At 41.1% G+C, this 57,671-nt stretch carries 52 protein-coding genes and 1 pseudogene (2 of these 53 only partly in view); 20 read left to right on the forward strand and 33 right to left on the reverse strand.

The features are described 5' to 3' along the window. On the reverse strand, positions 1–330 hold the 5' end (the start) of the coding sequence (locus tag AC3ZVC_RS23350) for a BsuPI-related putative proteinase inhibitor (RefSeq protein ID WP_490065458.1). The gene continues 429 nt to the left of window position 1, outside the view; the window shows 330 of its 759 coding nt (coding positions 1–330); its start codon is at positions 328–330; the stop codon falls past the left edge of the window. Between the two features lie 18 nt (positions 331–348). After that, on the reverse strand, positions 349–1,179 hold the full coding sequence (locus tag AC3ZVC_RS23355; RefSeq protein WP_490065459.1) for a YitT family protein: 831 nt from the start codon (positions 1,177–1,179) through the stop codon (positions 349–351). 127 nt (positions 1,180–1,306) lie between these two features. On the opposite strand from AC3ZVC_RS23355, the gene AC3ZVC_RS23360 reads away from it, so the two are divergent. Together AC3ZVC_RS23360 and AC3ZVC_RS23365 are read left to right on the forward strand one after the other, a co-directional pair. Then, positions 1,307–2,161 carry a DegV family protein gene (locus tag AC3ZVC_RS23360; RefSeq protein ID WP_490065460.1) on the forward strand — a complete coding sequence of 285 codons (855 nt, stop codon included), beginning with the start codon at positions 1,307–1,309 and terminating at the stop codon, positions 2,159–2,161. Positions 2,162–2,279: 118 nt separating this feature from the next. Beyond that, positions 2,280–2,411, forward strand: a complete 132-nt coding sequence (locus tag AC3ZVC_RS23365) for a DUF3941 domain-containing protein (protein ID WP_071976845.1) — start codon at positions 2,280–2,282, stop codon at positions 2,409–2,411. Between the two features lie 16 nt (positions 2,412–2,427). Here AC3ZVC_RS23365 and AC3ZVC_RS23370 read toward each other — a convergent pair whose 3' ends face one another. Beyond that, the gene (locus AC3ZVC_RS23370) at positions 2,428–3,303 is read right to left on the reverse strand and encodes a CvfB family protein (protein WP_490065461.1); all 876 of its coding nucleotides are present in this window, start codon (positions 3,301–3,303) and stop codon (positions 2,428–2,430) included. Positions 3,304–3,783: 480 nt separating this feature from the next. Here AC3ZVC_RS23370 and AC3ZVC_RS23375 point away from each other — a divergent pair, with 480 nt between their 5' ends. Beyond that, positions 3,784–4,275 (forward strand): YajQ family cyclic di-GMP-binding protein, encoded by a 492-nt coding sequence (locus tag AC3ZVC_RS23375; protein ID WP_490065462.1) that lies wholly within the window; start codon positions 3,784–3,786, stop codon positions 4,273–4,275. 185 nt (positions 4,276–4,460) lie between these two features. Here the strand turns inward: AC3ZVC_RS23375 and AC3ZVC_RS23380 are convergent, their stop codons facing one another. After that, a complete protein-coding gene (locus AC3ZVC_RS23380) occupies positions 4,461–4,583 on the reverse strand; it encodes a hypothetical protein (protein ID WP_490065463.1) in 123 nt (40 codons plus the stop codon). Positions 4,584–4,962: 379 nt separating this feature from the next. Between AC3ZVC_RS23380 and AC3ZVC_RS23385 the strand changes: the two genes are divergently transcribed. Beyond that, entirely contained in the window at positions 4,963–6,606 is a 1,644-nt protein-coding gene (locus tag AC3ZVC_RS23385; protein ID WP_490065464.1) for a CoA-disulfide reductase, read from the forward strand. A gap of 609 nt (positions 6,607–7,215) precedes the next feature. Here AC3ZVC_RS23385 and AC3ZVC_RS23390 read toward each other — a convergent pair. Next, positions 7,216–7,731 (reverse strand): GNAT family N-acetyltransferase, encoded by a 516-nt coding sequence (locus AC3ZVC_RS23390; RefSeq protein WP_490065465.1) that lies wholly within the window; start codon positions 7,729–7,731, stop codon positions 7,216–7,218. 120 nt (positions 7,732–7,851) lie between these two features. Between AC3ZVC_RS23390 and AC3ZVC_RS23395 the strand changes: the two genes are divergently transcribed. After that, positions 7,852–8,721, forward strand: a complete 870-nt coding sequence (locus tag AC3ZVC_RS23395; RefSeq protein ID WP_214726191.1) for an SDR family oxidoreductase — start codon at positions 7,852–7,854, stop codon at positions 8,719–8,721. A 37-nt stretch (positions 8,722–8,758) separates the two neighbouring features. Here AC3ZVC_RS23395 and AC3ZVC_RS23400 read toward each other — a convergent pair whose 3' ends face one another. The 5 genes from AC3ZVC_RS23400 to AC3ZVC_RS23420 all read right to left on the reverse strand — a co-directional run bounded on the left by AC3ZVC_RS23400 (position 8,759) and on the right by AC3ZVC_RS23420 (position 15,268). Next, positions 8,759–9,805, reverse strand: a complete 1,047-nt coding sequence (locus AC3ZVC_RS23400; RefSeq protein WP_490065466.1) for a LacI family DNA-binding transcriptional regulator — start codon at positions 9,803–9,805, stop codon at positions 8,759–8,761. A gap of 173 nt (positions 9,806–9,978) precedes the next feature. Beyond that, positions 9,979–11,517 (reverse strand): alpha-amylase family glycosyl hydrolase, encoded by a 1,539-nt coding sequence (locus AC3ZVC_RS23405; RefSeq protein ID WP_490065467.1) that lies wholly within the window; start codon positions 11,515–11,517, stop codon positions 9,979–9,981. A 106-nt stretch (positions 11,518–11,623) separates the two neighbouring features. After that, the gene (locus AC3ZVC_RS23410) at positions 11,624–12,466 is read right to left on the reverse strand and encodes a sugar ABC transporter permease (RefSeq protein ID WP_144545762.1); all 843 of its coding nucleotides are present in this window, start codon (positions 12,464–12,466) and stop codon (positions 11,624–11,626) included. 2 nt (positions 12,467–12,468) lie between these two features. Beyond that, positions 12,469–13,752 carry a carbohydrate ABC transporter permease gene (locus AC3ZVC_RS23415; protein WP_490065468.1) on the reverse strand — a complete coding sequence of 428 codons (1,284 nt, stop codon included), beginning with the start codon at positions 13,750–13,752 and terminating at the stop codon, positions 12,469–12,471. A gap of 217 nt (positions 13,753–13,969) precedes the next feature. Then, the gene (locus tag AC3ZVC_RS23420) at positions 13,970–15,268 is read right to left on the reverse strand and encodes an extracellular solute-binding protein (protein ID WP_490065469.1); all 1,299 of its coding nucleotides are present in this window, start codon (positions 15,266–15,268) and stop codon (positions 13,970–13,972) included. Between the two features lie 334 nt (positions 15,269–15,602). Here AC3ZVC_RS23420 and AC3ZVC_RS23425 point away from each other — a divergent pair, with 334 nt between their 5' ends. Together AC3ZVC_RS23425 and AC3ZVC_RS23430 are read left to right on the forward strand one after the other, a co-directional pair. After that, positions 15,603–17,360, forward strand: a complete 1,758-nt coding sequence (locus AC3ZVC_RS23425) for an alpha-glycosidase (RefSeq protein ID WP_490065470.1) — start codon at positions 15,603–15,605, stop codon at positions 17,358–17,360. Positions 17,361–17,535: 175 nt separating this feature from the next. Further along, positions 17,536–18,885, forward strand: a complete 1,350-nt coding sequence (locus tag AC3ZVC_RS23430) for an MATE family efflux transporter (protein WP_490065471.1) — start codon at positions 17,536–17,538, stop codon at positions 18,883–18,885. Between the two features lie 298 nt (positions 18,886–19,183). Here AC3ZVC_RS23430 and asnB read toward each other — a convergent pair whose 3' ends face one another. After that, the gene (gene asnB / locus AC3ZVC_RS23435) at positions 19,184–21,031 is read right to left on the reverse strand and encodes an asparagine synthase (glutamine-hydrolyzing) (protein WP_490065472.1); all 1,848 of its coding nucleotides are present in this window, start codon (positions 21,029–21,031) and stop codon (positions 19,184–19,186) included. Between the two features lie 157 nt (positions 21,032–21,188). Here asnB and AC3ZVC_RS23440 point away from each other — a divergent pair, with 157 nt between their 5' ends. Beyond that, positions 21,189–21,752, forward strand: a complete 564-nt coding sequence (locus AC3ZVC_RS23440; RefSeq protein ID WP_214726181.1) for a DUF2777 domain-containing protein — start codon at positions 21,189–21,191, stop codon at positions 21,750–21,752. Positions 21,753–21,997: 245 nt separating this feature from the next. Here AC3ZVC_RS23440 and AC3ZVC_RS23445 read toward each other — a convergent pair whose 3' ends face one another. From AC3ZVC_RS23445 to AC3ZVC_RS23465, 5 genes are all read right to left on the reverse strand, one after another. Continuing rightward, a complete protein-coding gene (locus AC3ZVC_RS23445; protein WP_490065473.1) occupies positions 21,998–24,919 on the reverse strand; it encodes a bifunctional diguanylate cyclase/phosphodiesterase in 2,922 nt (973 codons plus the stop codon). A 206-nt stretch (positions 24,920–25,125) separates the two neighbouring features. Then, on the reverse strand, positions 25,126–25,482 hold the full coding sequence (locus AC3ZVC_RS23450) for a YisL family protein (protein ID WP_490065474.1): 357 nt from the start codon (positions 25,480–25,482) through the stop codon (positions 25,126–25,128). Positions 25,483–25,806: 324 nt separating this feature from the next. Beyond that, on the reverse strand, positions 25,807–26,715 hold the full coding sequence (locus AC3ZVC_RS23455; protein ID WP_490065475.1) for a fumarylacetoacetate hydrolase family protein: 909 nt from the start codon (positions 26,713–26,715) through the stop codon (positions 25,807–25,809). 246 nt (positions 26,716–26,961) lie between these two features. Then, on the reverse strand, positions 26,962–28,149 hold the full coding sequence (locus AC3ZVC_RS23460) for a DUF418 domain-containing protein (protein WP_490065476.1): 1,188 nt from the start codon (positions 28,147–28,149) through the stop codon (positions 26,962–26,964). Positions 28,150–28,259: 110 nt separating this feature from the next. Then, positions 28,260–29,852 (reverse strand): long-chain-fatty-acid--CoA ligase, encoded by a 1,593-nt coding sequence (locus AC3ZVC_RS23465; protein WP_490065477.1) that lies wholly within the window; start codon positions 29,850–29,852, stop codon positions 28,260–28,262. A 235-nt stretch (positions 29,853–30,087) separates the two neighbouring features. Between AC3ZVC_RS23465 and AC3ZVC_RS23470 the strand changes: the two genes are divergently transcribed. From AC3ZVC_RS23470 to AC3ZVC_RS23495, 6 genes are read left to right on the forward strand one after another with little or no spacing between them, the layout of a single operon-like run. Next, the gene (locus tag AC3ZVC_RS23470) at positions 30,088–30,309 is read left to right on the forward strand and encodes a spore germination protein (protein ID WP_490065478.1); all 222 of its coding nucleotides are present in this window, start codon (positions 30,088–30,090) and stop codon (positions 30,307–30,309) included. A 14-nt stretch (positions 30,310–30,323) separates the two neighbouring features. Further along, complete coding sequence (locus AC3ZVC_RS23475) at positions 30,324–30,560, forward strand: spore germination protein GerPB (protein ID WP_490065479.1); 237 nt, start codon at positions 30,324–30,326, stop codon at positions 30,558–30,560. Between the two features lie 31 nt (positions 30,561–30,591). Beyond that, positions 30,592–31,209, forward strand: a complete 618-nt coding sequence (gerPC, locus tag AC3ZVC_RS23480; RefSeq protein WP_490065480.1) for a spore germination protein GerPC — start codon at positions 30,592–30,594, stop codon at positions 31,207–31,209. Beyond that, the gene (locus AC3ZVC_RS23485) at positions 31,206–31,382 is read left to right on the forward strand and encodes a spore gernimation protein GerPD (RefSeq protein WP_490065481.1); all 177 of its coding nucleotides are present in this window, start codon (positions 31,206–31,208) and stop codon (positions 31,380–31,382) included. The genes gerPC and AC3ZVC_RS23485 overlap by 4 nt, the downstream gene beginning before the upstream one ends. 5 nt (positions 31,383–31,387) lie before the next feature. Next, positions 31,388–31,780: a spore germination protein GerPE gene (locus tag AC3ZVC_RS23490; RefSeq protein ID WP_490065482.1), complete on the forward strand. Its 393-nt coding sequence runs from the start codon at positions 31,388–31,390 to the stop codon at positions 31,778–31,780. 37 nt (positions 31,781–31,817) lie between these two features. Then, positions 31,818–32,036, forward strand: a complete 219-nt coding sequence (locus AC3ZVC_RS23495; protein ID WP_490065483.1) for a spore germination protein — start codon at positions 31,818–31,820, stop codon at positions 32,034–32,036. Between the two features lie 44 nt (positions 32,037–32,080). Here AC3ZVC_RS23495 and hlpB read toward each other — a convergent pair whose 3' ends face one another. From hlpB to addB, 3 genes are all read right to left on the reverse strand, one after another. Further along, positions 32,081–32,392, reverse strand: coding sequence for an HNH nuclease-like protein HlpB (hlpB, locus tag AC3ZVC_RS23500; protein ID WP_490065484.1), 312 nt, complete (start codon positions 32,390–32,392; stop codon positions 32,081–32,083). A 420-nt stretch (positions 32,393–32,812) separates the two neighbouring features. Then, positions 32,813–36,580 (reverse strand): helicase-exonuclease AddAB subunit AddA, encoded by a 3,768-nt coding sequence (addA, locus tag AC3ZVC_RS23505; protein ID WP_490065485.1) that lies wholly within the window; start codon positions 36,578–36,580, stop codon positions 32,813–32,815. Next, a complete protein-coding gene (gene addB / locus AC3ZVC_RS23510; protein ID WP_490065486.1) occupies positions 36,558–40,064 on the reverse strand; it encodes a helicase-exonuclease AddAB subunit AddB in 3,507 nt (1,168 codons plus the stop codon). Before addB ends, addA begins: the two co-directional genes overlap by 23 nt. Positions 40,065–40,355: 291 nt before the next feature. On the opposite strand from addB, the gene AC3ZVC_RS23515 reads away from it, so the two are divergent. Continuing rightward, positions 40,356–41,510, forward strand: coding sequence for an MFS transporter (locus tag AC3ZVC_RS23515; protein WP_490065487.1), 1,155 nt, complete (start codon positions 40,356–40,358; stop codon positions 41,508–41,510). A gap of 33 nt (positions 41,511–41,543) precedes the next feature. On the opposite strand, the gene AC3ZVC_RS23520 is transcribed toward AC3ZVC_RS23515, so the two are convergent. The 5 genes and pseudogenes from AC3ZVC_RS23520 to AC3ZVC_RS23540 all read right to left on the reverse strand — a co-directional run bounded on the left by AC3ZVC_RS23520 (position 41,544) and on the right by AC3ZVC_RS23540 (position 45,278). After that, on the reverse strand, positions 41,544–42,083 hold the full coding sequence (locus tag AC3ZVC_RS23520; RefSeq protein WP_490065488.1) for a GNAT family N-acetyltransferase: 540 nt from the start codon (positions 42,081–42,083) through the stop codon (positions 41,544–41,546). 310 nt (positions 42,084–42,393) lie between these two features. Continuing rightward, a complete protein-coding gene (locus AC3ZVC_RS23525) occupies positions 42,394–42,774 on the reverse strand; it encodes a VOC family protein (protein ID WP_490065489.1) in 381 nt (126 codons plus the stop codon). 360 nt (positions 42,775–43,134) lie between these two features. Beyond that, positions 43,135–44,312: pseudogene (locus tag AC3ZVC_RS23530) on the reverse strand (thiolase family protein). A gap of 61 nt (positions 44,313–44,373) precedes the next feature. Continuing rightward, on the reverse strand, positions 44,374–45,114 hold the full coding sequence (gene fabG, locus AC3ZVC_RS23535; protein WP_490065490.1) for a 3-oxoacyl-ACP reductase FabG: 741 nt from the start codon (positions 45,112–45,114) through the stop codon (positions 44,374–44,376). Further along, positions 45,111–45,278: an alpha/beta fold hydrolase gene (locus AC3ZVC_RS23540; RefSeq protein ID WP_490065491.1), complete on the reverse strand. Its 168-nt coding sequence runs from the start codon at positions 45,276–45,278 to the stop codon at positions 45,111–45,113. The genes fabG and AC3ZVC_RS23540 overlap by 4 nt, the downstream gene beginning before the upstream one ends. 208 nt (positions 45,279–45,486) lie before the next feature. Between AC3ZVC_RS23540 and AC3ZVC_RS23545 the strand changes: the two genes are divergently transcribed. Next, the gene (locus AC3ZVC_RS23545; protein ID WP_490065492.1) at positions 45,487–45,816 is read left to right on the forward strand and encodes a hypothetical protein; all 330 of its coding nucleotides are present in this window, start codon (positions 45,487–45,489) and stop codon (positions 45,814–45,816) included. A gap of 184 nt (positions 45,817–46,000) precedes the next feature. Here the strand turns inward: AC3ZVC_RS23545 and lepB are convergent, their stop codons facing one another. The 4 genes from lepB to AC3ZVC_RS23565 all read right to left on the reverse strand — a co-directional run bounded on the left by lepB (position 46,001) and on the right by AC3ZVC_RS23565 (position 50,603). Further along, positions 46,001–46,555, reverse strand: coding sequence for a signal peptidase I (gene lepB / locus AC3ZVC_RS23550; RefSeq protein ID WP_490065493.1), 555 nt, complete (start codon positions 46,553–46,555; stop codon positions 46,001–46,003). Positions 46,556–46,586: 31 nt separating this feature from the next. Then, on the reverse strand, positions 46,587–47,207 hold the full coding sequence (locus AC3ZVC_RS23555) for a TVP38/TMEM64 family protein (protein WP_490065494.1): 621 nt from the start codon (positions 47,205–47,207) through the stop codon (positions 46,587–46,589). A gap of 159 nt (positions 47,208–47,366) precedes the next feature. Then, on the reverse strand, positions 47,367–48,302 hold the full coding sequence (locus tag AC3ZVC_RS23560; RefSeq protein ID WP_490065496.1) for an LCP family protein: 936 nt from the start codon (positions 48,300–48,302) through the stop codon (positions 47,367–47,369). 402 nt (positions 48,303–48,704) lie between these two features. Then, a complete protein-coding gene (locus tag AC3ZVC_RS23565; RefSeq protein WP_490065497.1) occupies positions 48,705–50,603 on the reverse strand; it encodes a S9 family peptidase in 1,899 nt (632 codons plus the stop codon). Between the two features lie 358 nt (positions 50,604–50,961). Between AC3ZVC_RS23565 and AC3ZVC_RS23570 the strand changes: the two genes are divergently transcribed. Beyond that, a complete protein-coding gene (locus AC3ZVC_RS23570; protein WP_144543397.1) occupies positions 50,962–51,351 on the forward strand; it encodes a YhjD family protein in 390 nt (129 codons plus the stop codon). Between the two features lie 102 nt (positions 51,352–51,453). Here AC3ZVC_RS23570 and AC3ZVC_RS23575 read toward each other — a convergent pair whose 3' ends face one another. After that, positions 51,454–52,023, reverse strand: coding sequence for a competence protein ComK (locus AC3ZVC_RS23575; RefSeq protein ID WP_490065498.1), 570 nt, complete (start codon positions 52,021–52,023; stop codon positions 51,454–51,456). A 200-nt stretch (positions 52,024–52,223) separates the two neighbouring features. Here AC3ZVC_RS23575 and AC3ZVC_RS23580 point away from each other — a divergent pair, with 200 nt between their 5' ends. Both AC3ZVC_RS23580 and AC3ZVC_RS23585 read left to right on the forward strand, forming a co-directional pair. Further along, entirely contained in the window at positions 52,224–52,460 is a 237-nt protein-coding gene (locus AC3ZVC_RS23580) for an IDEAL domain-containing protein (RefSeq protein ID WP_110065404.1), read from the forward strand. Positions 52,461–52,523: 63 nt separating this feature from the next. Further along, positions 52,524–53,165: a Type 1 glutamine amidotransferase-like domain-containing protein gene (locus tag AC3ZVC_RS23585; protein WP_490065499.1), complete on the forward strand. Its 642-nt coding sequence runs from the start codon at positions 52,524–52,526 to the stop codon at positions 53,163–53,165. A gap of 316 nt (positions 53,166–53,481) precedes the next feature. Here the strand turns inward: AC3ZVC_RS23585 and AC3ZVC_RS23590 are convergent, their stop codons facing one another. The 3 genes from AC3ZVC_RS23590 to AC3ZVC_RS23600 all read right to left on the reverse strand — a co-directional run bounded on the left by AC3ZVC_RS23590 (position 53,482) and on the right by AC3ZVC_RS23600 (position 56,195). Continuing rightward, positions 53,482–54,771 (reverse strand): M48 family metallopeptidase, encoded by a 1,290-nt coding sequence (locus AC3ZVC_RS23590; protein WP_490065500.1) that lies wholly within the window; start codon positions 54,769–54,771, stop codon positions 53,482–53,484. 397 nt (positions 54,772–55,168) lie between these two features. After that, positions 55,169–55,474 carry an AzlD domain-containing protein gene (locus tag AC3ZVC_RS23595; protein WP_490065501.1) on the reverse strand — a complete coding sequence of 102 codons (306 nt, stop codon included), beginning with the start codon at positions 55,472–55,474 and terminating at the stop codon, positions 55,169–55,171. After that, positions 55,467–56,195 carry an AzlC family ABC transporter permease gene (locus tag AC3ZVC_RS23600; RefSeq protein ID WP_490065502.1) on the reverse strand — a complete coding sequence of 243 codons (729 nt, stop codon included), beginning with the start codon at positions 56,193–56,195 and terminating at the stop codon, positions 55,467–55,469. Before AC3ZVC_RS23600 ends, AC3ZVC_RS23595 begins: the two co-directional genes overlap by 8 nt. Positions 56,196–56,329: 134 nt before the next feature. Between AC3ZVC_RS23600 and AC3ZVC_RS23605 the strand changes: the two genes are divergently transcribed. After that, the gene (locus tag AC3ZVC_RS23605) at positions 56,330–56,881 is read left to right on the forward strand and encodes a helix-turn-helix domain-containing protein (RefSeq protein ID WP_490065503.1); all 552 of its coding nucleotides are present in this window, start codon (positions 56,330–56,332) and stop codon (positions 56,879–56,881) included. A 318-nt stretch (positions 56,882–57,199) separates the two neighbouring features. Here AC3ZVC_RS23605 and AC3ZVC_RS23610 read toward each other — a convergent pair whose 3' ends face one another. After that, positions 57,200–57,671, reverse strand: the 3' portion of a protein-coding gene (locus AC3ZVC_RS23610; RefSeq protein WP_490065504.1) for an ABC transporter ATP-binding protein. 323 nt of this gene lie beyond the right edge of the window; 472 of the gene's 795 nt are visible here — the last part of the coding sequence; its start codon lies beyond the right edge, outside the window — the gene reads right to left on this strand; its stop codon occupies positions 57,200–57,202.

Genomic DNA, 57,671 nt, shown 5'->3' on the forward strand with positions numbered 1-57,671 from the left:
ATAATTCCATTGTTCCTTCCAAATCATGCTCTCATCAGGATTTAAAGTAAGAGTCTGCAAAACCTGCAGAAAAGCCTTGTCTTTAGAATAAATGTATACTTCATTGCCATTTTCATCGTTAATGCTTATTTCATATTTTTGTGAAGTTGGAAATTCAAAGTCCAAAGGGTAACTCGCGGTATTTCTCAGAACCACTTCCATTTCCAATGTTTCCGGTGCTGCATATGGAATAACCTCAAATTCATACGGCTTTTGATTGCCAGCCGCTTCAGTGCTTTGTAAATGTACAGTAAGAACAAAAATAGCCATAGATGCCAATAGACGCAGCATCTGCATCCCTCCAGTCATTTAATCCCTGCGGAAGAAACCATAAACACCAGCTGTTTGCACTATATTGGTAAAAGCACTTGGATCTACATCTTTTATAATTCTCTCAAGGTCATATAATTCATAACGTGTAATAACAATCATCATCATTTCTTTGCTTTCGTTGGTGAAAGCACCCTTTGCGGGGATTGTTGTTATCCCGCGGACAAGCTTATCATGAATCGCCTTTTTCATCTCATCGGATTTTTTAGTAATAATTAGTGCTGTTAACTTTTCATGTCTTGTATGGATAGCATCAATTACCCTTGTTGAGGCATAAAGGGTCACAAGGGTATACAACGCTTTTTCCCAGCCATACAAAAATCCTGCTGTTATTATAATGATGGCGTTAAGCGTGAAAAAATATGTACCAACCGGTTTATCTTTCATGCGGGACAATACCATAGCAATAATGTCCATCCCGCCTGTAGACGCCCCCCACTTTAGTGTCATCCCTACTCCTACAGCTGCTATAGCCCCTCCAAAAACGGCATTAAGCAAAATATCTTTAGAAACATGGATAACAGGGATAACTTCCAAAAAAAATGACATTAAAAATACGCTAAGAAAACTGTAGACAGTAAACGACCTTCCGACTTTTTTCCAAGCTAATATCGTAACAGGTATATTCAAAATGAAGAGCAAAATACCTGTTGAGGCAAAACTGCCCAAAATGCTTGAAAGCAGCTGCGCTACACCTGTAAATCCGCTTGCATACACATTTGCAGGTATCAGGAAGAAATTCATGGCGATTGCATTTAAAACCGCTCCAATTAATACAACAAATACCTTCTTAGTCTCTAACCAAACCATTATAAACCCCCTATATTCACCTTATTAATTCTTTACCCAAAAATGGGCAATCCCAACACAATTCATTGTTTTTTCTTGCTGATTTCTATAAACTTAACTCATACAGTTTGAAAGCAGGTGAAAGAGAATGTCAGTAAAAATTTTGGCTGACAGCGCGTGTGATTTGCCGATAAGTTTTTATAAAGAAAACGGCGTCACACTTTTTCCATTAAAAGTTCATTTATTCGATACAGAGTATGAAGATTTAGTAACGATCGAACCAAAAAAAGTCTATAACGCTATACGCGAAGGCCAGGTTCCTAAGACCTCCCAAGTATCTCCGCTTCATTTTGAAAAAACGTTCACCGAAATGGCGGAAAAGAATGAAGATGGCATTTATATCGCTTTTTCCTCCGAGCTTTCGGGTACATACCAAACAGCTGTTATGATCCTTGAACAAGTGAAAGAGAAATATCCCGGTTTCAATTTAACCGTCATAGATTCCAAGGCTGCATCACTAGGTTACGGACTGATCGTAAAGGCTGCTGTGAAAAAAATGCAATCAGGCGCTACAAAGGAAGAAATTCAAAAGGATATCGAATTCCGCTGCCAGCACTTGGAGAGTTTATTCACAGTCAACGACCTGGAGTATTTGGCAAAAGGCGGCCGTGTTTCGAAAGCTTCCGCATTTTTGGGCGGACTACTGAACATTAAGCCTCTTTTAAATGTCGAAGATGGCAAACTGGTTCCGATCGAAAAGCTGCGCGGAAAGAAAAAGCTTTTTCGCCGGATCATTGAGCTGATGAAAGAAAGAGGAGCCTCGTTTGAAAATCAAACTGTCGGCATTAGCCATGCCGACGATGAAGAAACTGCTCTTGAAATGAAAACACTAATTATAGACGAGCTAAACGCAAAAGAAGTCTATATCTCATCAATTGGCGCTGCCATTGGATCCCATACCGGACCAGGTTCAATAGCTATTTTCTTTCAAAATCAATTGTAGGCACACCCTCATTTGATTCGTACATACTCCAATCCATTCTGACAGACAATAAGATTGTACTTCAGTTTCCATCATGCTGAAGAATAAACCTTACAGATTGGAAAGGAGTATTTTTAGTATGCCGCATACTTCTGATAATGATAAAAAAGCAAAAGACAATAACGCGCTTCGCCACGAAAAAAATATGATGCGCGAGAAGAATCGAAAAGCCGGAAAAAACCAGTATTCCAAAAAGACAGACCATCTATAATACAAAACGGGCAAGCTTAGGCTTGTCCGTTTTTCTTAAGATATGTCCAGCCTTCCTCCTGATATACCTTACCTTCCTTCATAAGACGCCCTAAAGCCCTTTTAAACGAAGCCTTGCTCAACTGAAAACGTTCTTGAATATCTTCCGGGTCACTCTTATCGCCCAACGGCATAGCACCATTTCGGCTTTCCAAATAGGATAGAATCTTTTCTGAATCCTCATCAAGCACTTCATGCTTTCTTGGAATGAGAGAAACATTCACTGTTCCGTCTTCCTTTACATCCACGATCCGACCTTCGACTTTTTCACCTAGGCGCGGCTCCCTTTTCCGCTGGGATTCATGGATAAATCCCTTAAAGCCTTCTGCTGTATAAATCCAGCTTCCGACTTTAGCCGTTCTGTATATATGCCCATGTATATTTTTATTAAAATCACTTCTTGCTGCTTTAACAGCGATTTCACTTATAACCGGATCGGTAGCCATTTTTACGTAAATACGGTTATTCTTATTCACTCGTAGAGTAATGTACAAAGTGTCCCCCACTTTGGGCCAGACAGCTTCATGTACTGGAAGATCTTCTTCTCCCAGGAGCATATCCTTTTGAACACCAATATTGATAAAAACTCCAATGCCCGGCTTTACATCGTTCACTTCCGCCCAACCATATGTTCCAACCTGAACTTCTGGAATATTCGTTGTCGCAGCGATTCTCCCCTGTGAATCAACATAAAGGAACGCCTCAACCTCCTGTCCCTCTTCCAGCTTCTCTTCTGTTTCATTTTGATGAAGCAGGACGTCCTCTTCTTCTCCATCAGTTAAAAAATAGCCAAATGCCGCCTCTCTTGATACAGTCAGCTTGGCTGTACGGCCCAAGTATTCCTCTAATGCCATTTCTGTTTCCTCCTTTTATTGAAAATAATTCACTTTTTCACTGTAAACATCAAATATTCATTATATTAAATCTTTCCCTTTAAAGATCTTATAACTCCTAAAGTTGTTTGAACTGCTATATTTTACTATAATAAGGACGTAAAGTGAAACTTCTTTTTGAAGGTGCTTTTCCTTCAAAAAGTTAGTTGAACTTATCGGGTTTTTACTGTCCGTTATACCTCTTGAATCATCAGTTTTACGGACAGTTAAAACGCGGTAAAGTGAAACTTCTTTTTGAAGGTGCTTTTCCTTCAAAAAGTTAGTTGAACTTATCACGCTCAGGTCGCCACATCCTGTGGCTTTGCCTGACTAGGACGTCCTGTCCGTCGTCGGGTTTTTACTGTCCTTTATACTTCTTGAATCATCAGTTTTATGGACAGTTAAAACGCGGCAAAGTGAAACTTCTTTTCGAATGAAATTTGTATGTCCAAGGAGGCTGCCATGTCTAAAGAAAGCTCATTTGATATTGTATCCAAAGTTGATTTTTCAGAAGTGACAAATGCCATTAATATCGCTATGAAGGAAATTTCCACACGCTATGACTTTAAAGGAAGCAAAAGTGACATAAAGCTGGATAACGAAGAGCTTGTCCTTGTTTCGGATGATGAATTCAAGCTTGAACAGCTCAAGGATGTTTTATTGGGCAAATTGATTAAAAGAGGAATTCCAGTGAAAAACCTCGATTACGGCAAGGTTGAAGGAGCCTCAGGCGGAAATGTCCGTCAGAGAGCCAAGCTTGTTCAAGGAATTGATAAAGAGAATGCGAAAAAAATCAATACCCTTATTAAGAACAGCGGTGTAAAAGTGAAGAGCCAGGTTCAGGATGACCAGGTCCGCGTTACTGGTAAAAACCGTGACGATCTCCAGAAGATTATTGCAGCTGTAAGAGATGCTGATTTGACTGTTGATGTCCAATTCGTAAATTATCGCTAAATTCTCATAAGCAAACGGATTAATTCCGTTTGCTTTTTCTTCGTTAATAAGCAAGCAGCCAGCTTCATACATATAATATAGGAATTTATGATGAAAAGGCGGCCTAAAAATGCTTATTAACAAATATGCAAGATATCTGTTTCTCTTTGCCTGTTTTACTCATGCTGCTACCTTCCTTTACTTTTTTATAAGCTTGATTTCAAATGCCTTGGATGGATCCCATACTGAATCCCTGTTTGATATCTCCCCTCTTTTACTGTTTCTACTAACATTTGGTTTGCACCTGCTCCCGCAGCTTCGATCTTCATTATTATCCCGACCTCTTTTATATACTTTCCTGACTGCTTTAGTTACCATAGCCTGGGTTTGGCTTTTATCTGCCGGAGTGCAGATGTTTTATTCGCTGGTTTATTGAGTTTATTCGCAGATTGTGATCTTTGTTGTTAGCACAATTGATGGTTATATTCGCTGAATTCGTAGCTTTTTTTGTTAGGAATGCTTTTCTTTGCTATGTTCACAAAGAGGCGGTTCATAAACCGCCTCTTTTTAATTTCCCCCTTAATCAACCCCCTATTTATTAGAGTTCATTATTTCTTCACATTTACTGCGGTCACAGTGGTACATTATCACCTATTATACCTTTAGGGGTATTAATAAAACATAAAACCGATGGAGGATGATTATATAATGGGTAAGAAAATTATTATTGTTGGCGGAGTTGCAGGGGGAGCTACAACAGCAGCTAAAATGCGCCGTTTAGATGAAGATGCAGAAATTATTATGTTTGAAAGAGGAGAGTTTATTTCCTTTGCGAACTGCGGACTACCTTACTATATTGGTGAAGTTATTAAAGAAAGATCCAAATTATTGGTTCAAACAGTTGAAGGCATGAAACAGCGTTACAACATCGATATTCGCAATTTTACAGAGGTAACTTCCATTGACCGTGAACAAAAGAAAATCACTGCTAAAAACGTGCAGACTGGCCAGGAATACTCTGAAACTTATGATTTTCTTATTTTATCACCTGGAGCAAAGCCAATTGTTCCTCCAATTGAAGGATTAAAAAGCAGCAATGTATTTACTTTAAGAAATATTCCTGACATGGATAAAATCAAAGGTTTCGCAGAAGAAATGTCGCCACAAACAGCCGTGGTAATTGGCGGAGGATTTATCGGATTGGAAATGGCAGAGAATTTAAAAGAGGCAGGCCTTACTGTTACGATTGTAGAAAAGTCTCCACAAGTTATGGGACCTCTGGATCCTGAAATGGCAGGCATTGTGCAAAATCATTTAGTTGAAAAAGGGATTAATCTTGTCCTTAACAACGGAATCGAAAAAGTACAGCAAAATGGACAGCAGGTTGTGCTCGAAAGCGGCGATGTGCTTGAAAGTGATCTTATTATCCTTGCTATTGGTGTATCTCCAGAAAACACCCTTGCGAAAGCTGCTGGCCTGGAGCTTGGAGACAGAGGCGGAATTAGGGTAAATGAATACCTGCAAACATCTGATCCGTCTATCTACGCACTCGGGGATGCAATCGAAGTAAAAGATTATGTGAACGGAACACCTACCATGATTCCGCTTGCATGGCCTGCAAACCGCCAGGCACATATAGTAGCTCATAGCATTAATGGCAAACATATCAAATATCCAGGGACCATGGGCACATCAATTGTAAAAATCTTTGATTTGACTGCTTCCCTAACAGGCAATAACGAAAAAACATTAAGAAGATTGGGTATAAAATATGAAGCTGTCCATATTCATCTGCTTTCACATGCAGGCTACTATCCTGGTGCTTCCCAAATATCGATAAAGCTTCTTTTTGATAAAGAAACAGGAAAGATTTTTGGAGCCCAGGCAGTCGGGGAGGATGGAGCAGATAAAAGAATTGATGTCATCGCAACTGCCATCAAAGGCGGCTTGACTGTCCATGATTTACAGGAGCTTGAATTGGCATATGCCCCACCATTCTCTTCTGCAAAAGACCCGGTAAATATGGCAGGATACGTGGCGTCCAATATTGTTGATGGAATGATTGAAACCGTACAATGGGATGAAATTGACGAGATCCTCAGAGAAGGCGGCTACTTACTGGATGTCCGGACAGTGAAAGAGTTTAAAAATGGCCATATCGAAGGCGCAGTTAATATTGAGCTTGATCAATTAAGGGAAAGACTTGCTGAGCTTCCTCAAGATAAAACGATTCATATCAACTGCCAGGTTGGCCTAAGGGGTTATCTTGCATCAAGGATTCTGCAGCAAAATGGATTTAGGGTAAAAAACCTTACTGGAGGTTATAAGACTTATGCCATTTTAAATAAGTAATTGGAAAGGGGTGTTGAGCCGTAATGGTGATGCACTCCTTTTGTGTCTTTATTTTCGCCTCTTTCCTCATAGATTGTTGTTTTGTTTATGAATTGTGCCCGTTGATTTCCGCTACGGGCACTTGCTTTCCGCGGGGAGCGATGATAGCCTCCTCGGCTTCGCCTGTGGGGTCTCGCACTTCCCTCTCTTCCCGCAGGACATTGAATAAACTTCCTTGAATAGACACCGCACGAAGAAAATGCGAATGCATTTTCGAGGATCAAGTGCCCTCCGCTACAATCAACTCAGTTGGTTAAAATACATTTGCCTTCAAAAAGCAACAAACTTTACGAAAACAGCCTTATTTTTAGTGGATTGTATACGAATTCTTTTTGCATCGTTACCAACTTTATTTGCGTCATTACCTCTATTTTATGCGTCGTTAGCATCTGGATTTGCGTCTGCAAACTCTTTTTACGTCCAGTCTGCCCTTTTGCACGTGAATTTTAACCTCTTAACACTGTTTATCATCAACCTAAGCATATTTTCATCAGCTAAGCCGATATATCATCAACTTTCCTTTTTATCGTCAAGTATGAAACCTTTCATCAACTAGGCTATACACATACCTTATTCATCAACTTCCTTTACAAATTTATACATTATCAGTTCATCTGCATAGGTTCCATCTGATCTCTTAATATGCTTAATCTTTCGGCCTTCCTCTAGAAATCCTAATTTTTTGTATAAGTGTATAGCGCGTTCGTTATAGGAAAAGACTTCAAGGCAAACTTTTTCCAGACCAGGCTCTTCTTCTGCCCACTTCAGAAACTGGTTCATCAACCTGCCGCCCAGTCCTTGATTGCAGTATTTTTCCTGAATCGTAATCCCAAAATAACCAAGGTGGCGCACCTTCTTATTTTTCGAGCGTTTAAAGTTAAGCATCCCAATCACTTCTTCGTCTATCTCCGCTACTAAAATCAAATCTCCAGATTGATGACTTTGTTCAATCCATGCTTCCTCTTCTCCAAGAGTTAAATTAAATTCACCAGGCTCGGTCATTAAAAAGTCAGTTTCCCCAAAGGCTTTTTTGCAATGCGCCAGAATGGCTGCTGCATCTGTTTTCTTAGCTGATCTTATTTGCATGGCTATTCTCCCCCAGCTATTTTTGACCTTATTATATGGGTCAATGCAAATAATTTCCATGTTTTTTCTCCATAATAAAATGGAAATTACCTAATATCAATCGTTTGGAGGGATGCAATAATGTCTAACAGTCAAAACAACCCTAAGGAATTTCCGCCGCAGCATCAGGATCATCAGCCTGGCACAGAAAATCCGATGCAGCCTGAGCCACAATCTGTTGATCCCAATTACAAGGGTTCTGATAAATTAAAAGGTAAGATAGCCTTAATTACAGGTGGAGACAGCGGTATTGGAAAATCGGCCGCCATTTACTTTGCTAAAGAAGGCGCCAACATTGCCATAGTCTACTTGGATGAACATGAAGATGCAGAAAAAACCAAAGCAGCCATTCAAGCTGAAGGCCAGGAATGCCTGCTGATTTCCGGTGATATCGGAAGTGAAACCTTCTGTAAAGATATTGTCAATAAAACATTAGATAAATTTGGAAGGATTGATGTCCTCGTTAATAATGCAGCAGAGCAGCATCCGCAAAAAAGCCTGCTGGACATCACAGCCGAGCAGCTGGAAAAGACTTTTAGAACAAATATCTTTTCTTTCTTCCATCTAACAAAAGCTGTCCTGCCGCATCTTAAACAAGGAAGCTCCATTATTAATACTGCTTCCATTACGGCATACGAAGGAAACGAACAGCTAATAGACTATTCATCTACAAAAGGCGCAATTGTTTCCTTTACACGTTCATTGGCAAAATCACTGGCAGGCCAAGGAATCCGTGTTAACGGAGTAGCTCCCGGCCCAATATGGACACCGCTTATCCCATCTACTTTCTCAGCGGAAAAAGTATCAAAATTTGGAGCAAATTCACCAATGGGCAGAGCTGGCCAGCCATACGAGCTAGCTCCAGCTTATGTATACCTTGCAAGTGACGATTCCTCTTATGTGAGCGGCCAAATGATTCATGTAAATGGCGGCACCATCGTAAATGGATAGTAAAGCAAAATGGGAAGCCACATTGGCTTCCCTTCCTTTATGACAATAATAACGGTTTTTCCGGATTTGGACTGCTGCATGAACAGCGTTTTACGATTTCATGCGGAATAATAATTCTTTTAACAGGTTCGCGCGGATTTTCAATTCTGTAAATAAGACTTCTTGCAGATTCAAAGCCGAGATCGAAAATATTGATATCAACTGAGGTTAATGGTGGTCTGGACATCTCAGCCAGCAGGACATTATTAAAGCTGATGATTGACATATCTTCCGGAACCTTGATTCCTAGTTCATCCAATGTATTCAATACACCAAGCGCCATTAAATCGTCGGCAACCACCAGTGCTGTAGGAGGCTTTTCCAGGGATATGAGCCCTCTGACAGCCTCCTGTCCGCCTTCTTTTAAAAATTCCTCATGGACTATATATTCATTAACCAATTCAATATCAGTTTCTCTTAACGCTTTTTCATAACCAAGCAAACGTTCAACGGTTACAGTTAGGTTCAAGCTTCCTCCGACAAATGCAATCTGCTTATGCCCCAGCCTGATTAAGTATTCGGTTACTTCCTTAGCGGCACGGAAGTTATTATTATCCACGTACGTGATTTCTTCCTCATTAGAAAAGGGTTTCCCAATAACGACAAAAGGAAAATCTCTCTCCTTTAGGAAGGAAAGGACTTTATCTTCCACTTTTGAGTAAAGGAGAATCACTCCATCCACTCGTCCGCCCTGTACCATTTGGATTACACCATCATATATTTCATCATCCGTTTTTCCAGTTGTCATATGGAGAGCATAATGCCTCTCATGTGCACCCTCGCTCAGACCTCTTAGAACAGTTGGAAAAAATGGGTTTTGAAAAACTACATCTGTTGAACTTGGCATAATGAGGCCAATAGCACGCGTTGACTGGCTTGCAAGACTGCGGGCAATAAAATTAGGATGATAGCCCAATTGTTCCATTGCCTCTCTGACTTTTTGCTTCGTTTTCTCGCTAATGCGGGGATTGTTTGCAATAACTCTGGAAACAGTCGAAGGCGCTACCTTAGCCATCTTTGCAACATCTTTAATTGTGACTGCCAATATAATCACCCTCTCCGTGAGGTCTCTGTTATTTATAGTATAATCAAAACAGTATAATTTTTCTTTCCTTTTTTAAACAGGAAGCTCCTGGTAACAAGCTTGGGGAAGAAGGGCTAATATAATTGCAGCACCATCACAAAGAATGACGTACTTACAAAGGCATTGCCATCTATCTACTCTGCCTTCTTCCTTTTGGAACGTTTCCATAAAAGGAAGATAAAAATCATGAAGGCTGTATATACTGCCGCTAAAGCAGCTATCAAGGGAATGTTCAAGCCCGATTTCTCGGCTAAAATATATACCTCTGCCTGTTCACGGTCAATGATTAGATTGTAGTTCCCATCCTCGCTGCTGATAAGGTCATCCCCTATTAATCCGCGAAGTTCTTTTCCTTCCTCTACCTGAGATGAATCAAGAACAACTTTTTGAGATTTGGTTGAATTATTGATGGCAATGACAGCTGTTTCATCTTTGTAAGTCCGTTTATATACAGCCATGCCATCCTTCTCTTCCAAAAGCTCCATATCTCCCCTTGTTAATGAAGGAAGCATCTGCCTTACTTCGCCGAGCTTCGCTATATAGTCGATCAGCTCTTTATCTGTACGGAAATCCATCAGTCTTCGGTTATCTGGATCCTCGCCGCCGTCAAGCGCGATTTCGCTACCATAATAAACAATCGGAATCCCCGGAACTGTATACATATAGGTTAAAGCCAGCTTCCATCTTGGCCCTGGATGATGGTTCTTCGATATGGCATCACGCGTAAATCTAACCGTATCGTGGTTATCCATGAAGGTTCCCATCAAATGTGGATTTTCATAGAAAGCTTTATTTCTATCCCAGCTTGTAAAAAGCCAGCTCAAAGATTTATCAGGTTCCGCAAAAGCTGTTCTTAAATGGTCATTCAAAGGATAATCAACAAAACCGTCTATGCCTGTTTTCTCATATTCAGCAATATACTTTGGATCATCGGACCAAACTTCACCTAGCAGATAAACATCTTCTTTGACGCTTTTAACACCATTGGCGAACTCGGTCCAGAAAGTTTTAGGCACATGCTTGACGGTATCCAGGCGGTAACCATCAACATCCGTCTCTTCTATCCACCATTTTGCCGCATCGATTAAATAGTTCTTCACTTCCGGATTTTCCTGCTTTAAATCAGGCAGCCCATAAATCCAGCCATTTTCAATCTCAGTTTGGTTTGTCCAATTGGCAATATCCTGCTTTTCATGGAACCAATCGTTTTTCTCAGGATCGTTAACCCATTCATGATTATAGCCGACATGGTTAACGACGAAATCCAAAATCACTTTCATATCCCTCTTATGGGCTTCCTGAACAAGCTGTTTGAATTCATCCATTGTCCCAAAATGCTCTTCTGTATTATAAAGATCTTTAATCCAGTAACCGTGGTAACCTTTTTCTTCATTATCAAACACGGGAGTCAGCCAAATTGCAGTAAACCCCATATCTTTAATGTAGTCCAGGCGTTCTATAACACCCTTAAAATCTCCGCCATGATAGGCCTTGGGATCTTTGACATCTACCTTAAAATCATTGTTTGGATCACCGTTGCTAAAACGATCAACCATTAAGAAATAAATTGTTTCATCTTGCCATTTTCGCTCTTCTTTTTCAGCTGCTCCTGCCGGCAGGGCATAAAAAAGAAGAAACGGGATTAAGATGAAGGTTATGATTCCTTTTTTCATCGCCGCTCCTCCTTCATTTTTCAAGACACTGCATGGCAGAAGCACTTGTTTATCATCCAAGTATTACGACTGCCAAAAGGCTTGTAAAAGTTTCAGCCCTTTAAGATTAGCCTTTCGTTCCCCCTGCAGTCAAACCTGAAACAAAGTATTTCTGGAACATCAGGAACAGAGCCGCAATCGGGATGGCAATCAGAACAGATCCTGCAGCAAATTTGGTAAATTCATTTCCAAACTGTTTCGCAACCATTTCGTATAGTCCAACAGCCATCGTGAATTTCTCGTCTGTTCTTAATAAAATTCTGGCTAAAATAAAGTCACCGAATGGGGCAATGAATGAGAATAATGCCACTACCGCCACAATTGGCTTTGCCAGTGGCATGACGATCTGCCAAAACACACGCAAATGGCTTGCTCCATCCATTTTTGCAGACTCATCGAGCTCTTTTGGTATCGTATCAAGGTATCCCTTCATTAACCAAGTATTCATCGGAATCTGCCCGCCTACATATACAAGGATTAATCCAAGATGTGTATCAATTAATCCTGTTCTTGTTGCTAAAACGAAAATAGCAATTAATGCTGCAAAGTTAGGAATCATTTGCAGTATTAAGAATGTAAGCAAGCCATTTTTTCTTCCCACAAAACGGTACCGTGAAAAAGAATAGGCTGTTAATGACACTGTGATAACAGTCAGGATCATTGTAAGTGTGCTTATCTTCAATGAATTCCAGTACCAATGAACATAATTGGATTTTTCCAGATCGAAAAGATATTTGTAATGGTCCAAAGTCGGGTTCTCAGGAAACATCGTGGATCCCGATAAACTTTGTCCCGGATTCAAGGAAGAACCCACTACCCAAAGAAGCGGATAAATGACAATAAAGCTCATAAAAGCAATGATTAAATACGAAGCAGTTAGCCGGATTATTTTATTTTTTTTCATACTCATAGCTACATCAAATCCTCTTCTTGGAATGATCTTGTTCGTTTAAACTGCCACAGAGCCACAGTTACAACTATAAGCGATAGAATCATAGTGACTGCAGCTGCCTTTCCATATTGGGCAGATGTCATTGTCAGTTTATAGATCCAGGAGATGAGAATGTCCGAACCGCCGGCATTTTGTCCCGGGATAGCAGGGCCTCCTCCATTAAACAAGAAGATTACGTTAAAGTTGTTAAAGTTAAAAGTATATTGCGTGATGATAATCGGTGCTGTTGCAAAAAGGACAAGCGGTAAAGTAATCTTAGTAAATTTTTGCATTATGGAAGCACCATCAACCGTTGCTGCCTCGTAAAGCTCATCCGGAATGGATTGGAGAACTCCAGTTGTCATGGCAAAAATGAATGGGAATCCCAGCCATGATTGGATAAATATCAAAGCTAACCTTGTCCAGTTCTCTTCTGTCATCCATGGGATAGAGCCAATACCAATCGAATCAAGGATGGTTTTATTAATAACTCCGAAGGTTTCATTAAACATACCCGAGAAAATTAGGATAGAAATAAAAGCAGGTACTGCCCAAGGAAGGATGAACACCGTACGGATAATCGCCTTTCCTTTAAGATCCTTCTGATTAACCAAGATTGCAAGGAAGATTCCCAATGCCACCTGAAGAGTGGTTGCAACGAATGTCCAGACAATTGTCCAGCCCATTACGCCAAAGAAAGTTTTTCTCCATAAATCCAATTTAAAAATATCAATAAAGTTTTGAATTCCAACCCAATCGACAAGTTTGGCAGGTGGTGAATGATATAAATCGTAGTTGGTGAATGCAAGCAAGACTACGAATAAAATCGGAAAAATAACAACGAATACTAATAGAAAGAACCCCGGTGATATCATTAAGTATGGAAAACCATTGTCCAACAGGTTATGGTACTGTTCCCTTACGCTATTCAGGATTAGCCCCGCGTCACGTTTTTTTCCGTTATTATAGGCATCATAGATAATGAAAGCATAAATGATAAGCCCCAAAGCTGTAACAATAAGTGCAATAATTCCATCAATAAGCAAAAAGATGGAATGATCGAGAACTGGTATTTCACCTAGAGTGATAAGACCCCAAAAACCCCAATTCAGCGTATCGTAAAAAGCTGCAAAGAAAGATACCGTTAGAATTAAGAAGATAGCACCCTTTAGGAATTGTTTATTATAAAACTGCCCGAATCCAGGTAAGATGGATAAAAGTGCAGCATTTCTTCCATGGTTGGTTGATGTTTTAGTGACATCCATTTTTGTCCGGCCTCCCCTTTCTTTATAGGAGAAAGAATTTATTATTCTTTATTATTATAATTCATGTAATTGTTAATCATTGATGTTTAATTTGTGCAAACGGTTGCTCTAGAAAGGAATATTAAAACGGCTTCTGCCGCATTCATACCATTTTGTCAAACTATAAAAATGATGGGCAATACCTCCGGAGAGGTACCGCCCTTAGTCTGTCAAGTTATTACTTGGCAGGGTGATTTGTTTCAATATTTGTTTTGATTGTTTTTACTGCATCATCAAGAGCTGCTTTTGGTTCAGCTTTTCCTGTAGCAATTGTTTGAAGTGCAGAAGCCATTGGTCCCCATACTTCAGCCATTTCAGGAATGTTAGGCATTGGAACTGCGTATTGAGATTGTTCTGCAACAGCTTTTGCAGCTTCGTTATCTGCAATAACAGGATCCTCAATTAGAGCTTTTACTGGAGGAATTTCCTGAGTTGTCTCAAATCGGATTTTTGCATTTTCTTCGTTTGTGATATGTTCAACTAATTTAGTTGCCCAGTAAGGGTTTTTAGTGAAGGCAGTTACGTGCCAGCCTTTCACACCCATGAAAGTTTTAACAGGTTCACCGTTTGGAAGCTTTGGCATAACCGCTACACCAACGTCAATTCCTGCATCTTTCATGCCTTGCAATGCCCATGGTCCATTCATAACGGATGCTGCATTACCTTCGTTGAACAAGCCGTCCATTGCAGCACCGCCGCTTTCCCCGATAATTCCTTTAGGGAATAAACCTTCGCTATACCACTTCTGAATAAATTCGGCACCTTCTACAGCACCATCGTTGTTTAATCCAACATCTTCACGGTCTAATGCACCCTCGTTTTCTTTGAATACATATCCGCCCATACCAGCGATTGGTCCATGTGCGAAATAGAAGTTATCGAATAGTGCCAAGAATCCATACTGTTCGCCAGTAGTTAATTCCTTAGCTTGAGTGTATAACTCATCCATTGTTTCAGGAGCTTTATCCATTAATGCTTTGTTGTAGATAAATACAGGTGTTTCGGTTGCTTTTGGAAGACCGTAAAGCTTTCCATCGAACATTTGTGCAGTAATTGATGAGTCTGTGAAAGTATCAAGAACACTATCTTCTACGCTAATTTCTTGAAGTAAGCCTTCAGTTACAACCTGGCCGATTTGATCATGCGGAAGAGTTACAACGTCTGGAGCATTTCCGGCAGGTCCGTCCAGCCTTAACTGGTCACGGATCTTATCAGCCATACCCAATTCCTTAAATTCTACTTTAATGCCATATTCTTTTTCAAAAGATTCAATTGCAGGCTTTAATGCTACACCTTTATCTGTATCTTCCCAAACTACTAATTTTTCTGGTTTTGGCTCTTCAGCCTGGTTTTCGCTTGTATTGCCGTTATCTTTTTCTCCTGTGTTTTCTGGCTGTGCCTCACGCTGAGGACCACAAGCTGCCAGCATTCCGATTACTAAAATCAGCATCAAAAAGAAAGATAATGACTTTTTCATGGTATTGCCCCCTCCTAATATATCTGTTGCTTAATACAAAACGTACAACCGTTTGCACAAAACTGTAAACGCTTTTATTTCTCTTTAAAAAATTTTGCGCTTTCACCTAATCTCTTTTTTTGAGCGAAATCTATTGAATTCACTCTATGAAAACGATTGCACAATTTCTAATTTTTATTATACAAGGTTTTTGGGCTTTTACAACTACTTTTTTATAAATTTTATTGTGTTCAAATTTATAAAAATTAAGAGGTATATTCTTTCTTATTCTATATTTTCATTTCATCCATATGTTATAATGCAAGCGATTGCACTTTTTGAAAGGGGAATAAGAATGGAAAAAGCAGCTATCATCCACTATCCTTCTGATCACTATGTCTATCCATATAATGAAAAAACTCTACATATTAGAATACAAACCAAAAAAGATGACGTTGCAGAAGTAACTTTAATACACGGTGACCAATATTACTGGTCTGATGGAAAATGGCAGTTTGAAGAAACAGATATGTTAAAGTCAGGTACAGATGGGATTCATGATTATTGGCATGTCTTTATTGAACCACCTTATAGAAGATCAAGGTACGGCTTTAAGTTAAAGTCAGGAGAAGAAGAATTGATTTTAACTGAAAAGGGCTTTTACGCTCTACCTCCAGCTGATTCCGGTTATTATTTCAACTTTCCCTATCTTCATGCTGAAGAGGTCTTCAAAGCCCCTTCATGGGTGAAGGATACTGTTTGGTATCAAATTTTCCCGGAAAGGTTTGCAAACGGAAATCCTGAAAATGATCCAGAAGCAGCTCTCCCTTGGGGCAGTACCCCGCCTTCTCCCACTAATTTTTTTGGCGGCGATTTTGAGGGAATAATTGAACATTTGGATTATCTACAGGAACTTGGCATTACAGGTATTTATTTCACTCCTGTTTTTAAAGCCTTTTCCAACCATAAATATGATACAATCGATTATCTCGAAATTGATCCCCAGTTCGGGACAAAGGAAACTCTCAAACGACTTGTAGAAGAGTGCCATAAAAGAAACATTCGCGTTATGCTTGATGCCGTTTTCAATCATAGCGGATACTACTTCCCGCCCTTTCAGGATGTGCTTGAGAACGGGGAAAAATCAAAGTACAAGGATTGGTTTCATCCGCACAGCTTCCCTTTAAAGGGTGGAGAATACCCTAATTATGAAACCTTCGCTTTTGTGGCACAAATGCCAAAGCTGAATACAAAAAATCCGGATGTAAAAGAATACTTGCTTAAAGTGGCCAAATACTGGATTGAAGAGTTTAATATTGACGGCTGGAGGCTTGATGTAGCTAACGAAGTTGACCACCAGTTTTGGCGTGTATTCAGGCAAGCCGTAAAAGCCATTAAACCTGATCTTTATATTTTAGGTGAAATCTGGCACAACTCCATGCCTTGGCTGCGCGGGGATCAATTTGATGCAGTCATGAATTACCCTTTTACAACCAATCTGCTGAACCTGATAGCGAAGAAAACCATAAATGGCAATGAATTCGCCAATAATATGACAGCTGAAATTCACCGCTATCCGGCTAATGTTTATGAAGCTGCATTCAATCTTGTCGGAAGCCATGATACACCAAGAATTCTGACGGAATGTGAAGGAGATAAAGACAGGGTTAAGCTTATATATACGATTTTATTTACCTTTATGGGCTCTCCTTGCCTTTATTATGGTGATGAGATAGGGTTGAGCGGCGAAATGGACCCAGGGTGCAGAAAATGCATGGAGTGGGATGAAAATAAGCAGGACCGTGAACTTTTCTCCCATATTCAACAGCTGATCAAACTGCGCCGCGAAGAAAAATTGCTGGCCAATGAAGGACAATTTGAGTTTATCCATACAGGCAGTGATCTTGTTGCCTACCAAAAATACAATGACTCAAAAACAATCGTTGTACTGGCTAATCCTTTAGCTGAAAAAGCTGAATTTACACTGCCATATAATATGAAGGGCGTTAAAATCACAAACTTGCTTTCAGGGGAAGAGTTTGCTGCAGAAGCGTCCAGCTTAAAAGTAAAGCTGCATGGCTTTGGATTTGATATTTTGTCATTCCCTTCTTAAAATTAATGGTTCTTTAAACACGCTGTTGATTTCCGATTTAGAAGTATATTAGAATCTGTTAAGAAAAGTTCTTAAGTGCAAATCCTTAAGACTTTTCTTTTTTCGTTTTAGAATGTCTGCATTCCCTTATCAAGGCATGAAAAATATATCAACTTTACACACTGGGAGAATAGAGATGACTAGGAACCACAAAAAACTTACATTATTTGCTTTAACATGGCCCATATTTATAGAAATTTTGCTCCATATGCTAATGGGGAATGCAGACACTCTTATGCTATCGCAATATTCGGATGAATCTGTCGCAGCTGTCGGTGTTTCCAACCAGATCCTTTCCCTTGTTATTGTCATGTTCGGCTTCGTAGCTACAGGTACATCAATTTTGATTGCCCAAAACCTTGGAGCAAAAAATAATAAAATAGCAGCAGAAATATCAGTCGTATCTTTGGGTGCCAACCTTGTTTTCGGAATCCTCTTAAGTATCCTTTTATTTATTTTAAGCAAGCCATTGCTGCGAATGATGGACCTGCCGGAGGAACTTTTAAATGAAGCGAATTCCTACCTGGTCATTGTTGGCAGCCTATCCTTTGTTCAAGCTCTGATCATGACAATCGGCGCGATTATCAGAAGCTACGGATTTACAAGGGATGTTATGTACATCACTATTGGCATGAACATTTTAAATGTAATCGGAAACTACTTTTTTATCTTTGGGCCTTTCGGTTTTCCAGTATTGGGTGTTGAAGGGGTTGCCATATCTACGGTTGTCAGCCGATTAATTGGATTTGCAGCCGCTGTAGCCGTTTTACTTAAGCGCACAGAAAATGCACTCCCTTTTGGAATGCTATTCCGTTTTCCAAAAGAACACATAAAAAACCTTTTAAAAATTGGGATTCCCTCCGCTGGGGAACATTTATCCTATAACGGGTCGCAGATGGTCATAACCATTTTTATTGCTGCCTTAGGTACAGAAGCACTGACAGCTAAAGTGTATGCTCAGAACATTATGATGTTCATTTTTCTTTTTAGTGTTGCCATAAGCCAGGGGACTCAAATTTTAATCGGGCATATGGTTGGTGCCAAGGATTATAATGCTGCCTATCACAGGTGCCTAAAAAGCCTGCGCCTGGCCATTATGATTTCATTTGCTACAGCTGTGCTTTTTGCCGCTTTCTCTGAAGAACTGATGGGAATTTTTACGTCAAATGCCCATATTATTAAAGTTGGCAGTGTGCTGATTCTATTAACCATCATCCTAGAACCTGGCAGATCATTTAATTTGGTCGTCATTAACTCATTGCGTGCTGCAGGTGACGTAAAATTTCCGGTTTATATGGGCATTCTGTCCATGTGGGGAGTAAGTGTGACACTATCCTATCTTCTGGGAATCCATTTTGGCATGGGGCTTGCAGGCATCTGGATTGCTTTTATTGCTGATGAATGGCTCAGGGGATTGCTCATGCTATGGCGCTGGAAGTCTAAAGTATGGATTAACAAATCCTTTGTGGCATCCAAAGCAGTTTAAATCATAATAAGGCAATAAGAAAAAGCGGCAATTTAAACTGCCGCTTTTTCTAATTTCAGAAAGGATAACATTGAAACTGCGATAACTTCCAGGTCTGGCCCCTTATGGACTCGACGTGCTTCCCTCACCCTGTCTACGACGAAGCACAGGGGTACTACTAAGGCGAGTAGCAAGAACGTTCGCGTTTCCGCGTTATAAATCAACATCGCTATCGCTATCGTCCTGTGTCTGAATGACCGAGTCGTGTGGGTCTCAGTCCACCATGCTTGATCTATGGGCAATATCGCCTCCGCTATTCTCATTCTATAATATTAATATTATAATCTTTAAACCAGACATGAATTTGTGCAAGATGCGCAAGCAGCTGGGGACCAGTCATGAGCTGGCCAAACCATGGCTCCTGGAATGCTTCTCCGCCCGATTCAATTATTTTCTTCAGCTGGCCGTGGTCAAAAAACTCATAAAGTGCGGATGATCGGTCTTCCAGATACCCATTGAGCATTTTTTGAACTGCGTTGGTATATTCCGGATTATGCGTTTTTGGATAAGGGCTCTTTTTTCTATATAAAACTTCATTAGGCAATATGCCTTCAAGTGCTTTACGCAGAATACCCTTTTCACGGTTGCCGTGCATTTTCATCTCCCATGGTATATTCCATACATACTCTACAAGGCGGTGGTCAGCAAATGGGACCCTTACTTCAAGGCTTGCACCCATACTCATTCTGTCCTTCCGATCCAATAATGTTGTCATAAAGTAAATCATATTAATATAGAAAAGCTCTCTACGGCTTGCATCCTCTTCACTTTCTCCGTCGAGTTTTGGAGTTTCCGAGATTGCCTGAATGTATTTTTCCATGGCGTAATCTTGAATTTTTAATTTGCTCTGCCACTTCTCCTTTAATAGGCCGTGCCTAGCTTCCAGCGACCTCATCCATGGAAACCCCTTACGCTGAAGATCCTCCTGTCTGTGGAACCACGGATAACCTCCAAATATTTCGTCAGCGCACTCACCGGATAAGCTTACCACAAAGTCCTTCTTTATCTCCCGGCAAAACCATAGAAGGGAAGAATCAACGTCTGCCATACCGGGAAGGTCTCTGACATGCACTGATTCCATTAGGTCCTCTGCCAGCTGCTGCTGGGAAATGATACAGCTGTTATGTTTGGTATTAAAGGCTTGGGACATCTTATGGATAAACGCACCATCCGAGTTGGGCTGAAACTCATTCGCCTTGAAGAAAACATCATTTCCCTCGTAATCTATGGAATAGGTGTGCAGCTGCCCTTTTCCCTCATTCTCATAGGTTTTGGCAGCAATGGCAGTGATCGCACTTGAATCGACACCACCTGAAAGGAACGTGCAAAGCGGTACATCCGATACGAGCTGCCTCGTTACTGCATCCGTAAATAAGTGGCGAACTTTTTCTGCAGTTTCTTCAAGGCTATCCTCATGCTGGCTGCTTTTAACATTCCAATAACGCCAAACCTTCAGCCCATTTTTTGAAAAAGATAAAGCATGTGCAGGCCTTAATTCATCTATACCTCTGAATACTCCTGAACCAGGGGATCTTGACGGTCCTAATCCGAAAACTTCCGCCAGCCCTTCCCTATCAAGCTCAGCCTTAACATCCGGATGGGCCAAAATGGCTTTTAGTTCTGATCCAAAAATGATCCCCTTTTTTGTTTCTTTATAAAATAATGGTTTTACCCCAAGCCGGTCTCTGCCAATGAACAATTGTTCCTTCCTTTCATCCCATACAGCGAAAGCAAAAATGCCATTGAGATATTTCAGGCAGTCTTCGCCCCATTCCATGTAAGAAGTCAGTAAAACCTCTGTGTCAGAATGGCCCTTGAACGAATATCCTTTTATAAGGAGTTCTTTACGAATATCTTCTGTATTATAAAGCTCGCCATTATAACAAATGGTATAGCGGCTATTTTGTTTTTCCCTTGTCATTGGCTGTTTTCCGCCAGCAGGGTCTACAACGATTAACCTTTTATGGCCGAAGCCCGCATGAATATCTGTCCAGACATTCGTGTCATCCGGACCGCGCTTAGCCAACGTATCGGTCATTTTTACAATTTTAGCCGTTTCTTTTCTCAGGTCCTTTTGGAAATCGACCCAGCCTGTAATTCCACACATTTTAACATCATCCTTTCTAAGCGGAATCGTTTGGGCACATTTTGCATGATGTTATTGTATGCACGGCCTAGAAAAAAGTTAATTGTCCACTTATAGCGGTTATAAAAATCGCCTAAACTGTCTAAAAAGAAGTTGAGGAAGTTAATGGAGGTTTTTTATGAATAGACAGCAGCGAACTAAGCTTATTGAATATCAATCCCGTGCGTTTACAGAAGGCACTGTAGAGCTTATCAATGATCAATGGGTTTTTTTCGATCACGAAACAGATGAAGCATCATTGTTAGATGAATTCCTCCACCAGGAGTTAGAAGTATTTCGCTTCAAGCGCTGGAAAAAAGGAATCTTGTTCGAGGATGGCAAGATTGCTCTGGCCGACGAAGTTTTCCACTTAAAGGATCAGGATTCTGTCCGAATACGCAAGCATCTTGTTTTTTCACTGGAGAGATTACTGGAGGAAATAAATGATGATGCATTTTACCAATTTGTAACAACCTTAAATTCTATGCAGTTTTCAGTGTATGACTGCATTTATTGCTATAATCAATTAGCTTTCTTTAATGATAAAGATCGCAAAAGCGGAGTGAATTTTATCGTTTTTGATAATCAGGACCATATCTGCAATGTACAGCACCATTTTTGCTATTATGAAAAAATGAGTGACCGCTTTGAATTTACATTAAACAGCGGCAAAAGAATGGTGATTGAAAAAATTTCTTCATAAAAAAGCAGCAGTCTGCCATTAGTCGGCAGACTGCTGTATTTTTAATCACGGTCAGCTTTCTCATCAAGCTTCCCTGTTTTTAATGCTTCAATCATTTCTTTTTGCGCAAATATAGGATGATCTCCCGTTTGGTAACAGTCTGGACAACAAAAACACTAATAAAATGATTGCAATTAATATAATCAGAATCCAAAGCCCCTGACATGTTTTCTCCCTCATCAAGCGGCAATTGGTGTTGTCCCTGCTTAGCTGTACGTCTGTACTTTTTTGGATAAGCCTTCTTCAAATTCGGCTGTCATAAGCGGTTTATGAATATAAAACCCCTGCGCATAATGGCACTTCAATTCTTTTAATAACTCTATCTGCTCCTTTGTTTCCACTCCTTCTGCCACCACTTTAACGGCGAGACCATGTCCCATCGTTATGATCGCTTTCACAATGGCAATATCGGATGTGTTTAATCGCAAATTGTTTATAAAAGATCTATCAATCTTTAATGTATTGATAGGAAGATCTTTAAGATAGCTCAAGGAAGAATAGCCTGTGCCAAAATCATCTATAGAAACCTTAACGCCTATTGCCTGCAGTGCTTGCATGACCTGTATGCTGTATTCTACATTTCTGAGCATGGTACTCTCAGTTAATTCTAATGTTAAATACTGCGGTTCCAAACCCGACAGCCCCAATGCTTTTTTTACCTCGTTCAGGAAGCCTGGCTGCTGAAACTGGTATGCGGACACATTGACTGATATTGAAAGTGAGTCATAGCCAAGCGTTTGCCACCGTTTATTTTGCTTGCATGCTGTCCGCAAAACCCAGCTGCCAATTTCCTCTATGAGGCCTGTTTCCTCAGCCAGCGGAATGAATTCCCCAGGTGAAACAAGGCCCAGTTTGGGATGATTCCAACGGATCAGGGCTTCGCTTCCGTATAGATTTCCTGATTCAAGATCGATTAAAGGCTGGTAGCATAAATAAAATTCTTCTTTTTGCAAAGCCTTTCTTAAATAGCTTTCAAGTTCAAGCCTGACCATGGCCTGCTCGTTCATTTCCATTGAGAAAAAGGTTATCCTGTTGCCGCCCTGCTGCTTGGAACGATTGGTTGCTACATCTGCATTTTTAAGCAAAGTATGCTCGTCCAGCCCATCGCCGGGATATAAGCTGACACCTATGCTCGCTGTGACAATAAATTCCTGATTTGCTTGGAATAACGGCTTCGATATTTCATCTAATATCTTTTTAGACGTTTTCATGACTCTATCTATTGAAATATCTCTTGATAATATCAGTGTAAATTTATCACCGCTGAACCGGCCCAAATAGGAACCAGAAGGCAATACCTTTTCAATTCTTTCCGAAATTTCCTTTAAAACCATGTCACCTGCAAAATGGCCAAGGCTATCATTAATGATCTTAAAGCGGTCAATATCAATCGAAAGAACTGAGAGCATTTTCCTTTTCTTTTTCGCTCTCTTCAAAAGAACATCCAGCTGCTCTGTAAATTTCATTCTATTTGGCAGCCCGGTGTCCTGGTCGAAGTAAGCAAGCTCTGTAATTTTATCTTCTATCTTTTTCTGCTCAGTAATATTTCTGCCGATTCCGTAAATGCCTACACATTCCCCATTCACTGTGATTGGGATATTTTTCAGCTGAAAGAGGCTTGTCTCTCCTGACTTTGAATCTATATAAACATTGTAATATTGCTCTTTTCCTCTTATCGCCCGGTAAAAATGCATTCTCACCCGCGGAATATCTTCATTTCTCACATAGCCAAGAGCTGATTTTCCCAGTATTTCACCGCTGCTGTATCCAAAGGTTTTTTCAAATGCCGGATTAACACTTGTGAAATTTCCTTTCATGTCTGTTGAATAAACAAAATCAGCATTATTATCAAATAATGATTTATAATATTGTTCCGAAATCTTCAGGCTGCTGTTTAGAACCTCTATGTCATCCTGGGCGGCATGCATTAAGTGTGTTAGAGAAGATATCGTTTTAAATTGGGCTGGCTTCTCATAAATGTATGTATCGGCGGCAGTTTTCTTGGACCTAGCCAAATTTTCTGATAAGGAAAGGTAGGTAAGGGAATGTCCAACAATCTTTGGATAATCGCCTTTTCGTGAAGCGATTTCTCCATAAGAAAAGAACCCATTTGCAGGAGCAATCCCCTGGAACATAGCCAGTTCCTTTTCGGTGAAATCTCTTGCAAACTGTTTGCGGGCCATACAATTATAGATAAAGATTGATTCTGCAGATTCTTTCCCCAGTCTCTTCAACTCCTGCAAAGACCGTTCAATAATTTCTTCAAGATTGGCATATGCGAAGGTAAGATTATCTCCTTCTTTCACCATCCGGTTAACCTTGATTGCCCCATTTTCAAGCATTTTAATGATAAAAACTGATACTTTCTCCCCACGATACGTTAAGAGGAATGGGAATTCTGTGCCTGATTTAGGCAATTCTTTTATGAAAGCTTCTCCTAGATAATGCTTTAATATTTGCAAAGGTGTCTTATGGTCGATTGAATAGATGGTAGACCCGGAAGCCTTTGTAACCGTAAAACTTTTTCCGATTTCCTGCCATTGGTAGTTTGCAAATGAATGTGCTGAAAGATGGCCGCTCTGCAGCGCTATTGCAGCAAGCCCATTTTGAGTAAGCCCTTCTTGCGTAAAAGCAAACCCTTCCTGAAATAATCCATTATCCCCTGCGATTCCGCCAGCAATAACCATTTCAGCATTTGTTTCATATATCCCCTCAACCAATGAAGAAGAGTCAACATTAAAGCCTGCCGGAAATAGAATTAAAGCTTTTGTATTGAAAATAGCAAGCTCCTGTGCCAGAGCTTTCCCCATCTCATAACTATCTTTAAAATCCTTTTGCTGCAGAAGAAACGATTTTAACTCTGTTTTTTCAAAAGCCGTAAAAGTGATGACTGTTTGATTTTCAGTAATGCGGCCTTCGTAGATTTCACCAGAAGTAGAACAGCCGGCAATTGCAGCAAAAGGAAGCCGGTTGACCAATTCCTTTTGCAGATTCTCAATAAATTCTTCCTTTATTATCCCTGTAAAAACCTGTACAAGCAGATTCGGGTATTCATCCAATTCGTTTTTATCTATGAAACTATTCAGCTGGTTAGTATTCTCATATAGATATGTTATTGTTTTAGCCATAAAAACCCACCATCATAGTAATGTCATTCCTAAAAAGAAAGAGAGAAGCCCACTGGCTTCAAACGTTGAGCAGCAGGCCCTTAGACTGGAACAACTGTCAAATTATAGTTCTTATCTTTTTTAAAATACCATATTTGGGGCAGACATTACATGACAAAATTAGAAAAAGCTGCCTTTTCAGCAGCTTTTTTCAAAATTATTCGTATTTACGTCATAAATGTTAAAGGCAATTGAACAAAACCTAAATAAAGAACCAGAATTAGCGCAATAATGAACTGGATCCATAAAATAGACGTTTTCTTTCCTTTTACAGTACGAATAATGATCATTTCAAACATAGCGATAACCCATAAACCAACCAATGACTTTAAAACATATAGCATATCAATGTTGTTAAGGGTGCTTAGAATCCATACGCCTGTCCCAATGATCAGCAAATAAAACAGCCTTAAAATCATGTGAACTACTTTTAAACCTTTGTGTTTGCCGCTTTTATGCATGACAAGGGCAACGATAAATAGGACTAGTGCTAAAAACCATGTCGTAATGTGGGCATGTATCATTCCAGTGCCTCCTATTGTAAAATTCGATACAATCATATCATATTGAAATCGAAAATCCTAAAATAATGGTGCGGGAAGAGCACAATACAAACATATTTTGTGAAATTTTTATGGCGGATAGTGAGATTAGTCATAGACATTTCTAATGTTCGGTGGGTGTACGGACGGAAAAAGCGATTCGTTGATATCCTGCCAATTTTGATTGATAAATTGACATTTTCGTTGATATATGATCAGCATTCGTTGAAAAAGCTCACTTTCCCTTGCTTAAACGAACTTTCACATTAAAAAAAGCCTATGCAGCTATTTGCATAGGCCAAGACATTATTTTTCTATTGAATTTGTTAAAGAACCTATTTGTTCAACTGTAATTTCCACTGTATCTCCCGCCTGCAGAAAACGAGGCGGCTTAAATCCTTTGCCGACTCCGGCAGGCGTGCCGGTAGCAATAATATCACCCGGCTCGAGGGTCATCCCTTTAGATAATACAGTGATAATTTCTTCGATTGGGAATATAAAGTTTTCCGTATTCGAACTTTGTCTCACTTCCCCGTTTACCGTTGTTTGAATATCCAGCTTGTTAGGATTTTCCACTGCGGATGAATGGACAACCCATGGTCCCATTGGACAGGTTGTATCCAAGCTTTTTCCGATAAAAAACTGCTTATGACGGGATTGCAGATCTCTTCCAGTTACATCATTAATGATTGTGTAGCCAAATATGTAATCCAATGCTTCTTCTTTTGGAATGGCACGTCCTGTTTTCCCGATAATAACAGCTAGCTCACCCTCATAATCAAGCTGGGAGGTTACATCTTTATGGTTAAGTACCGCTTCATCCGGGCCAATGACAGTTGTAGGCGCTTTTGTAAATACCATAATATGCTCGGGAATATCCTCTTTGCTTCCCATTTCAATGGCATGCTCCGCATAGTTTTTCCCTACACAAAAGATATTTTTATCCGGGCGTGGAATCGGCGCCTGCAATGTAACAGAATCAAGCGGCAGATATAATTCCTCCCTTTCAGAGCTGCTGCTTACCCAATCAGTTAATTTATGAACTTTTTCAATGAATGCTTCCCCTAATCCAATGCATTCTTTTAAAGAGGCGGGTAAATCACTCTTCCCCTCCATTTTTTCTATAGCAGCGCCAAGAGGCAGTACCTTTGTGCTTGACTCATCAATAAGCCCGACAAAACTGCCGCTGCTATCTTTTGCTGTAACAAACTTCATCTCATCACCTCATTTTATTTATCACATTATAAGTATAATATAAATTTTCAGATTTACGAGACTATTTGCGTTTATTATTCAAAAGGGACCCCTTTAGGTAACCTCCCAATCTATAAGTCTTTAAGAAATTCGTTCGTTTCTGCAGGAGTTTGAAAATGCAATACGTGTTTGTTTTCTAGTTTCGCTAGCTTCCAGCTAAAGTCGATTTGCCAGCTCCCCCAGCCCCGATGATTAGAATTCTTCTCATCATGCCCCGCGCCTCCATTTTGGCAGTTTTAAGTAAGTAAAGCTCCTCCAAAGCCATTCAGCCGGACCATAGTAATAACGGGAAACCCAATAGCGGCTGGCCATTACTTGAATGGCGAAGATAAAAATGACTAGTATAGTCCCGCTTATAGCGGAAATATTACCATAAAAGCCCAATCCATAGCTATAAAAAATCAACGTGGAAATAATGGATTGCAAAAGATAGTTTGAGAGTGATAATTTGCCGACATAAGACAGCGGCAATACCACTTTTAGTACTGTGCCGTTTTTAATGGCCGAGGCAATTGCTACACCATACCCAATCGCTAACAGCGGCCCGCCAAAGATGTCCTGCAGAAAATCCACCGCCAGGTTGCCTTCAGTCAAATATGGGAGCAATTTAAAGAACACGCCACCAGCCAGGGTTCCAATCATCAGCTTCCTTAAAAATCCGTGAACCTTCTCGGGTTCTTCAAGCCACTTTAACTTGGCCGCACCTCCCCCTATTAAAAATAGCGGGAAAATGGAAGCAAACATGATTGGCAATGAAGCCAGGTTATTAACTAATAACCAGTCCTCAATCCTCTGAGCCGCAATTTCTGCGATACTCCCATTTTGGTAAACTTGCAAAGATGCTTCCGCTGCTGCAGGGTCATAGATAGAAAGCTCTTCGGCAGGGACAAACATAACAGTCATGAAAAATAAAAGAGCGAATAATAGGTTAGGGATAATGTAGAGCAGAATTCCGGTCAAGAGCATATTCTTTCCGCTCAATTTTATAAAAAGCAAGAAGATAAAGCCAAATATTGCATAGTTAATGAGGATATCTCCATGCCAAATAAGAAAAGCATGAAAAATGCCTATTAGCAGCAGCAATGACATCCTTCTTGCTGCGATCCCTCCGAAAGGCAGTCCTTTGGCAATTGCCCTTTCTCTTAATATGACTAAACCATACCCGAATAACATAGAGAATAATGGATAAAAACTTGCCTGTACGAAGATATCAATAAAAACATATGTACTTTTATCAGCAGGGCTGCTCCACCATTCAAATGGATCAAGATATAAAAATGGGGAGTGGAATGACAGCATATTCACTAAAAAAATTCCCAGGATAGCAAAGCCTCTTATAATATCCAATGAAACGATCCGGTCCTTCTCCAGGACTGGGCTAACTGGCTTGTGCATAAAGCGCCTCCTTTTTTTGGAAACCGAAATATAATCTTAATGATAGAGAGCTCCATTGTAATTGTCCAGTAAAAAAAGAGACCGCAGCATTGGCTGCAGGCCCCTATCGGTTAATTAACAAACCGCCCTGTTTTTCCTCGGGATTCCCAATATTCGTTGCGGAGATGTATTTTTTGAATTTTTCCTGAAGCGGTTTTCGGCAGCTCCTCCACAAATGTAACCCCGGTTACGGCTTTAAAATGGGCAAGTTTTTCCCTGGTAAATCCAATGACATCTCGCTCTGTCAATGTTTTGCCGCTTCGCAACACAACAAAAGCATGCGGAGTTTCCCCCCATTTTTCATGAGGTACAGCAATTACAGCAGCTTCAAGGATGGCTGGAAGCTCGTACAGGGCGCCTTCAATTTCAATAGAAGAGATATTTTCCCCTCCGCTGATGATGATATCCTTTTTGCGGTCAACAATGTCAATATTGCCATATTCATCGACATTAGCCATATCTCCTGTATGAAGCCAGCCATTACGTATAGCTCCCATTGTAGCCTCTTCATTTTTCCAGTAGCCCTTCATTACTCCATTGCTTCGGACTACAACCTCACCAATTTCTTTGCCATCTTGAGCAACCTCTTCTCCTTGCTCATTTAATACCTTTACTTCACAGCCTATCATCTGATGGCCTGCCTTTGCTTTCATCCGATATTGCTGATTAAGCGGCAATTCTTTCAGATGGGAACGGACAGTCGATACGGTGCTTAATGGAGATGATTCGGTCATACCGTAGACCTGAATAAACTCCCAGCCAAGCTCTTTCTCTACTCTTGTCACGAAAGCTGGCGGGGGTGCCGAACCGGCAATCACCACCCTAACATCCTGGTCCACATTGGGAACGTGCTGTTCATAATATTGCATGAGAGAATTCAGTACAGTTGGTGCCATATGCATTACAGATACCTTATGCTTTTGCAAGGCTGCAAAAATCTTCTCAGGAGTGGCTTTTCTCATGCATACCTGGGAAGCGCCATTTGCCGTATAATAAAACGGAGAGCCCCATCCATTTACATGGAACATCGGCAATACATGAAGCAGTACGTCCTGATCCTGGACTCGCAGATGATGCATAGTTGTCAAAGCATGCAAGTAATTATTGCGGTGTGTGAGCATTACGCCCTTCGGATTGCCCGTTGTCCCGCTCGTATATAAAAGGCTGCATACATCGTTTTCATCAAGGATTTCCCTGTCATATGGCTCATTGCTTTGGCTTTCCAGCCATAAATTATAATCCGTTTCATCTGTCGCTTCATCCTTATAATGAACGATTATTTTTTCGACTGTCTTCAGCTGATCTTTTACTGGAAGAATAAGGTGATAAAGCTCCTGGTCGACAAACAGGATTTTAGATTCACTATGGTTTAATATAAACAGATAATCATCTGGCTTTAGACGAATATTTAAAGGAACCATAATCGCCCCCAGCTGAAAAACTCCGTAAAATCCTTCAAGCATTTCAACTGAATTGGGTGCAAGATAAGCTATCCTATCCCCTTTTTGAACTTCAAGCGCTTTCAAACCATGAGAAAGCCTGTTGACCCTGATGTTCAATTCTTCGTATGTAAAAGCTCTGTCATCTGCAAATATCGCTTCTTTGGAACCATAAAGAGAAACAGCGCGATCTAAAAACTGAGTCAAAATCAAAGGAACATTCATCTCAAAACACCTCACTGAATATTTTGTTAATTCTGTATTTATTTTTATATTATCACATAAAATGAGACAGTTTCACAGGATTTTTGTCTGTTATATAACATTTTATGCTATCAATTAAAATCTTGCTCAGGATGGCTCCTATTTAAGATGGTGCTTCGGATATTTGGGCTAATTAATCACAATCAGCTTTTAGGCACATACGATATACAAGAAATAATTTAAAAGGGTGTTATATATGCCAGCTATTGTGGGAGTCGCACAGGTTATATCCATCGGGAGCAGCGCAGTTTTTAATATTGGGGATGTATATAAAATCATGCCTGTATCGAATGCCAAAACATTTTCTGGCGCTGGTTCTTTTAACACAGGTGACGGGCTGAATGTTTATAATAATCGGAGCTCAACGAATACATTTGATTCAGATGGCGTTGACCAAGGCAACTATTTTAATGCTTAAAAATGGGTGATAGCATGAATTTTTATATACAGCAATCGATTCATATCAATTTTATAAAAATTGGCGGAATCACAAACTCTTCCGTTATGCAGATTGGAAGTGCAGGCATAATCAAGCCAGCTTCCTATTTGTATAATACAGGAGGGTTTACAGAACCGGCTCCGGAAGCAGAGGTTTCCTTTCCATCGGTTCAATCAGACTCTTTATTAACTACGCCTGCGGTTCCCTTGGGGGGCACAACCCAACCATAGGGATTGATAAATTAAAAGCGAGGTGGTGCGCATGAACCAGCAATTTTCTACCTATCTTCAGCAGTTGCACGCTTTCGTAGAGGCTCAGGAAAGAAGAATCCGCAGCCTGGAAGCAACGGTCAAAAAGCTTCAGAGAGAAACTGAGGCTCTTAAAAGCCGCCCCCCTATGCAGGTGGACCGAATTGAATATAAATTTGACCAGCTAAAGGTGGAGTCTCTTGAAGGAACCTTAAACATTGGACTTAATCCTTCCGAGCTGCAAAACATTGAAGATTTTGCCGTTGATAACAAAAACATCAAAGCACCTGTTTCGCCAAAAAACCACATGAAAAGAACAATGGAAATTGAAGATGCCATCTATCAATATTTAGAAAGTGAGCTGCCGGAAGTAGTCTCAAATGTGCAGCAAAAGTTAAATGTATCTGTAGACGATTCTTATATTGCGTTTATCAAAGAGGACATCAAAAAGCAGCTGCCGAACAGAATTGATTTTTATATCAAACAGCAGCAAGATTCAAGCAGAGGACAACAGGAAATTCCTAATGAAAATGCTGAAGTCATTGAAAGCCTTAAAAAGGAAATTCAAAACGGGGTCAATGCTTTTATCTCCCATTTGCCTGAGAATATGAAAGGAATGAAAAAAGAATGAATTTCCAAGTATATAACAGAGATGTATGTGTAGGAACCATTAGGGTGCTGGGTGTATCCAGCTCATCAGTTCTTATGGTAGGAGATACAGAGACGATCCAGCTTGCCGCTACTTTTGATACACCTGCAGAATCACTTATCGTGGGACCTTTTGTTCCGCTGACACCGGAGTAAGGAATATGCTTCAGCGAACATCAGCAGTCGATAAAATTAACATTGATACCATTGCATTTTCTTCTATCTTTGAGATTGGAGATTCCTCCTATATCCAGGGTTTCTCCAGGGCTATTGCCGTACAGCGGGAAGCAGAGTTTTTTAACGCCCGGGAAGGGAATTATTCTGTTTATCCGATATTCAGCGAACCTATTCCCCTCCTGCCAATTGAAGAAGAAATATCAATCCAGACAACACAGCTAAACCCAGTTATAAAAGTGAAAAACATCGATGTCATCGGTGTTTCTTCATCTTCCATTATCCATATTGGCAGCAGTAAACATATCTCTATGGAGACTCGTGTCAAACACATCCGCCAGCTTTATCCAAAAAGCAACAATCATTCTGGAGGGGCATAAGACACACATTATATAAAATTTAAAAAGGATGTTTTTCATGCCAGCTATAATTGGACCGGTACAAATCATAAATGTCGGAGGAGGAGTTGTACAGTTTGGTGACTCACTGTTTATTTCCCCAAAAAGCAATTCCAAATCAACCTCTGGACAGGGAGCGTTGAACACCGGCGGATTTATCATTACTAATAATGGCCTTAATGCCAGCAATGTGCTGGATACCAGCCTAATTGACCAGCCAACCGTCGGGAATAACTAATATATTTGATTTCATGGAACAGGATTTGGACGATAGCCGGCGTGCTATCGTCCTTTTAACTTTCTTTCATTCGACTTTCTGGCTTTCGTTAACTTAGAAGACGGCTGTTTTTTGATCCACTTCAGATACTTTCCGATTTTATCGTCCTGCAGCATTAACTCGATTTTGTACAGCCTTGCTGCGAGCTCAACATTTGTATATAAAGCATGAATCTGCTTGTGGCAGGGGATACATAAATTTGCGGTAGGCAGGAACGTTCCGCCCATTTCTTTAGGCGTTAAATGATGTACAGTTATCTCCACATCCTCCCGTAAACACAATTCACATGTTCCGATTTCCTTCCTCTTCTTCCCCATCGGAAAGCCTCCTTTTTTATTTTAGAATACCCTACTTTTTGTGGGATAAAGAGATGCCTGATGAGTGCGTGCGGGGTGACCTCACCTTTATTCAAGGCTCTTTTCGTATAGATTGTTGTTTTTGGACTATAAAGCTTGCCCGCTGATTTCCGCTCCAGTCACGCAGCGAACCCGCGGGGAGGAACAGAGCTCCTCGGCGCTTCAAGCCTGCGGGGTCTCCCGCTCCCTCTCTTCCCGCAGGACATTGAATAAGCTTCCTCGAATAAGCACCTCGTCGTAAGAAAATGCGAATGCATTTTCGAGGATCAAGTGCCTTCCCCTCCAATCAACTCAGTAATTAAAACTAGTTTGTAAGCAACAAACTTTGCGAAAACAGCCTTATACAAAAAAACCGGCAGGATCATAGTCTGCCGGTTTTTCCTATTTCTCTAACTTAATAGAATGGGCACCGTCAAAGAAAAATAAGTATCTTTCATTGACTTCCCTTTTTAAAATTTGTTCAAGCGCTCTTGTGTACATGTCCATTTGCACTTTATATCTATTTTCAAGAACTGGTTTTGCTTCGGCAAAGCCGCCTTTAAATCTTCCGGTGATACCGTCTGTTTTATAGTCAAGGAGCACTAAGCCCTGTTCATCTTCAAATACACAGTCCACAATTCCCTGGATTAAAACTGGCTCGTCTTCTCCTTGCCAGTTTGGATAAATTTCGCGGGCAGGGAACGATAAACTGAATGGGATCTCTCTTCTGGTTGATGCTGCCTGAACCATTCTTTGTCCAAGTTCACTTTCAAAAAACTGCACAATCAGCTGCGAATCGATGCTTTCCCGCTGATCTGCCGTCAACAACTCGTTACAAACCATCTCATCCATCTTGGCAGAGACAGATTCTTCTGTTGCCGGCCGGCTGAAATCGATATGCTGCATCACTGCATGCATGGCCGTTCCCCGTTCTGCTGGCGAAAGTGCTTTTTCCTGCATAAAACGAGGCCGGCTTAACATCGGCTTATTTATTTTACGGATTAATTCAGTGCCGCTATCTTCATCTGAGAATATTTCCCGCTGCCGCTTTACTTCTGAAACGGATTGTTTCGAGCGATGCTGGGCAGCCTGCTTGTAGGTATATTTCCATGAGAGTTGTTCCTGTATTTTTTCCTTATAATCCGATTCTGCAGGAACCTGCTTGCCTTCATAAACCAATTGAAGTAAATCTTCTTCACTTTCTTCTTTTTCTGAAGACAAGATGGCTGCGTCCCCGCTTTTCATAATCGTAATGTCCCAGCATGAAGGATGTTCAAGAATATCTGATGAGACCAGAGGGCTCACTGCTGCCGCTTCCCCTCGCAATGTTTCACAATTCTTATGTCTGACAAGGGATGGACCGATCCAGTCCAAATAGCTGTTTGCAGAGGCACGGTCGAACTCATTTAAAAGCCAATCTTTATGTTCAGCGGCCTGCAGCCACTGGCTCAGTTTCTTTTCAGCACTTTTTACAGAGGAAACCAGGTATAGCTTTTCTTTAGCCCGGGTTAAGGCAACATATAAAACGCGCATTTCCTCCGCAAGCATTTCCATCTTCTTTTTCCGTTTAAAAGCTATTTGCGGAAGTGATGGATAAGAAATTCTTTTTTCAGCATTCACATACTTAGCAGCAAACCCAAATTCCTTGTCCAGCATGTATGGCTTTTTCAAATCCATCGTATTAAAATTTCGGGCAAGTCCGGCTATGAAAACGAATGGAAATTCCAGTCCTTTGCTGCTGTGGATGGTCATTAGGCGCACAACGTCTTCCTGTTCACCTAAAGCACGGGCAGCACCAAGGTCATCGCCTCTATCCCGCATCCGCTCAATGAATCTCAGGAAGCGGTACAATCCCCTGAAGGAAGTTGCCTCATACTGTCTGGCCCTGTCATATAAAGCGCGAAGATTCGCCTGCCGCTGTTTTCCGCCCGGCATGCCGCCAACGAAATCATAGAAACGGGTCTCTCTGTAGAGATGCCAGATTAGTTCGGAAAGTGAACCCTGGCGTGCCATAACACGCCATTCCTTAAGCTGCTCAAAGAACGGGCGGACTTTTTCATACAATTCACCTGTTTCAAGGTTTGGTTCAATCCGGCAGAAGGAAGTCATTGCTTCGTAAAAAGAGCCTCTTTTGTTATGGATCCGGATTTGAGCTAGTTCTTCCTCTGTTAACCCTAAAATTGGAGATCTTAGAACAGAAGCAAGCGGAATGTCCTGATAAGGATTATCGATGACTTTAAGAAGGGACATCATAATCGCGACTTCCGTGGCTTCAAAATAACCGCTTGAAAGATTGGCATAGACAGGAATTCCCTGCTGCTTGAATTCTTCCATAATTTGCGGTGCCCATGTCATGGATCGAAGCAAGATCACGATATCCCGGTACATGGCAGGACGCCCGGATTGGGTTTTCGGATTGTAAACTTCTTTCCGCCCCCCAATAATTTCTTTAATTTTAGCAGCCATATACCTTGCTTCTAGCTGTGATTGTGCCAGCTCGGCGCTGTCGAAATCATCTTGCAGATCTTCGGGCTGCGTTTCATCCTGCTCGTTTCCTTCCAAATCGATAATAGCCAGTTCTACTGGATGCCCCTGATCCTCTGAATAAGGAGCTCCCTTTACCAGTTCAGCAGCTTCATCATAATCAATTTCACCAACAGCAACACCCATTATTTGTTTAAAAATATAGTTGGTGCCATGAAGCACTTCCTTACGGCTTCTGAAATTGCGTGCCAAATCGATCCTGAGCCCTGTTCCTGCTCCGTTTTGGTCAAAACAGGTATACTTGCCCAAAAATAAATTGGGTTCTGCCAGGCGGAAACGATAGATGGACTGCTTCACATCTCCTACCATAAATAGGTTTCCGTTTTCTTCTGAATCAGCCGTTACTAATTGCAAGATGGCTTCCTGCACCATGTTGGTATCTTGATACTCATCGACCAGAACTTCTTTAAACTGGTTTCTGCATGCAAGAGCAGCCTCTGATGGCAACAGACGGCTATTTTCACCTTGTAAAGAAAGAATTTCTAGGCAATAATGCTCTAGGTCAGCAAAATCAACAAGGCCCTTTTCCGTTTTCACCTGGCCAAATCGGATGGAAAAATCCTTTACTAAAGAAACCAGTGTTTCAATATGGGGTTTCATTTCCGCCATATCCCTAATAAAACTTTCCGGTCGGCGTCCAAATAACTCTTCCTGAAGATCAGATATAATCTTCTTTGCTTGATCCCTCAGCTTTTTAGCTTTTTCTACTAAAACCGGATCATAGTCATCGCCTTTACACGTCTTTGCTCTCCCGAAGGACCATGATTGCATGGCTTCATAAAGAGTCGACCATGAATCTTCTTTAGCTCCAATAAGAGTATTAACAACATGCAAATCTGCGATAAAGTTTTCAGCCCTCGGAGCCGGTCCGCCCGGCAGCCTGGTCAGTTCAAGGCAATACTCAAGCAGCTGCTTGGCTCCCTTCAGCTGCAGATCAACATCGTTCAAGAGGGAACGGACAAACGGCAGCTGTTCAAGACTTGCAGTTCCATCCACATTATACATCTCAACAATTGAGTCGAGATATTGATTTGGAGAAGGATTAGAACGGGCGAAATCGTATAAGTCCCGGATAATATCCTGTAGGGCTGTATCACTTCTGTCATTCGTAAAAGTATCTACAAGAGCGAAGAAAGCCTCATTTCCCTCCTTGCCGTACTCCTCTTCGAAAAGATCCTCGAGAACTTCATCCCTTAACAGCTGGGCTTCCGTTTCATCAGCGATCCGAAAGCCCGGGTCAATATCAGTCATATAATAATATTTCCGGATCATCTCCAAACAAAATGAGTGCAAGGTGGAGATGGAAGCTTTATTTAATAAACTCACCTGTTTTCTGAGGTGGACGGACGTTGGATCCGCATTGATGGCTTTTTCAAGAGCCTCGCCGATCCGGTGCCTCATCTCGGCTGCGGATGCATTCGTAAAGGTTACAACCAGCAATTCATCGACATTGATAGGATCTTTTGCTGCGATAATTTTATTGATGATCCTTTCAACAAGAACAGCTGTTTTTCCGGATCCTGCTGCTGCTGCAACCAGGATATCCTGGCCTTTTGCCATAATCGCTTTCCATTGATCATCTGTCCAAGTTGCGTCTTCCGGCTTAGGCGGAATGGTCATTTTCATCTTCCTCCACCTCCTTCTTGATCGTTTCTATAACGTCTTCTTTTGGCTTGGGGACAAACAGCCTGAAATCATTTGTTTCAAGCGATTCATCAAACTGACAAACTGATTTATAAGCACAAAAAGTGCAAGGCGTTTTTTCCTTCATTTTATAAGGGGCAATATCGACAGTTCCTTCTGTTATGCGGTTGCCGGTACTTGTATACATCTTCCTCACATAACGCCGTAAATAGTCAAACTCCTGCTTATTGGCGACCTTGGACCGCTTTGAAATGGTCCCGTCCTTCTTGAAGCCGGCGGAAATAATCGATGAATCTCCTGTTTCCAGCGTCTGGTCCATTAACCGGATGACATTTTCATCCCCCAGCATCAGTCCATTCATCTTGAACTTTTTATAGAGTTCTTGTTCTATATCCTCCAATGTCAGCATTTTTGATGTGCTTACAATTGGGTTATGGACATGGAAATACAGAACTCCCGCTGGATCTGCTTCCGTACCGATCAAGGCATTGGAATGGGCAATAATAATATCCAGGTAGGTAAGCATTTGCAGGGCGATGCCATAGTAGACTTCGCTGACATTCAAGTCTTTGGAGCTCGACTTATAGTCAATAACCCGTAAAAACGTTCCATTTGCATCCTGGGCTTTATCTACCCTGTCAATTCTGCCGACAAGCTCCATTTTCGACCCATTTTTAAGCGGGAAAACGAGCGAAGGCAATTCTCCTTTCGGGCCAAATCCGAGTTCAAGCCCTACTGGAGAGAATCCGCTTGATTTGGCATGCTCACTGATTACGAATGATGCTCTGCTGATGATTTGTTCAAGTTTTCTCTTAATATAGTGATGCCTGTTTGAGCTTAAGAGAATCTCATTTTGCAATTTAGGGGCAAGCATTTCGACTGCTTCTTTTGCGAGAATTTCACACTGTTCTCTGGTCATATCCGTCCATGATAGCTTTTGAGTCATAACCGTTTCAGCAATATATTTTAATGCAGCATGGAATAAATCTCCAATATCCGGAGCCTCCAGACGGTATACCTGCCTTTCCCTCAGCCTTAGGCCGTGCTGGGCAAAGTGGGAAAACGGGCAGCTGTGGAATAACTCCATTCTGGATACACTTGCCTGGATATGGTCGCCATACAGCTCTTTGCTTATGTTCTCACCTAGCTGCTGTGTGCGATTTTCATAATTCAGGCTGGAAAGAACCTTTAATGCCGGCCTTCTCCATTGCTCATTTTTTAAATAGATATTATAAACATCCCACCACAAATCATAAATCGGATAGTTTCGCTTCTTCAGCTGCAGCTGTGATGTCAGATAAGAAAGTGCCGTATTAAGGTTATCCGCATATTCAAGCTGTTCAGCTTCCGGCAAATCTGCAGGATCGGCCATAAAGGCATGCTGACTGGATTCAGGGAATAAATCTTCCATTCTTTTAATAAAAGGAGACGGCATGAGCGCTTTGCCTTCTTCATTTGCCAGCGGGTAGCTGATAAATAATCTTTCTGACGGTGTGACAAAGGCTTTATAAGCTAAAAATTCCTCATCCAGAAGGCGAGTTCGGCTTCCTGGAGCAAGTTTCATGCCATTTGCATGCAGCTTTTCCCTGTCTTCATCCGCCAGCACACCATCCTCCGTGAATTTGACAGGGAGTACTCCTTCGTTGAGCCCAATGACAAAAGCCGCTTTAATGTCAGTTAATCGGGATCTTTCCAAGTCCGCTGCCATTACCTGATCGATAGCAGGCGGAACAAGTGTAAAGCGCAGTGACTCCATTCCAGCATCAAGAATTGAAGCAAATCGCTTGAGAGTGACATCTTCTTCACCCAGCATTTCTACATATTGATCCAGAAGCTCCATTATGGCATTCCAAGCCTGTCCATGTTCCCTTGACTTAACAAGGTTCCCTTTTTCCTCTTCAGCCGTTTTCCACTGTTCCAGCTTTAATGGGACTTCAAGTTCCTCAAGATATAAGAACATGGCTTCACAATATTTACGGCCATTATCAGCTTTTTTAAGGCGGCGGGTTAGCCTTAAAATCGGGCCGGTAATCATTTCCCGCAGATCGTTTAATTCATCTTCGATTTTCTTTTCTGCATCTGTCTGGGCAACTGCTTCAAACTCCAGTCCCCTAATCCTCCTGTAAATCCACCTTCTCTTCCTCGTCCACTTATCCCCTTGGATGCCATAGGCAAGGACATAATTTTCAAGCCTATCCATCTGCTCGCGCAGACGGGATGGATTTAACTTTGACGGAAAGATCAGCTCAGTCTTAACCGCTCTAAAGATCGGTTCATAACGCCAGTTCCCATTGATGATCTCCAAGGTCGAGCGAATTAATTCCACTAGAGGGTGATTCAGCATCGTCCTTTTTTGGTCGATGAAATAAGGAATATCATAGTCATGAAACACGGTTTCAATCATGTCATGATAATCCTGTCCGTTTCTAGCCAAAACCGCAATATCTCTGTACCTGTATCCTTCAATGCGAATAAGCTGGTTTATTTTTCTTGCGATTCCTTCAATTTCGGCTCTTCTATTTACAGCCTGTCCAATATGAATGTCGGAATCTCCTAAAAAAGCAGCAGCCGGCCTGCTGTCAAAATTGGCTTCAAGATGCCTCAGGGAAGGCGTATTCCATCTTTTTTGCTCAGTAAGCTTGATCTCTTCGACATCCAGCCCATTCCGCGAAGCCATTTCAAAAATCGTTTGATAGTTTTCACCCGACATCCTGAATAAATGAAGCTCATCAGGAGCGCTTTGCTTAAATGGACGATCAAGTGTGAGTGTAATGGTTACCTTTTTGCACAGCTTCATCAGCTGCTCAACGATCATATATTCCTGCGGTGTAAAGCTATAAAAGCCATCTATATAAACTTCTGCATTTTTTAGATACTGTGATCGCGAGGCTTTTTCCGAAAGCAAACGGAAATAATCTTCAGAATCTGTATATTTACCGGAAAGGGATTCTTCAAAATTTTTATAGATTAATTCAAGATCATGAAGCTTATCCTGCAGCGCTTTGTTCGATTCCCCGCCAGCTGAAAGCTGATTCTGCCGCTCTGCCAGCTCATCAGGATTGACACAATAACGTTTAAATTCTGTCATCATCTGTTCGATTTGCTGGATAAATCCATTCTTATCAGCGGCCCGCTGGAAAAGCTTCAGCTCATCCTTTTTATCTTCTATGATTTTGCGGATCAGCATACTGATGCCAACGCTATTAAGATGGTATCTGCTCATGCCTCCAGTTTCCTGAAGAATCCTCCAGGCAAGGCGCGTAAAAGAATACACCTGGCTTCGAACCATTCCATTTAAACCTGGTGTTGTAATTAATTTATATTCTGATAGAAACGTCATCTGTTCCGGAACTAAATAGATAATCGGATCGCCATCCGGGCTGAACCGCAGTTCATCGCGGATTTCATTCAGGCAGTACTCCGTTTTGCCGCTTCCTGAACGGCCTATCAATAAACGTACGGTCATGTTTTTCCTCCTTAAAAGAAAAGCAGAAGCGCCCGACACCTCGAGTAGTCAGGCGCTGAAGCTATACAGTTATCGAAATTCAGATTCTTAATTAATAGATTACGCAGAGGCTTCCAGGCCAACTGCCTAAAGCTTCCTGCCTAGCAGTCATTATGTTTATATCTATATTCTCTAAAATTATTTTATCATATTAGCTGTTCAATTTTTCATATGGGGTCTTTCAAAAATGTGGAAATGAACAACTTTCATATACAGGCTATCCTGCATAGGTTATGGTGGCAGGTGATATCAATGGTCTCAAAACCAATTCTGCTGGCAACCTCCATTATTTTGACAGTAACAGGCATTTTTGTTGCCAGCAATATTTATACGCTTATTCCTATTTACGGGGATATAGCTGATACATTTAACGTGAATGAAAATTATATTGTCGGAGGAGGCAGTCTTTTTGCCTTTTTTTATGCAGCCGGATTGCTGTACTTTGGCCCTGCTTCTGATACTTTCGGCAGGCGAAAAATAATCACTATCGGTTTGCTCGCCTCATCATTGTCCACTTTTGCTGTGGGGCTTTCAACAAATGTTGAGGCGCTTTATATATTCAGGTTGATTCAGGGGCTGACACTTGGCAGCTTCGCACCTGTTGCTTTTGCTTATTCCTTTGACCTTTTTCCGCCAAAGAAACGTACCCTGCTGCTCGTATTTATCAATACAGGATTTCTCATTGCCGGTATACTGGGACAACTCATCAGCTCAACAATCACTTTTTATTTTCAGTGGAGCTATGCTTTTTATTTCTTTGCCATTTGTTATTTTGTGCTCTTTCTTATGTCGTACAAAATATTGCCTGGGACTCAACCGCCAGCCAAATCAAGAGTTTCCGTTATTCAGACTATGAAAAATCTTATAAAAAACAGCAGCCTGTTAAAATGTTACGCCATTACATTTACTTTACTGTTTTCTTTTGTAGCTTTATACGAAGCGATAGGCAGGTTTTTCCAGGGTACCAGAGAAGATTTATTTATATTAAGAGCGGTTGGATTAATCGGGGCAGTCCTGTCTCTTTTCACAGGCAAGTTAATCGACCGAATTGGCATTTACGCAACCATGAAGCTGGGTTTGTTACTGGGCATTTGCAGCATTATTAATATGGCTGTATTTAGCAGTACACCCGCTTTAATGGCCTTTTCCATACTATTTGTAGCCTCCATCTCCCTGCTTGTTCCAACAGTCATTACACTCATTGGCATGATTGCAGGCTCGGATCGGGCAAAAGCACTTTCGCTCTATTCATTTATCCTTTTAACTGGAGCCAGCCTTGCTTCGCCTGTTGTGATGGTCCTTCAATATGAGTATGTGCTGCAGCTGCTGCTAGCCTTTTTCCTTTTGAATATGGTACTTAGTTATTTTCTATCAAAAGAAATTAATCTTAGGCCACAGTCAGAATAAATAAGAAAAGCGCGGGACTTGACCGCGCTACTTTTATTCTTTCCATTCCGGCCGAAGCAGCCCGTATAAAAACATATCATGCCTGCTTCCATCACGTTCAAGAAAATCTCTGAATCTGCCTTCCCTTTGGAACCCAAGGCCTTCATACAGGGACACGGCTCTATTATTATATGAAAATACAGTAAGCTGCAGCCTATGGAGATTCAATTCCATGAAAGCATAACGAATAAGGCATTGCATGGCTTCTTTTCCATAACCTTTCCCCCATTTAGATTCAGCTGCAATAGCAATGGTGATCCAGGCGGTTCGGTGCGGCCATAGAATACCGTTTAACTCTGCATAGCCGATAAGTTCATTTGTATTTTTTAACCGAATAGCAAACCTGAAAGTATCTTGTGAAGATTCGTCCATCCAATTTTTAATTTCTGTTTCCTGCTTAGGTTTTACCGGCAGCGCATCCAGGTTGCGCATTATTTTTTCATCTGTATACCACTGGATGATCTTTTTAATATCTCCCTCATTAAAAGCTCCCAATGCTATATCTTTTCCGGATAATATATTTCCGCTGAGCATTCCATCACCCCCGGAACAATAATTTCTGTATTAAGTGATTGAATCCTTCTTTTACTGGATTAATTGGTGTTTCCAAGTATTTTTAATTTATTAGACAAGGCTTCAGTTAAGCCGTAACCTTCCTTGGACACACGACCCTAAGGTATCTGGTTTCAGCCCCGCTCTATCTCCAGTCAGCCAAATTCCCGCCCCACAACAATCTCTACTTCATACAAGATGAACCAATGTGAAAAAGGGAGGTACAACAAAATTATAGACGCAGAAAAACCCCGCCAGACTGGAAGTATGGCGGGATTTTTCGGTCCGGTTATCATTGGATTTTTCTTTTATCCTCGCAAATCATCAGCAGATTGCCTTCACTATCCCGGAAATTAAAAAAGGAAATATCCCCATGCTCCTCAATCCCGCTAAAAATTTCTGCATTTATAGATTTGACGTAGTCATAAGATTGGTAAATATCATTCGTATCGAAAAAGAAAAGCGGCTTTGCATCCTGCTTGGCAACGACTCCTTTATTGGCATCGAGAATAATGCCAGAACCGCCTGTTACCGGCAAATCATAAATCGTGCCTTCATGAGCTGTATCTTTTTTCGGATGCCCGAGCAATTGCGAATAGAAATCGATTGCTCTGTTCATATCTTTTACATGGATAAAAATGGCGCCAACCTGATTTTTTACAGGGCTTTTCATGATTCCACTCCTATTTTTAAATTTTGTATCTTTTTTCACCGGCTAAAGGCTCTTGCGAACCAAATATCGAATTTCGCGGATATCCCGTTTTATTTTCCCAAGAAATGCTGGTTTGCCTATCTGCAAGCATGACTCAGCTGCTTTTTCCCCTGTATATGATGAAGAATGCCGACCACAATTGGAACTCTTTCGGTCCCCTTCTCTCCGATTTCTCCAGCTCAGGGGCACGATTGGTTCTCTTTCGTCCCCCTTCTCTCCGATTTTCTCCAGTTCAGAGGCGGATTGGAACCGCCTTCTGAGAATTCCTGCCACTAAATTTGAGCGTCCGCTCAAAAAGAAAAGAGTCCCCTAAGGAACCCTTTATTCGTATGTTTCCACAAAAACTGCAGCACCCATGCCGCCGCCGACACACAAGGATGCAATCCCTTTTTGTCCGCCTCTTCTTTTCAATTCGTGGACAAGGCTAACGACAAGGCGGGCACCAGTGCAGCCGATTGGATGACCCAGGCTGATTCCGCTGCCGTTTACATTGACTTTGTCGCGATTCAAGCCAAGTTCCTTTTCAACTGCGAGGTATTGTGCTGCAAAAGCTTCATTAACTTCAATCAAGTCTGCATCCTCAAGTGACCATTCTAGGTTTGCAAGTCCTTTTTTAACAGCCGGAACCGGCCCTCTTCCCATGACTTTTGGATCTACTCCTGCTACTGAGAAGCCAACGATTTTCGCTAGCGGCTTTAAGCCTTTTTCCAGCGCCAGCTCTTCAGGCATTAGAACAAGCGCCGCTCCGCCATCATTTAGGCTGGATGAATTCCCTGCCGTAACGGATCCACCCTTTCTGAATACAGGCTTCAAACCGCTTAGTTTATTGGCAGTTAAATCACTGCGGGGGTTTTCATCCTTTGTAACAATTACTTCCCCTTTCCGGTTTTTCACTGTAATTGGAACGATTTGCGAGTCAAAGTAACCGTTTTCAATTGCATTCAAAGCTCTTTGATGGCTCAGCAAAGCAATTTCATCCTGTTCTTCTCTTGTGATGCCATGGATTTCTGCCAGGTTTTCAGCAGTCTCCCCCATCATAATATGATGGATCGGATCCTCCAAAATCTCCCACACTGTATCTGTTACTTGCCCATGCTGCATGCGGGCTCCCCAGCGATGCTGCTTTAATGTATAAGGGCTGGAGCTCATTGCTTCAACTCCGCCTGCAATGACGATATCTGACATGCCCGACTGAATTTGCAGCGCAGCAGAAATAATCGCCTGCATACCTGAAGCACATTGTCTTTGTACAGTGAACCCGGTTGTCGTATCATCAAAGCCTGCAAGCAAAGCAGCTGTTCTTGCCGTATTTGGCTCATCCGTGCGCTGGATGCAATGGCCTAAAATGACCTCATCCACCTCATTGCTTTGCAGTCCGCTTCTCTCCGCTGCTTTTTTTAAAGCCGGAACAATTATATCAGTCGGAAGAGATCCTTAAAGGCTCCGCCAAATGTTCCGACCGGTGTCCTGACAGCTGATGTTATTACTACACTTCTCATCCTTTTTCACCTCGTTTATTTTCCTCAGCCACAGTTCCGAGCATCCGCTCGAAACCGTTCGTTACATCATTATTCCGCCATCTACATGAAGGACCGTTCCATTAACATAATCTGATTCATCGGAAGCAAGGAACAAATATGCGCTGGCAATGTCTTCAGGATTTCCAAGCCTGCCAAGCGGGACCATTCCTTTCATTTGCCCTATAACCTTTTCTGGAACCTTTGCTGTCATACCGGTTGCAATAAATCCAGGAGCAACTGCATTCACGTTGATTCCTTTTCTCCCCAATTCCTTTGCCCATGTCTTAGTCATGCCGACTACCCCAGCTTTTGCTGCTGCGTAGTTTGTTTGTCCGATATTTCCATAGACTCCGGAAACAGATGAAGTATTGATAATTTTTCCGCCTCCCTGCTCCACCATTGCCGGAAGGACTGCTTGAGTGCAGTGAAATACACCAGAAAGGTTGACATCCAAAACTGCCTGAAAATCTTCAGCAGATAGTTTCGATAGCATCCCATCTCTTGTAATTCCTGCATTATTTACTAAAATATCAATTCTTCCAAATGTCTCTTTTACGGCTTCAACCATTTCGTCAATGCTTTGCCTGTCTGCCACATTTACCTGAAAAAATTCTACGTTGAATCCTTTATCTTTTAGCACCTGTGCTCTTGGTTGTCCAAGGTCAGCATTATAATCCGCCATAGCTACCGAAGCTCCTTCACTGGCAAACCTTTCTGCAGCTGCAAAGCCAATACCGTTGGCGGCTCCGGTTATAATGGCTGTTTTCCCTTTAAGCCTCATCTGTTGCACCCCCCGTTATAATTCAAAAATTCTGACATCACACCAAACAGCTGATCTATATCATCGATCGGCGGCGAATGTCCGCAATCTTTTAATTCGACAAAGCTTGCATTTTCTCCTATGTCTTCGATAATTTCTTCAGCCATTTGTTTAGGAATGACCAAATCCCTGAACTAACACCACGCCCTGCCCATTACGCTCCAATCACGGTCCCAAAACGAAGCCATTTAGCTTTAAACCCATCATAAAAAAAGGCTGTTACAAATGAGTTACACCACCAACGGATAATGGTAATTTTTTAAATCGGTTTAATAGCCGCTAAAAAAGGCTAAGAAATATAAAACAAATGACGGCAAATTGAAAGGAGCAATCATGATGAAAGTTGTTTATGGCTTAATGGCTCAAAACGGAGATGCCCAGGAATTGTTATGGGATCTGGGCTTTTGGGAAAGCGAAGAATCCGCCAGGGAATATTTAAATACAGAAATGGCCAATACGCGCGGAATTACAGTTGAACCGATTAAAATTAATGATCCTATACCGGTCTCACCAGAAGAAATAGAGGAAGACGAAATGGTTGCCTGCTCCCTGTGCGGAATTCAATATAACCGGGAAGATGTCAATATGACTGATTATGATGAAAATGTTTGTGTTAATTGTGAGCCTGAATATAGGGAGAATCCTAATTTGCATGTTATCTAAAAATTGTTGTTCTTAGGACCGTACTAGTTATTTTCAGAATCTAAGCATTATAAAAAAGGACTCGAATTTTATCGAGTCCTTTTGCAGCAGCTTTTACATAAATTTAGGCTCTGTTCATCTTGCCTGTGGATTTCCGCTCCCAAATCATCATAGTTCAAAATCACAATGAAATTTAATAGCTAATTTAAAAAGAAGCGTCCATTTCATCAAGCGGCCAGTAACGCAGATTCACTTTTCCAACAACCTGCTCCGCTGAGATAAACCCAAAGTGGCGGCTGTCCCAGCTTCCAAGGCGGTTATCCCCCATCACAAACAGCTGACCCTCCGGAACTGTTTCCGTGCCTGTCATTTCTCGAAGAGTGAAATCGCCTGTTAGCCTGCCGCCAATTGCATCTTTCCGGTATTTTTCCAAATATGGCTCATCCACTTTTTTGCCATTGATATACAGTTTATCATTGCGGTATTCTATTTTATCTCCTGGGAGCCCAATAACTCTTTTTACAAAGTCCTCTTTATCATTATGATGAAATACAATGACGTCAAAACGATCCAAATCACTGGCCTGATAGCCGATTTTATTAACAATTAGCTTATTCCCATCCTGAAGTGTTGGCATCATGGATTCACCTTCCACCACATAATTGGAGAAGAAAAAAGTCCTTATAAAAGCAAAGATAATAATGCCGATAGCAAAAGCCTTTATCCATTCTGCCCCTTCTTTTTTCAATTCTTCCTTCACACTGCATCTCCCCCAATGCTTTCTAGAATCGCTATTCTTTATCAGTGCGATCTTTTTCTACGCTCATATTCATTTTTATTTCAATGATTTTGCCGACATACCAAAGAATAAAAATAACCAGCGCAACAATGGCTGACCGAATTGGCTGTGTCACTAAAGACCTTATGTCATAGCCAACAAAGCTAATTGTAAAAATCATAACCATTTTGCCTGTCAGGACAGCCAGCATATATTGAGCAATGCTGATGTTTGAAAGGCCTGCCACGATATTTACAACAGCAGATGGAGTAAACGGAAAGCAAAGTAAAATGAACAATGGGCCGAACCCATGCTTTTCCACCCAGCTCATCAGCTTTTGCACCTTTTGATGCTTTTTCAAAACCCGCAGTATTCTTTTCTGTCCGTATTTGCGGATCAGCAAGAAAACAATTAGGGCTCCCGCTACAGCACCTATCCAGGAATACAAGAAACCAAGCCAGAGGCCGAATGCGCTTGCGTTTGCCATAACAAATAAAAACAGCGGCAGAAACGGCAGAAACGCTTCAAGCAAAGGCAGCAGGATGCCTGGGAGGGGGCCAAAAGAGCGATATTCCTGAATTAGATCCATTATATTTTCCAATGTAAACCAATCTTTGAACAGTTCAAAATCCATTTAGTATCTCCTTGTACATATGCGGCGAGCAGCTTTTTATAAGTCGGAACGCAAATCCCCATTTTTAAAAAGGGCAATTTCTTCTATTTTTACCACTTACCCTTTTATTGTACACCTAATCAGCAAAAAAAGAGTGAATCGAACTCCCGGCTCTTTCTATTATTTTGAGAGAAATTCATGAATAGCTGCTTTGTTTTCCTCCAGATTAATCGCAAGTACAGCAGCCCCATTGATCCTCTGATTTTCAAATGTGCCATCAACAGGAACACGGAGAGTTTCCACATTCCTGCTATCTTTAGAAATAAAGTCTTTCCCAATATAAAGCATGTCTCCTGTATCCATATTAGTATTTACGAAAGGTGTTACAACCCCTATCAGTTTCGGCAGCTTTGTAATGGTTTGGAAGCTGGTGAACTGGCTGGCAACTTCCTTCATCACTTTCTGCTGGCGCTCTACTCTTCCAAAATCACCCACTGCATCCTGCCTGAATCTTACATAACCGAGAAGATGCTCTCCATCCAGGCGCTGCAGACCGGGTTCCAGAGTAACCCCAATATTGGCGGACATTCTTTTTTCAACGTCAATTTCTACTCCTCTTGGGAAAGCCTCATCAATTAAATGGACAAAGCCCTCAAAATCCACAATAGAATAATATTGAGTATCTAAATCAAAGTTTTCCTTCAGCGTTTGCCTTAATAGCTCTGGCCCGCCATATGCTAGTGCTGCATTTATCCTATTTTGTCCGTGGCCCGGGATGTCTACATACATATCCCTCATAAAGGAAAGAAGTTTATATGTGCCCTTATCAGGATGATATTGGGCTACCATAATTGTATCTGCCCTTGATTTTTCTTCCCCCCTGGCGTCACTTCCTAGTATCAATATATTCGTTCCACCGTACTGATCCTTTTCTCCATTAAACTCAAATTCTTCTGTCTCTATATTGGCCTCACCTTTTGATTGGGAAACCCCCTGCTTGAATTGGAAATAAGAATAAGCAAGTGTGCCGGCAAACAACAGAAACAGAATTAAGAGTAACGATTTCCATTTCCTCTTCTTTTTCTGCTTTTTATATTCATGTCTTTCAGATCTCATAAAAGTAAGTCCTTTCTATAAAACAAAATGATAGTCCCGCTGGTTTGGCAGGCCGGGCTTTGAAGATATGCTAAACAAACCTTCAAATATATTTGACTGATGTTCTTGTTAAAAAGTTTCGATATCGGCACTGGTATATCCTGTATACCCTTATAATTTGCAGATGAATTACTTTCTTTGCAATTTATTTTGATAATCTGAAACCTTTGGGGCGGTTTGGCAGAAAAAATTTAATTTCGTTGATATATCGGCTTTTTCGTTGATATATGCAGGTTTTTCGTTGATAAATTGAAAAATTCACTGATATATCCATTTTTCCGTTGATTTTTATATGTTTCCTATTCCAATTATTTCACAAATCAAACTAAAAAACCGCAATCCCGAAGGCCTGCGGCAATTCTTTTATAGGTATTGATCGAACCAGCCAGCAATATAGTTGAGGCGGCTGATTCTTAGGTTAGGCTTCCCGCTTCTTGAAAGTTCATGGTTCGATTCAGGGAAACGGACAAATTTAGCTGTTTTTTTGCGATGCTTTAAAGCAATGAATAATTGCTCTGCCTGTTCAATCGGACAGCGGTAATCTTTTTCACTATGAAGTATCAGCAATGGTGTAACCATTTCATTCACGTAGGCAAGCGGAGAATGTCTCCATAGCTTATCAATATCGTTCAAATCACTTTTAATTTGCCAGTCCGTAAAATAATAGCCGATATCACTTACCCCGTAAAAGCTGATCCAGTTGGAGATGGAGCGCTGAGTGACTGCTGCCTTGAAGCGGTTTGTATGTCCAATAATCCAGTTGGTCATAAAGCCCCCATAGCTTCCGCCTGTCACGCCAAGCCGGTCTTTATCAATAAAAACATAGTTTTCCAGCGCGTAATCGACTGCATCCATAATATCTTCATAATCTTTGCCGCCGTAATCTCCCCTTACAGCGTCAACAAACTGCTGGCCGTATCCATGGCTTCCTCTTGGGTTAATAAATAATACGGCATAGCCTTTTGCAGTAAGGCATTGAAATTCGTGGAAATAGGAATTGGCATACATCGCATGAGGTCCGCCGTGGATTTCCACTACAAGCGGAGCTTTGTCGCCGTCCTGCAGATGGAGTGGCTTCATGATCCAGCCATGCAGATCCCAATCATCTGAAGATTTAAACTGAATCGGCTCTGCATCTGCAAGCTCCACCTTGCCCAAAAACTCTTCATTCACATATGTCAGCTGTTCTAATTCTCCCGTTGGAACGTTCAGCAAAAATAAATCGCCGGGATATGCAGGCTTGCTGATGGCTACGACTGCCTGGTTGATGTTTCCGCCGGTAGTCAAACCATACACATGCTGCTGATCCAGCAGCGCCGGGTACAATTCGCCCTCCAAAGAGCCATAATAAACAACTGTATTGCCATTGTCCGTGGCCAGGAAATAAAAACTCCTGCTGTCCTCTGCCCAAAGAATTCCCGGTGTCACTACACCCTGCTGGAAATCTCCGATTGCATAATCCCCTGCCAAAATATCAGAATCCGCAGTCAGGCACTGTATGTTTTCAGTTTCAAGACCGTAAATCCATACCTTTGTATGTGTGGCATTTTCATATTCTCTTTCGTGTCCGAACATACCCAGATATTTTCCATCTGGTGACCATGTTGCATTACCAAAATAACCTTTGCCGTTCGTCACCTTTTTCATTTCTTTTGTTTCAGGATTGACGAGATAAACATCGCTTACGAAAGAAAAATCTTTTTCTTCGCTTAAATCAGCCGTTACAGCCACTGATTTTCCATCCGGGGACCAGCTTTGCACCTGATAGTCATGCTCACCTGAAGTTAGCTGTTCAATCATGCCAGTCTCTATATCTACAGCTGCCACTTGGCTGTATCTTCCACTCCAAAATCCCTGAGCATCGGATTTGTGTTTCATTTTATTAATTTCAAGCGGAACCGGCTTCTCATCTTGCTTTTCCTGTTTTTCCGCTTTCCCCGCTTCTTCATCTGGCTTCAAAGAAACATTAAAAGCAAGCTTCTTTCCGTCCGGTGACCAAATTGGATTGGAAGCGCCATTTGTGCTTTGGGTCACCTGGCGCGCTTCACCGCCTGTTATGTTCATAATATAAATCTGCGGATTGCCGCTCCTATCGGATACGAATGCAAGCGTTTGTCCATCTGGAGACCAGCGAGGTGAATGATTTTTATGTTCACCATACGTCCATTGGACCGGTTTATTCTTTTCACCGGTATTAATATAGAATAAATTCGAGCTATATGTATTTTTATCTTCTAACATTTTCGTTTCAACATATACCAAATCGGAGCCATCTGAGGATAACTGCGGGTCGGCAACCGACTTTAACTCATAAATCTTCGGGTTGTATTGTTCTCTTTTGTGTCATTTCTTTCATCCTTCCTAACTATGCTGTTCTACTTATTTCGACATTGGAAATAAAATCCCTTCTCATTCTGCAAATAGGTGAAACTTTTTTTGCGAAATGGAAATGATGAGGATAGCAGCTGCTTTCAACTGATTCGACAAATAAAGGCTCTTGCAAGGAGAAGCTTTCCTTTGTAAAATTAAATAAGAACATTTGTTCTAAAAAGATTATTTGGATGAAACTTGCAAGCTCGTGTAATAGCAGGCAACTTTTGATTAAGGGAGTAGAAAGATTATGACGAGAATTCCTGAGGAAGACCGTAACGTAATGGAACAGGCTATCTATTTGCCAATGGTATTAACCATTTTAAACCGTGATCTGATTGTTATTAATAAAAGCCCATTCAAACTAAAACAGCCTTATCTGGATTTAGTTGAAGAAACCCTGAAAGTCATACAAAATGAACTGTCAGAAGTCAAACGCTATATGAACAAAAACCAGCTCAAGGTTCATGAAATTAAACGAGATGACGCGTTTACCATGTTCATGTTTCTTTATAAAGGCTACGAGGAGCATCATAATTACTTTAATCCCCGCATCCGCAACAAAGTTCAGGAGCTAATGGTATATTATCTGTTTAAAAGGCATGTGGCCGGAACTGGCAAAAACCTAAAAGCAAATTAGTTCGATAAATTTGTAATGGGAAGAGCCTGCTTTTAATATTGTAATATACACGGAAAAACAGAAGCATGAAAACATGCATGCTTCTCGCTTATCCTGCTATCCCTAATCCCTTCTTGCACCATAAGCTCCCGCTCTCTCCGAAGCATTCAAACTTCTGGAACCATTTAAAAAGTATATTGCCTTTCTCTCTGATTCTTCTATCCTGCTTATTAGAGTTGTTTTTAGCAATGCTGTCCTCAGCAGCTGGTTATTAAAAGTATTATAAGACACTGGAAGAATAAAACTTTGCTTATTTTTGAAAACCGCCTCGGTATTTCCGTCATCAGTCCGCTTGTAATAGAGAATATGCTCCTGTGCGATCCAAATGCATTCAGGATTGCTTGGAGAGGTTGTTGGGAAAAAATAAATGAAGTTTGTGGGGTCAATTGTAATCGGAGCCTTGTGGGTTATTCCGGTCAATTGTCGCGTTCCCTCTTTTCTGCCTTCATAGCTTGAACCGAAAAACCTGCAGCTTTTTTTAATAATTTCGATGGGTTTAAATGGGGAAGTCAATTCTTCATCAAGCTCCCAAATTTGTGAATAAACCTTAAGGCCATAAGGGAGAGGCTTGATAATCATCGTATTTGGATTGATTTCATATTCTTCGATTAGCTGAGTATTTGGGCTTCTCATTTTTTCATCTCCTTTTCTTGTATACCGCCGCTTTTTCATAATAACACCAATTAATCTAAAAATTACTAATTTTCGATAATAGTTGCTAAATTATTCACATTTTCGACATCCACGAAAATATTTTCTAAAAATTTAAAAAACTTAGTTGAATATTCAGAAGGAATTCCATATAATATTAAAAAGCATCAGGGGTGATTTCCATGAAGGAAAAATCATACACCGAATTAATGAAAGCGAGCGCCATGAAGCGCAAGCAGCAGAAAGAGTCCTTTGTTCTTGACCTTTACATTGACATGCTGATTTCTGAGATCCTGCTGAACACAGAAAAAGAAAAATTAATGAAAAAAGTGGACGCAGCCATTGACGAAGGAAACAAGCCGGCATTTATCCATTTATCAAATCAGTACAGGGAACTTTCCAAACGTTTCGGTACTTAGCAAATTAAAGTTGCCCCCCGCCAAAAGCGGGGGATTTTATTTTTACAGTTAGGAGAATGACTCATGAGTGACAGGCATTTATTTTTAATGGGCGGCAACCCGCCTTTCGGAGAAATTTCAGGAAGAAAATTTGCAGGGCTTTCTTCTGTTTCTACAAGCAAAGTAGCAGTACTCTTTTTGGAAAGGGAAGGCTGGATAAACTATATGGACAAGTATACAAGGCCTTTAAAGCAATACGGAGTTAAAGATTTCACCTATCTTCCGCTGTCCTCTTCTCCGTCAGCTTCACTTTTTGAGGAACTGCTCTCCTGCTCCGGAATCATAATTGGCGGCGGCGAAACAGAAAAATACAGGAGCTATATAGCGGAAACAGGACTTGGTGAATGCATCAGGAAGATGTATTGGGAAGGTATCCCCGTAGCAGGCTTTTCGGCAGGGGCTTTAATATGCCCGGAGCATTGTATAATCCCTCCAGTTGACACGCCGAAAAAGCAGCATCTTTTTCTTGATGGGCTCGGATTGATCAGTGATTGTGCTATCAGTGTCCATTTTACAAAATGGAACGAAAGGGAAAATTTAAAGGCGGCTATGAAAAGGACTGGTGCTTCAATTGGTTATGGAATTGATGATGGAGCAGGTATTTATTTTAATAATGAAATACCTGTTTTTAAGGACGGAAGCATACATACATATAATAAGATCTAAAAAGCAGACCCAATGGGCCTGCTTTTATCTTCTTAATAGAATGTCTCTGTTAAACTTGCCTGGTGATTTCCGCTTCAGGCACTTAGCGAACAGCGGGCGGTCCGACGCTCCCCGGCTCTTAGCGCCTATGGAGTCTCCCTTTGACTCGCTTTGACTCGCTTCTCCCGCTGGACTCTGAATAAGCTTCCTTGTAAAAACACCGCACGAAGGAAATGCGAATGCATTTTCGAGGATCTCGTGCCTTCCGCTCCAATCAACAGGGTGCTAAAAACAACAATTAGCTTTAACACAGCCAATATAATAGTATGGGCATCCCTTATTGAGCCTGCTCTCTCTCCTTCTGTTTCTGTTTAATTTCAAACTCCTCCAGCATAGAAATCCGTTCCAGCATGGTTGGATGTCCATATCGGAATACTTTCACAAGTAGAGGCGGGTTCACCTGGCTCAAGCCTGCCCTTGTCAGCTCCTGAAATGTTTCGATAGCAGCATCCGAATCCTCGGTCATTTCAATCGCATAACGATCAGCCCTTGTTTCCTGGTATCGCGAAACCAAATTGGTCAACGGGCTGGAAATGAACAAAAGCATTGAAAGAATCATTAAGAATAATGGCAAGGACCTTATATCATTTACAGCAGGAATTTTAAGGGCCCTTCCCCATTTATCAATTGCCTTTTCCATTAATTTAGCGGTCAGGTAAAGGCCCAGGAGGGACAGCAGCAAGTAGCCTCCGATTCCGATATAGATGTGCTTTTCGACATAATGGGCCATTTCATGTGCCATAATAAACAAAATTTGGTCTTCATTTAATTTATTCAGTGTTGTGTCCCAAAGTACAATCCTGGAATTAGAGCCGATTCCTGTTACATAGGCGTTCAGCGCATTTGTTTTTTCAGCCATATCGACCTCAAAAACATGTTCAGCCGGGATATCGGCCTGATTCGCGAGTTCAAGTATTTTGGTTTCGAGTTCTTTATTTTTTAAAGGGTAAAAATCATTATAAAGAGGGTCAATGACAACAGGCTGCAAAAACATCATAAATAAGGTGAAGGGAATAGATAGAAGCCATGCGTAAAGCCACCATCTTCTCTTGCTCTTATTAATCAGCCAATATAAAACCGATACAATAAGGACCATCGTTCCATAATTAACCCAAAAATCAATGAGCTCATCCTTCATCCACCCGCTAAAGCTTTGAGTCGAGATATTATAGGTTTTCGATAATGAAAAACTGATGTAGCTTAATGGCATCGTGGCTATAAACGCAAAGAATGAAAGCCAAATAAGATAAATGGCTGTTTGCAGAAACTTATATGGTGTTGATTGCTCCGCCCATTTTTTAAAAGCCTTTGACAAACCAAATAGAAGAATGAATAAATAGAAAATCCATTCAAAGGGTGTGGAGATGAAAAACAGTAAATTTCTTATTTTTGAATATTCCTCACTAAGCATCAGTTCCCTGCCGTTCAGGAATGTTGCAGGGTCTGCCCTTGAGCCTTCATATTCAAACGGCAGACTGTTATCCGCAAAGTAAAATAAATACCAATAAAAAAATAAGCCGTATAAGCAAAAGGCTAACGCGCCGTAAAAGCCTAATTTTCTTGCCATCCGATTCCCCCCTTTTGGTACAACCATTCTATAATTAGTTTAGTATAAAAATCTGTAATTAGAACTTTTAGTTGGACATTCATTCAATGATTAGGGCTGGTGCTCCCTGCCGCTGTTTCCAAATATTACATCAAGGCCGCTGCCATGATTTTTCATCCAATGAGCGATGTTTATCGGCCAAATGCAGTTTTCCGACTCCGGATCAGCAGGTGAAAATGAATTTACCGGCTGATCATTAGGATCTACCGGCCTTATAAAATACCGGCCAAACGATATTTTTGCAGCTTTAAGTCTTATGTCTATAGCTCGTTTAAAATCATTTCCGCAAAATAATTTTCTAAAGAAAAAACCGGCTCTATGCTGAACCGGTTTAATGCACAATCTATCATTATCATATCTAAATCAGGAACGAATATACAGATAAAACAGCAATAGATCCTAAAACGACTACAATGACATTCGCTCCTAAAAAGGCGGCAATAAAAGCGGCACAAGCGCCCAGCAGCCCGAACCAAATATCCTCATTTATAAATAAGATTCCAGGAAAAATAAGTGCCCCTAATGTGGCATAGGGAACATTTTTTAAGACTCCCTGAACAAAGCCCGGCAGTTCTTTGCCTTTGAATAGCACGAAAGGCAAGAGTCTCGGAATATAGGTAACTAATGCCATGCCAGCTATCATCCATACCATTTGGCTACTCATGCTCCTGCCCCCTTTGCTTGTTTTTCACCATTTCAATCAATTCAATAATTACAGCAGATAAAAGTGTTGCCAATACGATTGCCCAGCCTGTTGATAAAGCATTGGTCAAAGTAAAAATAATATTAAAGCATGCGGCCAGTGCAGCAAGGAATACTACCTTAGCACTTTTTTTCATTGAAGGAACAAGGAGGCCAACAAACATGGCATATAGCGCAACGGACATACTTTCCTGCAGGGTTTGCGGAAGACTCGCCCCAATCAGGTGCCCAAGCCCCGAGCAGACCACCCAGCTGGAGTAAGAAATAGAGATAAGTCCAAGCATATATCCGCTAGTTACCTTTTCATCGCGGACTGCAGCAACTGAAAAGGTTTCGTCAGTAATTCCAAAGGATAGGATAGCTTTATTCGCTATCTGGTCGTCCTCCCATTTTTCGTTAAGGGAAGTGGACATCAAAAAATGCCTGATATTCACTATAAAGGTCGTCAGAATAATTTCAAAAATTCCTGTTCCCAATGAAAGGAGGCTCAGCGATATATATTGCGCTGCACCGGCAAACACGAGAAAGCTCATTAATACTGTTTCGCCAATTGAAAGCCCGGTTGTTTTTGCCAGCAGCCCAAATGTCAAGGCAACCGGGGCATACCCAATCGCGATGCTGATCCCTGACTGGAATCCTTTCCTGTACTCAGTAGCAGGCTTGTTGACTGCAATTTCTGCCAATTCGTTCACCGCCCAAAAAATATAATAATAGGTTCTGAAAATATACTATAATAGACATAATATAAAGTACGACAATTTAATATAACATATTATACATTCGTGCGTTATATTACACAATGATTTTGGAGGATATAATGGAGAATATTCAAAAAAGTATTGGGGAAAACCTGAGGAATATTCGAAAAACAAGAGGATACAGCCTTGATGCCACTGCAGAATTGACTGGTGTCAGCAAAGCAATGCTTGGGCAAATTGAACGGGGAGAATCCAATCCAACTGTCACTACCCTTTGGAAAATCGCCAGCGGTCTCCAAGTCTCATTTTCCTCTCTTATTAATGAGGAGTCCTCTGATGTGCATTTTATAGAATTACAAACGATTACTCCGATTATGGAAAGCATGGGTAATTACAGGGTATATCCCGTTTTCCCGTTTGACCCGCGCAAGAAATTTGAGATCTTTACTGTAGAAATTGAGCCAGGCTGCCAGCATACATCTGATAAGCATAATGAAGGTGTTGAAGAATATATCACCGTCATGTCAGGCACACTTGAATTGGTAATCGGCGACCAGCGGATTACAGTCCGTACAGGCAACTCCGTTAAATTCCTTGCAAATAAAGCCCATACTTATAAAAATATCGGCAAAGAATTGATCCGGTATCAGGCAGTAATGTATTATCCATAAAATTATTGGCATATCGCTGAAAGGCGGTATGCTTTTTTCTGGGCTTATTCCATTTATCCAGCATATTTTCCATTTTATCTTACAGCATTAAGCATTTATCCGGCATCGAATTCTTTTTATCTTACAAGATTGAAAGTTTATCCAGCATCTTAAAAAATTCATCTTACATTTGGCACAGTTCATCTTGGGTGTGACAATTTTCTGCCCCCATTAACATTCAGATAAATATTAGTTTCATTGTGGACCTCTATCGCACAAACACTGTCTTTTCCAACTAAACAAACCGGACCAGGCATTACGCCCTGTCCGGTCTGCTATTTAAATCAATACAGCTTTGTCACTGCTCATTTTTTCGCCGCGGATTTTCTGGAATTCCTCCAGCAATTTTTCCACACTCAGATTTTGTTTTTGTTCTTCATTGGTTTCAAAGATGATCTGGCCTTTGTCCATCATGATCAGCCTGTTCCCGAGGTCGAGTGCCTGCTGCATATTATGCGTTACCATTAAGGTTGTGAGTTTGTAAGTTTCAACAATTTCTTTTGTAAGATTAGTAATCAGTTCTGCACGTGCCGGATCCAATGCAGCTGTATGCTCATCCAACAGCAGAATTTTCGGTTCCGTAAAAGTAGCCATCAATAAGGATAAGGCCTGCCGCTCACCGCCTGATAATAGCCCGACTTTGGCTGAAAGCCTATTCTCCAGTCCAAGGTGCAGCATTTCAAGCTTCTCCTGGAAAAATTCACGTCTTTTTTTAGAAACGCCTTTGCGTAAACCGCGTGTCATTGTCCTG

The organism is Cytobacillus sp. C11.1, from assembly GCF_058145115.1.

Coding starts and splice junctions, on each gene's coding strand:
- AC3ZVC_RS23355 (WP_490065459.1), bottom strand. CDS start 1,179: ATGGTTTGGTTAGAGACTAAGAAGGTATTTGTTGTATTAATTGGAGCG.
- AC3ZVC_RS23425 (WP_490065470.1), top strand. CDS start 15,603: ATGGAAAAAGCAGCTATCATCCACTATCCTTCTGATCACTATGTCTAT.
- AC3ZVC_RS23375 (WP_490065462.1), top strand. CDS start 3,784: ATGTCTAAAGAAAGCTCATTTGATATTGTATCCAAAGTTGATTTTTCA.
- AC3ZVC_RS23545 (WP_490065492.1), top strand. CDS start 45,487: ATGATGAAAGTTGTTTATGGCTTAATGGCTCAAAACGGAGATGCCCAG.
- gerPC (WP_490065480.1), top strand. CDS start 30,592: ATGAACCAGCAATTTTCTACCTATCTTCAGCAGTTGCACGCTTTCGTA.
- AC3ZVC_RS23475 (WP_490065479.1), top strand. CDS start 30,324: ATGAATTTTTATATACAGCAATCGATTCATATCAATTTTATAAAAATT.
- AC3ZVC_RS23395 (WP_214726191.1), top strand. CDS start 7,852: ATGTCTAACAGTCAAAACAACCCTAAGGAATTTCCGCCGCAGCATCAG.
- AC3ZVC_RS23380 (WP_490065463.1), bottom strand. CDS start 4,583: ATGAAGATCGAAGCTGCGGGAGCAGGTGCAAACCAAATGTTAGTAGAA.
- AC3ZVC_RS23445 (WP_490065473.1), bottom strand. CDS start 24,919: ATGGCTAAAACAATAACATATCTATATGAGAATACTAACCAGCTGAAT.
- AC3ZVC_RS23450 (WP_490065474.1), bottom strand. CDS start 25,482: ATGATACATGCCCACATTACGACATGGTTTTTAGCACTAGTCCTATTT.
- addA (WP_490065485.1), bottom strand. CDS start 36,580: ATGAAAATGACCATTCCGCCTAAGCCGGAAGACGCAACTTGGACAGAT.
- AC3ZVC_RS23365 (WP_071976845.1), top strand. CDS start 2,280: ATGCCGCATACTTCTGATAATGATAAAAAAGCAAAAGACAATAACGCG.
- AC3ZVC_RS23455 (WP_490065475.1), bottom strand. CDS start 26,715: ATGAAGTTTGTTACAGCAAAAGATAGCAGCGGCAGTTTTGTCGGGCTT.
- hlpB (WP_490065484.1), bottom strand. CDS start 32,392: ATGGGGAAGAAGAGGAAGGAAATCGGAACATGTGAATTGTGTTTACGG.
- AC3ZVC_RS23465 (WP_490065477.1), bottom strand. CDS start 29,852: ATGAATGTTCCTTTGATTTTGACTCAGTTTTTAGATCGCGCTGTTTCT.
- AC3ZVC_RS23460 (WP_490065476.1), bottom strand. CDS start 28,149: ATGCACAAGCCAGTTAGCCCAGTCCTGGAGAAGGACCGGATCGTTTCA.
- AC3ZVC_RS23470 (WP_490065478.1), top strand. CDS start 30,088: ATGCCAGCTATTGTGGGAGTCGCACAGGTTATATCCATCGGGAGCAGC.
- AC3ZVC_RS23525 (WP_490065489.1), bottom strand. CDS start 42,774: ATGAAAAGCCCTGTAAAAAATCAGGTTGGCGCCATTTTTATCCATGTA.
- AC3ZVC_RS23390 (WP_490065465.1), bottom strand. CDS start 7,731: ATGCAAATAAGATCAGCTAAGAAAACAGATGCAGCAGCCATTCTGGCG.
- asnB (WP_490065472.1), bottom strand. CDS start 21,031: ATGTGTGGAATTACAGGCTGGGTCGATTTCCAAAAGGACCTGAGAAAA.
- fabG (WP_490065490.1), bottom strand. CDS start 45,114: ATGAGGCTTAAAGGGAAAACAGCCATTATAACCGGAGCCGCCAACGGT.
- AC3ZVC_RS23485 (WP_490065481.1), top strand. CDS start 31,206: ATGAATTTCCAAGTATATAACAGAGATGTATGTGTAGGAACCATTAGG.
- AC3ZVC_RS23490 (WP_490065482.1), top strand. CDS start 31,388: ATGCTTCAGCGAACATCAGCAGTCGATAAAATTAACATTGATACCATT.
- addB (WP_490065486.1), bottom strand. CDS start 40,064: ATGACCGTACGTTTATTGATAGGCCGTTCAGGAAGCGGCAAAACGGAG.
- AC3ZVC_RS23515 (WP_490065487.1), top strand. CDS start 40,356: ATGGTCTCAAAACCAATTCTGCTGGCAACCTCCATTATTTTGACAGTA.
- AC3ZVC_RS23570 (WP_144543397.1), top strand. CDS start 50,962: ATGACGAGAATTCCTGAGGAAGACCGTAACGTAATGGAACAGGCTATC.
- AC3ZVC_RS23555 (WP_490065494.1), bottom strand. CDS start 47,207: ATGGATTTTGAACTGTTCAAAGATTGGTTTACATTGGAAAATATAATG.
- AC3ZVC_RS23360 (WP_490065460.1), top strand. CDS start 1,307: ATGTCAGTAAAAATTTTGGCTGACAGCGCGTGTGATTTGCCGATAAGT.
- AC3ZVC_RS23580 (WP_110065404.1), top strand. CDS start 52,224: ATGAAGGAAAAATCATACACCGAATTAATGAAAGCGAGCGCCATGAAG.
- AC3ZVC_RS23560 (WP_490065496.1), bottom strand. CDS start 48,302: ATGAGATCTGAAAGACATGAATATAAAAAGCAGAAAAAGAAGAGGAAA.
- AC3ZVC_RS23420 (WP_490065469.1), bottom strand. CDS start 15,268: ATGAAAAAGTCATTATCTTTCTTTTTGATGCTGATTTTAGTAATCGGA.
- AC3ZVC_RS23440 (WP_214726181.1), top strand. CDS start 21,189: ATGAATAGACAGCAGCGAACTAAGCTTATTGAATATCAATCCCGTGCG.
- AC3ZVC_RS23370 (WP_490065461.1), bottom strand. CDS start 3,303: ATGGCATTAGAGGAATACTTGGGCCGTACAGCCAAGCTGACTGTATCA.
- AC3ZVC_RS23605 (WP_490065503.1), top strand. CDS start 56,330: ATGGAGAATATTCAAAAAAGTATTGGGGAAAACCTGAGGAATATTCGA.
- AC3ZVC_RS23590 (WP_490065500.1), bottom strand. CDS start 54,771: ATGGCAAGAAAATTAGGCTTTTACGGCGCGTTAGCCTTTTGCTTATAC.
- AC3ZVC_RS23415 (WP_490065468.1), bottom strand. CDS start 13,752: ATGGATGTCACTAAAACATCAACCAACCATGGAAGAAATGCTGCACTT.
- AC3ZVC_RS23405 (WP_490065467.1), bottom strand. CDS start 11,517: ATGAAAAAAGGAATCATAACCTTCATCTTAATCCCGTTTCTTCTTTTT.
- AC3ZVC_RS23430 (WP_490065471.1), top strand. CDS start 17,536: ATGACTAGGAACCACAAAAAACTTACATTATTTGCTTTAACATGGCCC.
- AC3ZVC_RS23575 (WP_490065498.1), bottom strand. CDS start 52,023: ATGAGAAGCCCAAATACTCAGCTAATCGAAGAATATGAAATCAATCCA.
- AC3ZVC_RS23495 (WP_490065483.1), top strand. CDS start 31,818: ATGCCAGCTATAATTGGACCGGTACAAATCATAAATGTCGGAGGAGGA.
- AC3ZVC_RS23385 (WP_490065464.1), top strand. CDS start 4,963: ATGGGTAAGAAAATTATTATTGTTGGCGGAGTTGCAGGGGGAGCTACA.
- AC3ZVC_RS23410 (WP_144545762.1), bottom strand. CDS start 12,466: ATGAGTATGAAAAAAAATAAAATAATCCGGCTAACTGCTTCGTATTTA.
- AC3ZVC_RS23595 (WP_490065501.1), bottom strand. CDS start 55,474: ATGAGTAGCCAAATGGTATGGATGATAGCTGGCATGGCATTAGTTACC.
- AC3ZVC_RS23520 (WP_490065488.1), bottom strand. CDS start 42,083: ATGCTCAGCGGAAATATATTATCCGGAAAAGATATAGCATTGGGAGCT.
- AC3ZVC_RS23585 (WP_490065499.1), top strand. CDS start 52,524: ATGAGTGACAGGCATTTATTTTTAATGGGCGGCAACCCGCCTTTCGGA.